51 protein-coding genes and 2 pseudogenes (2 of these 53 only partly in view) are annotated in these 57671 nt (G+C 46.9%); 52 read left to right on the top strand and 1 reads right to left on the bottom strand.

Annotation, left to right across the window (positions count from 1 at the left end; genetic code table 11):
• The 5 genes from HMPREF9469_RS01680 to HMPREF9469_RS30480 all read left to right on the top strand — a co-directional run.
• Positions 1–330: the 3' portion of a YccF domain-containing protein gene (locus HMPREF9469_RS01680; RefSeq protein ID WP_007858513.1), read on the top strand. Its footprint begins 30 nt before the window's first position; 330 of the gene's 360 nt are visible here — the last part of the coding sequence; the start codon falls outside the window, past its left edge; it ends in the stop codon at positions 328–330.
• A gap of 164 nt (positions 331–494) precedes the next feature.
• Entirely contained in the window at positions 495–1484 is a 990-nt protein-coding gene (locus tag HMPREF9469_RS01675; protein WP_007858512.1) for a LacI family DNA-binding transcriptional regulator, read from the top strand.
• Between the two features lie 259 nt (positions 1485–1743).
• A complete protein-coding gene (locus tag HMPREF9469_RS01670; protein WP_195415288.1) occupies positions 1744–3651 on the top strand; it encodes a sucrose-specific PTS transporter subunit IIBC in 1908 nt (635 codons plus the stop codon).
• A gap of 46 nt (positions 3652–3697) precedes the next feature.
• A complete protein-coding gene (locus HMPREF9469_RS01665) occupies positions 3698–5161 on the top strand; it encodes a glycoside hydrolase family 32 protein (protein WP_007858504.1) in 1464 nt (487 codons plus the stop codon).
• A gap of 175 nt (positions 5162–5336) precedes the next feature.
• Entirely contained in the window at positions 5337–6056 is a 720-nt protein-coding gene (locus tag HMPREF9469_RS30480; protein ID WP_007858502.1) for a hypothetical protein, read from the top strand.
• Here the strand turns inward: HMPREF9469_RS30480 and HMPREF9469_RS01655 are convergent.
• On the bottom strand, positions 6053–6271 hold the full coding sequence (locus HMPREF9469_RS01655) for a helix-turn-helix domain-containing protein (protein WP_007858500.1): 219 nt from the start codon (positions 6269–6271) through the stop codon (positions 6053–6055). The two genes, HMPREF9469_RS30480 and HMPREF9469_RS01655, sit on opposite strands and share 4 nt — an antisense overlap.
• Positions 6272–6641: 370 nt before the next feature.
• Between HMPREF9469_RS01655 and HMPREF9469_RS32275 the strand changes: the two genes are divergently transcribed.
• The 47 genes and pseudogenes from HMPREF9469_RS32275 to HMPREF9469_RS01425 form a co-directional block, all read left to right on the top strand.
• Positions 6642–6782 (top strand): hypothetical protein, encoded by a 141-nt coding sequence (locus HMPREF9469_RS32275; RefSeq protein ID WP_007858493.1) that lies wholly within the window; start codon positions 6642–6644, stop codon positions 6780–6782.
• 341 nt (positions 6783–7123) lie between these two features.
• Complete coding sequence (locus HMPREF9469_RS01650) at positions 7124–8746, top strand: mannitol dehydrogenase family protein (protein WP_007858491.1); 1623 nt, start codon at positions 7124–7126, stop codon at positions 8744–8746.
• Positions 8747–9084: 338 nt separating this feature from the next.
• Positions 9085–10413, top strand: a complete 1329-nt coding sequence (locus HMPREF9469_RS01645) for a putative glycoside hydrolase (protein ID WP_007858490.1) — start codon at positions 9085–9087, stop codon at positions 10411–10413.
• 59 nt (positions 10414–10472) lie between these two features.
• Positions 10473–12347, top strand: a complete 1875-nt coding sequence (gene uvrC / locus HMPREF9469_RS01640; protein WP_007858484.1) for an excinuclease ABC subunit UvrC — start codon at positions 10473–10475, stop codon at positions 12345–12347.
• Between the two features lie 102 nt (positions 12348–12449).
• A complete protein-coding gene (gene hprK, locus HMPREF9469_RS01635; protein ID WP_007858482.1) occupies positions 12450–13382 on the top strand; it encodes an HPr(Ser) kinase/phosphatase in 933 nt (310 codons plus the stop codon).
• A gap of 30 nt (positions 13383–13412) precedes the next feature.
• The gene (gene murB / locus HMPREF9469_RS01630; protein ID WP_007858481.1) at positions 13413–14321 is read left to right on the top strand and encodes a UDP-N-acetylmuramate dehydrogenase; all 909 of its coding nucleotides are present in this window, start codon (positions 13413–13415) and stop codon (positions 14319–14321) included.
• Between the two features lie 36 nt (positions 14322–14357).
• The gene (rapZ, locus tag HMPREF9469_RS01625) at positions 14358–15230 is read left to right on the top strand and encodes an RNase adapter RapZ (protein ID WP_007858477.1); all 873 of its coding nucleotides are present in this window, start codon (positions 14358–14360) and stop codon (positions 15228–15230) included.
• 4 nt (positions 15231–15234) lie between these two features.
• Positions 15235–16194, top strand: a complete 960-nt coding sequence (gene whiA / locus HMPREF9469_RS01620; RefSeq protein ID WP_007858476.1) for a DNA-binding protein WhiA — start codon at positions 15235–15237, stop codon at positions 16192–16194.
• 125 nt (positions 16195–16319) lie between these two features.
• Positions 16320–16577 carry an HPr family phosphocarrier protein gene (locus HMPREF9469_RS01615; RefSeq protein WP_007858474.1) on the top strand — a complete coding sequence of 86 codons (258 nt, stop codon included), beginning with the start codon at positions 16320–16322 and terminating at the stop codon, positions 16575–16577.
• Between the two features lie 139 nt (positions 16578–16716).
• A complete protein-coding gene (locus HMPREF9469_RS01610) occupies positions 16717–20202 on the top strand; it encodes a DNA polymerase III subunit alpha (RefSeq protein WP_007858473.1) in 3486 nt (1161 codons plus the stop codon).
• 91 nt (positions 20203–20293) lie between these two features.
• Positions 20294–21268, top strand: coding sequence for a 6-phosphofructokinase (gene pfkA / locus HMPREF9469_RS01605; protein WP_007858472.1), 975 nt, complete (start codon positions 20294–20296; stop codon positions 21266–21268).
• Between the two features lie 95 nt (positions 21269–21363).
• Complete coding sequence (locus tag HMPREF9469_RS01600; RefSeq protein ID WP_007858471.1) at positions 21364–21714, top strand: DUF6145 family protein; 351 nt, start codon at positions 21364–21366, stop codon at positions 21712–21714.
• Positions 21715–22710: a tRNA dihydrouridine synthase DusB gene (gene dusB, locus HMPREF9469_RS01595; RefSeq protein WP_007858470.1), complete on the top strand. Its 996-nt coding sequence runs from the start codon at positions 21715–21717 to the stop codon at positions 22708–22710.
• A gap of 108 nt (positions 22711–22818) precedes the next feature.
• A complete protein-coding gene (gene greA / locus HMPREF9469_RS01590; RefSeq protein ID WP_002574940.1) occupies positions 22819–23301 on the top strand; it encodes a transcription elongation factor GreA in 483 nt (160 codons plus the stop codon).
• Positions 23302–23344: 43 nt separating this feature from the next.
• Positions 23345–24841 carry a lysine--tRNA ligase gene (gene lysS / locus HMPREF9469_RS01585; protein ID WP_007858468.1) on the top strand — a complete coding sequence of 499 codons (1497 nt, stop codon included), beginning with the start codon at positions 23345–23347 and terminating at the stop codon, positions 24839–24841.
• Between the two features lie 262 nt (positions 24842–25103).
• A complete protein-coding gene (locus HMPREF9469_RS01580) occupies positions 25104–25502 on the top strand; it encodes a DUF6075 family protein (protein ID WP_007858466.1) in 399 nt (132 codons plus the stop codon).
• A 48-nt stretch (positions 25503–25550) separates the two neighbouring features.
• Complete coding sequence (locus HMPREF9469_RS01575; RefSeq protein WP_007858465.1) at positions 25551–26348, top strand: ParA family protein; 798 nt, start codon at positions 25551–25553, stop codon at positions 26346–26348.
• Positions 26326–26685 (top strand): annotated as a pseudogene (locus HMPREF9469_RS01570) (ParB/RepB/Spo0J family partition protein); the annotation flags it as partial. The gene HMPREF9469_RS01575 and the pseudogene HMPREF9469_RS01570, both read left to right, overlap by 23 nt.
• Before the next feature lie 676 nt (positions 26686–27361).
• Positions 27362–29173 carry a reverse transcriptase/maturase family protein gene (locus tag HMPREF9469_RS01565; RefSeq protein ID WP_040415343.1) on the top strand — a complete coding sequence of 604 codons (1812 nt, stop codon included), beginning with the start codon at positions 27362–27364 and terminating at the stop codon, positions 29171–29173.
• An 81-nt stretch (positions 29174–29254) separates the two neighbouring features.
• Positions 29255–29818 (top strand): hypothetical protein, encoded by a 564-nt coding sequence (locus HMPREF9469_RS01560; protein ID WP_050814426.1) that lies wholly within the window; start codon positions 29255–29257, stop codon positions 29816–29818.
• A 240-nt stretch (positions 29819–30058) separates the two neighbouring features.
• On the top strand, positions 30059–30613 hold the full coding sequence (locus HMPREF9469_RS01555; RefSeq protein WP_007858459.1) for a hypothetical protein: 555 nt from the start codon (positions 30059–30061) through the stop codon (positions 30611–30613).
• A 22-nt stretch (positions 30614–30635) separates the two neighbouring features.
• The gene (locus tag HMPREF9469_RS01550) at positions 30636–30920 is read left to right on the top strand and encodes a hypothetical protein (protein WP_007858457.1); all 285 of its coding nucleotides are present in this window, start codon (positions 30636–30638) and stop codon (positions 30918–30920) included.
• A gap of 11 nt (positions 30921–30931) precedes the next feature.
• Positions 30932–31462 (top strand): hypothetical protein, encoded by a 531-nt coding sequence (locus tag HMPREF9469_RS01545; RefSeq protein ID WP_007858456.1) that lies wholly within the window; start codon positions 30932–30934, stop codon positions 31460–31462.
• A 356-nt stretch (positions 31463–31818) separates the two neighbouring features.
• Entirely contained in the window at positions 31819–32271 is a 453-nt protein-coding gene (locus tag HMPREF9469_RS01535; RefSeq protein ID WP_007858454.1) for a hypothetical protein, read from the top strand.
• Between the two features lie 25 nt (positions 32272–32296).
• Positions 32297–32533, top strand: a complete 237-nt coding sequence (locus HMPREF9469_RS01530; protein WP_007858452.1) for a hypothetical protein — start codon at positions 32297–32299, stop codon at positions 32531–32533.
• 361 nt (positions 32534–32894) lie between these two features.
• Positions 32895–33170, top strand: coding sequence for a hypothetical protein (locus tag HMPREF9469_RS01525; RefSeq protein ID WP_227883934.1), 276 nt, complete (start codon positions 32895–32897; stop codon positions 33168–33170).
• Between the two features lie 92 nt (positions 33171–33262).
• Positions 33263–35572, top strand: coding sequence for a hypothetical protein (locus HMPREF9469_RS30475; protein ID WP_007858447.1), 2310 nt, complete (start codon positions 33263–33265; stop codon positions 35570–35572).
• 29 nt (positions 35573–35601) lie between these two features.
• Complete coding sequence (locus tag HMPREF9469_RS01515; RefSeq protein WP_007858446.1) at positions 35602–37641, top strand: transglycosylase SLT domain-containing protein; 2040 nt, start codon at positions 35602–35604, stop codon at positions 37639–37641.
• 3 nt (positions 37642–37644) lie between these two features.
• Entirely contained in the window at positions 37645–38319 is a 675-nt protein-coding gene (locus tag HMPREF9469_RS01510; protein ID WP_007858445.1) for a hypothetical protein, read from the top strand.
• Between the two features lie 19 nt (positions 38320–38338).
• Positions 38339–38926, top strand: a complete 588-nt coding sequence (locus tag HMPREF9469_RS32725; RefSeq protein WP_007858444.1) for a hypothetical protein — start codon at positions 38339–38341, stop codon at positions 38924–38926.
• A 169-nt stretch (positions 38927–39095) separates the two neighbouring features.
• Positions 39096–41393 carry a VirB4 family type IV secretion system protein gene (locus HMPREF9469_RS01500; protein WP_007858442.1) on the top strand — a complete coding sequence of 766 codons (2298 nt, stop codon included), beginning with the start codon at positions 39096–39098 and terminating at the stop codon, positions 41391–41393.
• Between the two features lie 11 nt (positions 41394–41404).
• Positions 41405–41965 (top strand): DUF5697 family protein, encoded by a 561-nt coding sequence (locus tag HMPREF9469_RS01495; protein ID WP_007858440.1) that lies wholly within the window; start codon positions 41405–41407, stop codon positions 41963–41965.
• Entirely contained in the window at positions 41958–42668 is a 711-nt protein-coding gene (locus tag HMPREF9469_RS01490) for a DUF6100 family protein (RefSeq protein ID WP_117632767.1), read from the top strand. The genes HMPREF9469_RS01495 and HMPREF9469_RS01490 overlap by 8 nt, the downstream gene beginning before the upstream one ends.
• A gap of 145 nt (positions 42669–42813) precedes the next feature.
• Positions 42814–43917 carry a hypothetical protein gene (locus HMPREF9469_RS01485; RefSeq protein ID WP_007858431.1) on the top strand — a complete coding sequence of 368 codons (1104 nt, stop codon included), beginning with the start codon at positions 42814–42816 and terminating at the stop codon, positions 43915–43917.
• 1 nt (position 43918) lies between these two features.
• Positions 43919–44983 carry a DUF6017 domain-containing protein gene (locus HMPREF9469_RS01480; RefSeq protein WP_007858429.1) on the top strand — a complete coding sequence of 355 codons (1065 nt, stop codon included), beginning with the start codon at positions 43919–43921 and terminating at the stop codon, positions 44981–44983.
• A 315-nt stretch (positions 44984–45298) separates the two neighbouring features.
• Positions 45299–45652 carry a type IV secretory system conjugative DNA transfer family protein gene (locus tag HMPREF9469_RS33430; protein ID WP_147338563.1) on the top strand — a complete coding sequence of 118 codons (354 nt, stop codon included), beginning with the start codon at positions 45299–45301 and terminating at the stop codon, positions 45650–45652.
• A gap of 696 nt (positions 45653–46348) precedes the next feature.
• Positions 46349–48175, top strand: coding sequence for a group II intron reverse transcriptase/maturase (ltrA, locus tag HMPREF9469_RS01470; RefSeq protein WP_007858427.1), 1827 nt, complete (start codon positions 46349–46351; stop codon positions 48173–48175).
• Between the two features lie 112 nt (positions 48176–48287).
• A pseudogene (locus HMPREF9469_RS01465) lies at positions 48288–49431 on the top strand (VirD4-like conjugal transfer protein, CD1115 family); the annotation flags it as partial.
• A gap of 201 nt (positions 49432–49632) precedes the next feature.
• Positions 49633–49941: a hypothetical protein gene (locus HMPREF9469_RS01460; protein ID WP_007858425.1), complete on the top strand. Its 309-nt coding sequence runs from the start codon at positions 49633–49635 to the stop codon at positions 49939–49941.
• A complete protein-coding gene (locus HMPREF9469_RS01455; RefSeq protein ID WP_007858424.1) occupies positions 49938–50738 on the top strand; it encodes a class B sortase in 801 nt (266 codons plus the stop codon). The genes HMPREF9469_RS01460 and HMPREF9469_RS01455 overlap by 4 nt, the downstream gene beginning before the upstream one ends.
• Before the next feature lie 136 nt (positions 50739–50874).
• On the top strand, positions 50875–51231 hold the full coding sequence (locus HMPREF9469_RS01450; RefSeq protein WP_007858415.1) for a helix-turn-helix domain-containing protein: 357 nt from the start codon (positions 50875–50877) through the stop codon (positions 51229–51231).
• Between the two features lie 33 nt (positions 51232–51264).
• Complete coding sequence (locus HMPREF9469_RS01445) at positions 51265–51984, top strand: LytR/AlgR family response regulator transcription factor (protein WP_007858413.1); 720 nt, start codon at positions 51265–51267, stop codon at positions 51982–51984.
• Positions 51984–53276 carry a sensor histidine kinase gene (locus HMPREF9469_RS01440; protein WP_007858412.1) on the top strand — a complete coding sequence of 431 codons (1293 nt, stop codon included), beginning with the start codon at positions 51984–51986 and terminating at the stop codon, positions 53274–53276. Before HMPREF9469_RS01445 ends, HMPREF9469_RS01440 begins: the two co-directional genes overlap by 1 nt.
• Before the next feature lie 330 nt (positions 53277–53606).
• Entirely contained in the window at positions 53607–53756 is a 150-nt protein-coding gene (locus HMPREF9469_RS30990; RefSeq protein WP_007858411.1) for a cyclic lactone autoinducer peptide, read from the top strand.
• Positions 53757–53759: 3 nt separating this feature from the next.
• The gene (locus HMPREF9469_RS01435) at positions 53760–54332 is read left to right on the top strand and encodes an accessory gene regulator B family protein (protein ID WP_007858410.1); all 573 of its coding nucleotides are present in this window, start codon (positions 53760–53762) and stop codon (positions 54330–54332) included.
• A complete protein-coding gene (locus tag HMPREF9469_RS01430; RefSeq protein WP_007858409.1) occupies positions 54316–56343 on the top strand; it encodes a vWA domain-containing protein in 2028 nt (675 codons plus the stop codon). Before HMPREF9469_RS01435 ends, HMPREF9469_RS01430 begins: the two co-directional genes overlap by 17 nt.
• A 93-nt stretch (positions 56344–56436) precedes the next feature.
• On the top strand, positions 56437–57671 hold the 5' portion of the coding sequence (locus tag HMPREF9469_RS01425) for a hypothetical protein (RefSeq protein WP_007858408.1). Its footprint extends 934 nt past the window's final position; the window shows 1235 of its 2169 coding nt (coding positions 1–1235); its start codon is at positions 56437–56439; its stop codon lies off the right edge, out of view.

Genomic DNA, 57671 nt, shown 5'->3' with positions numbered 1-57671 from the left:
ATATTCGGAGGCTGCATCAGCGGTCTCAGCTGGTTCCTCACAGGGTGTTTGTGGTGCATAAGCATCATAGGAATACCGGTGGGTATGCAATGCTTTAAGTTCGCGGGATTAAGCTTCTTTCCCTTTGGAAAAGAAGTCGTATACGGAGGAGGGGCGGGTTCTCTGCTGCTCAATATTATCTGGCTGGTGGTATCGGGTCTGCCCCTGGCCATTGAATCAGCCATCATCGGAGCACTGCTGTGCATGACCATTGTGGGGATCCCATTCGGGCTGCAGCAGTTTAAGCTGGCAAAGCTGGCGCTGATGCCCTTTGGTAGCCGGGTCGTATAAAGGACTGATGATTTTTGCTTCCGGTATTTGCTTCCGGTATTTGTTTCCGGCAAAAAACAGAGGACATTCAGATGCATTTCTGCTATACTAGCACATAGAAGGGAGCCGGGCAGCACACCGCCCGGCTTTATTGACAGGAGATTGACAGGAAGAGGGTGTTGGATATGCCGGGGAAGATTACCATGGATGATATCGCCTCCATGGCAGGTGTCACCAAAAGTACGGTATCCAGGTATTTTAACGGAGGAAGCGTAAAAGAGTCCACCAGGGTAAAGATCCAGGAGATCATAGAGGAGTACAAGTATGAGCCCAATGCGTTTGCAAGGCTGAAGGCAAGGGAAAGCAATGTAATAGGCGTGGTGCTCCCCACCCTGAACTCCAAGATCACGAGCAGGGTGGTCACAAGCATCGGCCGCTTTCTAAGGGAGCAGGGATATGAGGCGCTGATCAAAGATTCGGATCACAGTGTGGAACTGGAATTAAAGAACATACAGCGCCTTATCACCCTGAAGGTGGATGGCATTCTGCTCAGCGCAATTACCATTACAGAGGAACACAGGGAACTGATCAGGAACAGTCCCATACCGGTGGTGGTGCTGGCCCAGGATTATGACCAGGGAAATTGTGTTGTCTATGATGATTATGGGGCAGGGAAGGCCATGGGCTCCTATATCGGAAGAGAACATCCTGTGCGTGTGGGATATCTGGGGGTGTATGAGTCTGATGAGGCCGTGGGCATTACCAGGAAGAGAGGAGTGCTGGACGGCCTGAGAGAGTGGAACGTGGACAATGTATCGGCAGTGTCGGGGGATTACAGCTATGAGAGCGGAATCAGGATGACTGAGGAGCTTTTGGACCAGGGTCCCCTTGACGCCTTGATATGCGCCACGGACCGTCTGGCTTTTGGCGCGTACAGGGTGCTGGCCCAGCGCGGGCTCAGGGTGCCGGAGGATGTATCCGTGGTGGGCTTTGGCGGTTATGATGAAAGTACCCTTTTAAAGCCGGAACTTACAACCCTGAAATTTGACTCTTACGGTCTGGGATACCTGGGTGCGGAGACCCTTCTTAAGATTATAAGGGAGGAACCGGTGCCGAAAAAACAGATCGTAGATTACCATATGATCGAGGGGGGAAGTGTAAAAAAAAGGAAATGAGTGCAGAGACTTTTTTGCGTATCATTGATGACTGTACAATGTGCACAAAAAAGCCCTGCGTTTTTTTACACATAAAAATGGAACCGGTACCAAATTTTAATTGACATATAGGGCAAAAGGTATTAATATTTAAGTATGGAACCGATACCAAAAACCTTCGGAGGATGGGCAGAACGCCTCAGGGGAATCCTGTCATGGACGCATGACGGACGCCCGCGCAGATCCGCCAAGGACGATTGAATGTAAAGGAAGGGGAAAGATTATGGATTACGCAAAAATAGCAGGTCTGGTAATTCAGTATGTAGGCGGTAAAGAGAACATCAGATCAGTTGCCCACTGCGCTACAAGGCTGCGATTTCAACTGAGAGATAACGGACTGCGCAACGAGGAGGCCATCAGTGATATTGAAGGGGTGAAGGGAGTATTCCTCACACAGTCACAGTTTCAGATCATTTTCGGTTCAGGCACCGTAAACCTGGTCTGCGCAGAAGTACAGAAGCAGCTGGGTGTCATGGAGGAAAAGCCGGAGGATAAGAATGAGGAAAAGGGAAATCCGGTTCAAAGATTTATTAAAATGCTCAGTGATATCTTTGTACCCATTATTCCGGCCATTGTTGCAGGCGGTCTGCTGATGGGCCTTAACAACCTTTTGACATCACCTCTGATCCACGGCCAGGCGGTCATTGCCCTGTTTCCCCAGTGGCAGGGACTGGCCACTGCCATTAATACGTTTGCCAATGCACCCTTTGTATTCCTGCCCGTACTCATAGGCTTCAGCGCCACAAAGAAATTTGGGGGAAACCCGTTTCTGGGAGCCGCCATGGGAATGATCATGGTCCATCCGGATCTGCTGAACGCTTACCAGATCGGAATCGCGGATCCTCCCATGTGGAATATATTCGGATTTCAGATAGCGGCCATCGGATACCAGGGAACCGTGCTTCCCGTACTTGCAGTTTCATGGATCCTGGCAAATATTGAAAAGAGACTGCGCAGGGTGACGCCGTCCTGGCTGGATAACCTGACCACGCCGCTGCTATCCATCCTTGTTACCTCCTTTCTTACGTTCATTTTCGTGGGACCGGTCCTGAGGGAGGCGGGCAATCTGCTGGCGGCCGGGATCACATGGCTTTATAATACCTTGGGGCCTGTGGGCGGAGCCTTATTCGGTTTTGCCTATGCACCCATTACCATGACGGGAATGCACCACAGTTTTATTGCCATCGAGACACAGCTTCTTGCCGACAGCGTTCATACCGGGGGCAGTTTCATCTTCTCCACGGCCAGCATGAACAATGTGGCTCAGGGCGCGGCTGTGCTGGCCGTACTTCTGATGACAAAGAATGACAAGATCAAATCCATCTGTTCCGCCTCCGGCATATCCGCACTTCTGGGGATCACGGAGCCGGCCATGTTTGGTGTGACCCTTAAGTTAAAATATCCATTCTATGCGGCCATGGCAGGTTCCGCAGTGGGAAGCGCCTATCTGGCGGCGACCAAGACCTTGGCACAGGCACTGGGAGCAGCCGGCCTTCCCGGATTCATCTCCATGAAACCGGATCATTATATGAACTTTGCCATCGGGATCATTCTCTCCATGGGAGTATCCTTTGCATTGACCATTGTATTCTGGAAAAAGGTTGGGCTTGAGAAACAGGACAGCACAAAGGCTGCGCCTGTATCAGGGCTACCGGCACCTGAGACACCGGATACCCAGACAGCCGTACTCTATGCGCCCATGAAAGGGGAGATGATTCCCGTTGAACGGTCCGAAGATGAGGTGTTTGCCTCAAAGGCACTGGGAGATGGAGTGGCGATCAACCCGGAGGACGGCATGGTGTATGCTCCCTGTGACGGAACGGTCACACTTTTGTTCCCCACCAGGCATGCCGTGGGTATCAGGACAGAATCAGGTGTGGAAGTCCTCATTCACATAGGGATCAACACCGTACAGCTGGACGGCCAGGGCTTTGAAGCCTATGTGGCTCAGGGAGACACTGTAAAGCAGGGGGATCAGCTGATATTGGCAGACCTGGATCTCATCCGGGAAAAAGGGCTGAATCCACAGACCATGATGATATTACCTGAGGGAGCAGGTCTGAGGATCCGGCGATCCGCTGATTCACAGGTAGACAAAGATACCAGGGCGGTTGCCGTATATAAATAAAAATGACTGCAGACAGTCGGAGCACAGGCGCCAGGAGGAGTTTGCTTTGAAAAAGTATCATAAGGTTAACAAAGAAGATTATGAAAAATGGTATGGGGAACATCAGGCATACAGGGACCGGGTAAAGTCTGACCCGAACCGTCTGGCATACCATCTGATGCCGGAGACCGGCTGGCTCAATGATCCCAACGGGCTGTGCCAGCTCCATGGCCTGTACCATATTTATTATCAATATACCCCCTTTGAACCCACCGGCGAGATCAAGCTGTGGGGGCATTATACCACAAAGGATTTTGTCCGTTATACCAGCGAGGAACCGGTACTATTTCCTGACCATGATTTTGATGCCCATGGAGTTTATTCCGGCTCTGCCTTTGTGGAGGACGGCACTATCCACTATTTTTACACAGGTAATGTGAAATGCTTTGACAGGGATGATCATGATTATATTATGAGCGGACGGGAGAGCAATACCATCTATTTTAGCAGCAGGGACGGATACGAATTTTCGGAAAAAATGGTCCTGATGACCAACCGTGACTATCCTGCGGATATGAGCTGTCATATACGCGACCCTAAGGTTTTTTATCACGGATCCGCTTACTATATGGCTCTTGGAGCCAGGGATAAGGAAAGCAAAGGGATGGTCCTCCTTTACCGGTCGGAGAACCTGAAGGACTGGGAATATTATAACAGGATCACCACAGAGGCGCCCTTTGGTTATATGTGGGAATGCCCGGATCTCTTTTGGCTGGACGGCCAGCTGTGCCTGATCTGCTGCCCCCAGGGAGTAGCTCCTAGAGGCGTGGACTTCTGGAATGTGCACCAGTGTACGGTTATGGGACTGGATTATGATTTTGGGGCAAATACTTATCGTATGAATCGCTTGGAGGACAACCAAGAAAAAATATCCATGGTGGACAGGGGCTTTGATTTCTATGCTCCCCAAACCTTTGAGGATGAAACGGGGAGACGCATCCTCATTGGATGGATGGGGATACCGGATGCGGATTATACCAACCCCACCACACAGGCCGGCTGGCAGCATGCCCTGACCATTCCCCGTGTCCTTCACTGGGCCGGGGGACGCCTGATCCAGACCCCGGTGGAGGAGTTAAAACACATGCGCTGCCATGGGAGGACATATGATCTGGGACAATTGAATGAGGCCGGGGAAAAAGAGATCGTCTACGAGGCCTGCTTCCAGTTTGGTGCATGTGAACGGATGACCCTGACCCTCCGCGCCGGAGTTACCCTGAACTATGAAAACCGTCTGCTGACCCTGGATATGGGAGGGAAGGGCAGCGGGAGGACAAACAGGAGCGTAATGGTTGATGATCTGAGGGAACTTCAGGTGTTTTCCGACACTTCATCCCTGGAAGTGTTTGTCAACGGGGGGGAGGAAGTCTTTACCACCAGAGTATATGGGATGGAGGGAAGCATCCGGGCAGATGGAGCATGTTCAGGATGCGTTGATCTGTATGATCTATCCGGATTTATATATGAGTAGAGATGCGATGGGCTGAGGTATTACAAGCAGAAGAATTATAAGCAGAGGTATTATAAGCAGAGGTATTCCGGGGATATGGCTTTGGGCCATATCCTTTCTTTTGCAATTAACCGGGCTATATGCTAAAATATGAATCATAATGTGGTCCCGGGAAACGGAAAAAGAGGAGGTATTAATGAAAATTCGGATAAAAACGAGGATCCTGTCCGCTGCACTGTGTACAGGTTTAATGCTCACTGCCTGCCAGTCAGGGACGGGAAAGACCGAGTCTGCGCAGCCGGCAGCGGTGCCAACGGAGGAGAGGAATGTGCCAACGGAGGAGACTGCTTTGCCAATGGAGGAGACTGCTTTGCCATCAGAGGAGATGTCTGCCAACCAGTCAGGCTCAAAACAGCCTGAATCCGCCGGCGATTTATGGGATCTGCCAAAAGAAGCGTCAGGACAGTCCGGCGAAGCACCAGGTGCGGATGACAGTGGGGCTTTTTCCTCCCATGAAAAGCAGGAGATAAAGATTGGGCTGCCGATGAATGAAAACTGGTACAGTGATCCGGTGTACAGCACGGAGGAGGGCGGCGTCCGCCAGGTCATGTTCTATGATGAGTTTTCAAGATCAGATGTCATTGTCCGGGCATGCAGGACAGAGGATGGAGATCCATCGGTCTTTTATTATATGTTTGATGAGCAAAAGAAGCAGACTTGGATGGCTACGGCAAAAGATGGGGCAAGGATTGAGATCACCCTGGAGGTTACCATAGAAAATTCTGATATACATGGCGTTCTGGCCACATGGGAGCATGGCGGGATCCGATATGCACTTTGGGAGGATGATGCCAAAGATGCGGTGGATTCAGCGGCAAAGATGGCGGTTGAGATAGCAGAAAGAAGTGCTGTCTAAAGCACCTGATCGTTTTCCGACCGCTGATAGGAAATAATGTCATTGATATCACAGTCCAGAATCCGGCACAGGTCATTGATGGTGGTTGTGCTCAGAGGTTTGTTCTTGCGCAGCCGGTCAATGGTGGAGCTTGATAGATTATGATTATAAATCAGAGTGTAGGTAGATTCCTCAGAATGTTTTAAAGTGTTCCAAAAAGGTTCATATGTAATCACGGTGTATCCTCTCTTCTTGTGATATATTTATAGAATAAAATACGGCTAAAAATATGACCATAGTCGCTTAAAAAACTATAATCAAGTTTAACGTATAAAATAGTCCTCTGGCCCAAAGGGTGCGGAATTTACCGCAAAAAAAGGTGAAAAAAGCCTTATTTCATAAGCTTCTATATAGAGAACGGAGAAATAATGGGGATTCCCCTTGAGTATGGATAAAAAAACATCTTCTCTTTTAAGGAAAATGTAAGACAGAGTAAGAGGAATAGGACTTGCATTTTTCCGAAAAGTTTGTATAATAAGATAACGGACTGAGACTAAGCAGCGTGGAAGATGCAGCTTATGAATCGAATCCAGGAGGCGGAGTAAGATGAAGATCAGAAAGGTTCTGGGCAGTTTTGCATGGGTATTGCTGGCGGCACTATTGATCATGGTGAATGCGGCAGCGGCCAGTTCTGAGGGTATGTTTGACCAGAAGGAACATTCCAGTGTTTCATCAGTGATCAAGTGAAGGAAAGCAACAAAAGGAAAAGTAACACAAGAAAAACAACATAATAAAGGCAACATAGTAAAAGGAGACCGGTCATAACGCCACGGTTTCCTTTTATGTTCAGGAAAGTCAAGAGGGCGGCGGCTCTTTTATACTTGATAAGGTGATCGTGGGTATTCACGGGATGGGGCAGCGGACATTATCCCGGTGACAGCAAGTTTTGCAATGTAGTCGGCAAAAAGGGACATGGATTATTGGCTTTTTGGGTGATAAGATAGGGTCATGAAATACAAAAAGGTTTAAAAAGTCAACAGTGGGCAATACGACAGTGGGCAATATCATTCATTCAGGAGGGAAAGATCATGCATTTATTAGACAGTGAACTGAAGAACGGGGCACAGTGGGAAGCTGCCGGCATTCAACTGCCGGAGTTTGACAGGGAAGCCATGAAAGCAGCAACCAGGGAGTGCCCTCAGTGGATCCATTTTGGAGCGGGGAATATTTTCCGCGCATTTCCGGCAGCTCTGCAGCAGAAGCTATTGAATAAGGGCGTTGAAAAGACAGGTATCATTGTGGCTGAAGGATATGATTATGAGATCATTAAAAAGGCATACAGGCCCCAGGATGACTTAAGCCTGCTGGTGACCCTGAAGGCTAACGGAACCATTGAAAAGACCGTGATCGGCAGTCTGGCCGAATCCCTGACAGTGGACCGCCAGGACGAGGCGGACTGGAGCCGTTTAAAGGACATTTTTGCCAGTCCCACACTCCAGATGGTCAGCTTTACTATTACGGAAAAGGGTTACAGCATCACTGCCGCCGATGGATCCTTCCACCAGGATGTATTGTCTGATTTTGAAGCAGGTCCTGACAAGGCGGACAGCTATATCGGCAAGCTGGTATCCCTGTGCCACTGGAGATACACCCACGGCGGGGCACCCCTGGCCCTGGTTAGCATGGACAACTGCTCCCATAACGGCGACAAACTGCTGGCAGCAGTGGATGCCTATGCCAAGGCATGGGATGAGAAGGGACTGGCGGCAGAAGGATTTCTGGCATATATTGAGAATCCTGCAAAGGTATCGTTCCCATGGAGCATGATTGATAAGATCACTCCTCGTCCTGATGACAGCGTTAAGAAAATGCTGGAGGAAGCTGGATTTACAGATACGGAGAGCATTATCACAAGCAAAAATACATACGTGGCTCCTTTTGTCAATGCGGAGGAGGCAGAATATCTGGTGATCGAGGATGCTTTTCCAAACGGTCGCCCTGTTCTGGAGCAGGCCGGAGTCATGTTCACCACAAGGGATACGGTTGAAAAGGTGGAGCGTATGAAGGTATGTACCTGCCTGAACCCGCTGCATACCACCCTGGCTGTGTACGGATGCCTTCTTGGCTACACCAAAATCAGCGAGGAAATGAAAGACGAGGATCTGGTAAAGCTGGTGAAGATCATCGGATACAAGGAGGGCCTTCCCGTGGTCACAGACCCGGGCATCCTTTCACCTGAGAAGTTTATTGATGAGGTTCTGATGATCCGTGTGCCGAACCCATTCATGCCTGACACGCCACAGAGGATTGCCTGCGACACCTCACAGAAGCTTTCCATCCGATTTGGGGAAACCATTAAGGAATATATGGCAAGACCTGAGCTGGATGTCAGATCCCTCAAATTCATCCCCATGGTGCAGGCCGGATGGTGCCGCTATCTTTTGGGCGTGGATGATGAAGGAAATGCCTTTACCGTAAGCCCGGATCCTATGTATGAAGGTCTGGCGTCAAAGCTTAGCAGTGTCAGGATCGGAGAAGCGTGCGATGTGCACATGGTCCTGCAGCCCATTTTAAGCGATGCCAAAATATTCGGCGTGGATCTGTATGAGGCCGGCCTGGGAGAATATGTGGAGAGCATATTCACTGAACTGATTGCAGGAAAAGGAGCCGTAAGGGCAGCCCTTAAAAAGCATTTGGCAGAGGTTCGATAGATAATAAGACAGAGAATGTCCCATAGAACGGCTCATAGAAGGGTCCAGAAAGAAATCCCGGCAGATCGGAGTGATGATCACTTCCCGCCGGGATTTTTAGTCTCATATTTTTACAGAAAGTGGGAGAAATTAATCAAAACGTAACAAAAATGTCATATTTTATGTACAAAACTTAAAGGATATGCTATTATAGTGGGAACGAACTTGAAGTTTTGCCGGCTTCACCGGATTGACAGGCGTTTGCCTTTTACATATAGATACCTAAGGGGACAAGGTCACACAAGCCCACCTTGTCAGCTGGGGTAAAGAGATAGGAAAGAGAAAGACAGAGGTTACGTATGAAAAGGTGGATAGCAGCAGGAATGATCGCACTGGTTCTCACCGGGTGCACCAGATATGAACCATCGGAAGAGATGACAAGGGTGGAGGAGAGCGCTTCGGAATCAGGAGCCGAAGTACGGACAGAGGCCACAGAAGAAGCGGCTCCCGCGGAGGCGGAGGTGATTTCCATATCATCCTATCCTCCCAGGAATCCGGTTAAGGTAAAAGGCATCTACGTGTCGGCTTATGTGGCTGGGACTGGCGATATGATGGACCGGATCATTGAGGAGATCGACAAAACGGAGCTCAACGCAGTGGTCATTGATGTGAAGGACGATCAGGGAAGGATCACCTTTGCCATGGATTCGCCCACGGTCAATGAGATCAATGCCTGTCAGCCCTTTATCGGTGATCTGCCGGGGCTGGTCCGGAAGCTGAACGAACATGACATCTATCCCATTGCAAGGGTGGTTGCATTCCGGGATCCGTATTTGGCTGAACAGAAGCCTGAGTGGAGCCTGCATGTGGAGGATGGAAGCATTTACCGGGATAACAAGGGCCTTGCGTGGGTAAACCCATATAAACAGGAAGTGTGGGATTACCTGGTAGAGGTAGGCAAAAAAGCCGGGGAAATGGGATTTAAGGAAATCCAGTTTGACTATATCCGTTTTGCCGTGGACAGGACTATGAAGGATGTGGTGTTTGACGAGGCGGATACCAGGGGACGGGACAAGACGCAGGCGATCACGGAATTTGTCAGCTACGCATATGACGAGCTGGCCAAAGAGGGACTTTTTGTGTCTGCGGATGTGTTTGGAACCATCATGAGAAGCGATGAGGATGCCGCGGCTGTGGGGCAGGAGTATGGGGATATGGCGGAACATTTGGATTATATCTGTCCTATGATCTATCCCTCCCATTACGGGCCGGGAAATTTTGGTATTGAAAATCCGGACAAACAGCCGTATGATACGATCAGGCATGCGCTTAAGGATTCCATCGAGCTTCTGGCAGAATCCAGACAGGAACATAAGAAACAGGCGGTTGTACGCCCGTGGCTCCAGGATTTTACCGCATCCTATCTTAAGGATTATATGAACTATGGGGATCAAGAGGTGCGTCAGCAGATACAGGCAGTCTATGATTCCGGATATGATGAGTGGATCCTGTGGGATGCAGGCGTTTCCTATCACTACGGAGGCCTTTTGACCCCGGAGGAGGCAGCGGCAGAGGAGCAGGCCATAGAGGAGTCCAGGGCATCTAAGGCGCCGGAGAACGCCGGTTTGCCGGATACGGAGACACAGGGGCCGGAAAGCGGACCGTCACAGGATCCCGCGGCCCGGTAAAAACAGAAGACAGGGCAGCGGTACCGTTTTGAAAAGATTCAGATGGAGGAAGGACAGCATTGTTTGATTTAGAAGAAGAACTGAAGAAACTCCCGGCCAGCCCGGGAGTTTATCTTATGCATAATGACAGGGATGAGATCATCTATATTGGAAAGGCGATCAGCCTGAAGAACAGGGTGCGCCAGTATTTCCAGAGCAGCCGCAACAAAACAGCCAAGATCGAACAGATGGTTTCCCATATCGCATGGTTTGAATATATACTCACGGACTCGGAGCTGGAGGCTCTGGTGCTGGAGTGCAACCTGATCAAGGAGCACCGGCCCAGGTACAACACCATGCTAAAGGATGACAAGAGTTATCCTTATATCAAGGCCACCACAGGGGAGGACTATCCGCGCCTTTTATTTGCCAGGGATATGAAAAAGGATTCCAGAAGCAAATACTTTGGGCCTTATACAAGTGCCGGCGCAGTGAAGGACACCCTGGACCTGATCCACAAGCTGTACCGCATCCGCACCTGCAGCAGAAGCCTGCCCAAAGATATCGGAAAGGACAGGCCCTGCCTCAACTACCATATCAAGCAGTGCGATGCCCCATGCCAGGGCTATATTTCCAGGGAAGATTACCAGGCCAACTTCAGCCTGGCCCTGGATTTTCTTAACGGAAAATATGATCCCCTGATCAAAACCCTGGAGGAAAAGATGCAGAATGCATCGGAAAACCTGGATTTCGAGAGGGCCATTGAGTACAGGGAGCTCCTTAGCAGCGTGAAGCAGGTGGCCCAGAAGCAGAAGATCACCAGCAGCAGTATGGAAGACCGGGATATTGTGGCAATGGCAAAGGACGAAAAGGATGCGGTGGTACAGGTGTTCTTTATCAGGGAAGGCAAACTCATCGGCAGGGACCATTTCCATGTATCAGCCACCATGGCGGAGAACGAGGGGGAGATCCTGGACAGCTTTGTCAAGCAGTTTTACGCAGGGACGCCTTTTATTCCCAGGGAGCTGTGGCTTCAGCATCCTTTGGCTGATGAGGAGGTGATCAGCCAGTGGCTAACTGCCAGACGGGGCCAGAAGGTGCGTATTGTGGTGCCGAAAAAGGGGGAGAAGGAGCGCCTGGTGGAACTGGCTGCAAGGAATGCGGAGCTTGTATTGTCCCAGGATAAGGAGCGGATCAAGAAGGAGGAGCTGCGCACCATCGGCGCCATGAACCAGATCGGCGAGCTGATCGGCATTGGGGGAATCCGGCGTATGGAGGCGTTTGATATCTCCAACACCAGCGGAGTGGAGTCCGTGGGTTCCATGGTGGTGTATGAGGATGGAAAGCCAAAGCGCAGCGATTACAGGAAATTTAAGATCAAGACCGTTCAGGGACCCAATGATTATGCTTCCATGGAGGAGGTGCTCACCAGGCGCTTTTCCCACGGGATGCGGGAGGTCAGGGAGCTGGAGGACAAAGGCGGCGACCTCAGTATGGGAAGCTTTACCCGGTTCCCGGACCTGATCATGATGGACGGCGGAAGAGGACAGGTAAACATTGCCCTGGAGGTCCTTGACAAGCTGGGTCTTTCCATTCCCGTGTGCGGTATGGTCAAGGACGATAACCACAGGACCAGAGGGCTTTATTTCAATAATATAGAAGTTCCCATTGACAGGCACAGCGAGGGGTTCCGCCTGATCACAAGAATACAGGATGAGGCTCACCGGTTTGCCATTGAATACCACAGAAGCCTGAGAGGAAAGGGGCAGGTGAGATCCATCCTGGACGACATTCCCGGAATCGGCCCGGCCAGAAGAAAAGCATTGATGCGCCATTTTAAGGATATTGAGTCTGTCCGCGGGGCAGGGGTGGAGGAGCTGGAGCAGGCTCCCCAGATGAACCGGCGCTCTGCCCAGGCCGTGTATGACTTTTTTCACAAACCTGCTGATGAATAGAAATATCCAGAATATGGAAATGTGCAGGAGAGAAAACACATGACAACCAGGTCAATTTGTGATAGTATGATAGAAATAGAACCAGCCTAAGGGGGTATTACCATGCATGGAGTAACCATAACGGAATTAATTGAAAAGATGAAGCTGCGCAACACCACTCCGGATATTGATACGGACAAGATCGTACTGACCCATCCGGATGTTAACCGTCCGGCCCTGCAGCTGACAGGATTCTTTGATCATTTTGACAGAGAACGGGTTCAGATCATTGGATATGTGGAGGAAGCATATATTAATACTATGGACCGGGAGCAGAAGCGCAGGATGTATGATAAGCTGACATCCAGCCAGATCCCTTGTCTGGTGTTCAGCCGCAGCCAGGAGCCGGATGAGGACCTGCTGGAATACTGCAACTACTACGGCGTGCCCTGTCTTGTGTCCGATAAGACGACTTCGGCCCTGATGGCGGAGATCATCCGCTGGCTGAATGTTAAGCTGGCTCCCTGCATCAGCATTCACGGCGTGCTGATCGATGTATTTGGTGAAGGCGTGCTGATCATGGGCGAGAGCGGCATTGGCAAGAGTGAGGCTGCCCTGGAGCTGATCAAAAGAGGCCATCGCCTTGTGACAGATGACGTGGTGGAGATCCGCAAGGTCAGCGATGACACTCTGGTGGGAAGCGCGCCTGATATCACAAAGCATTTTATTGAACTGCGCGGTATCGGCATCATTGATGTGAAGACATTGTTTGGTGTGGAGAGCGTTAAGGATACCCAGAACATTGATATGGTCATTAAGCTGGAGGACTGGAGCAAGGATAAAGAGTATGACCGGCTGGGTCTGGAAGACAACTATACGGAATTCCTGGGCAACCAGGTGGTGTGCCATACCATACCGATCCGTCCGGGACGCAACCTGGCTATTATCGTGGAGTCTGCGGCTGTCAACTACCGTCAGAAGAAGATGGGCTATAATGCTGCCCAGGAACTGTACAAGAGAGTGCAGGCCAATCTTGGCAAGGCCAGCGAAGACTAATTAATATGAATGTTTAGCGAGGACTGGAATTTGAATTTGGAACAAATAATAAAAGACGCATTTGTGTCAAAACAATCCGTGTGCATGCCCATGGAACCCATGAGCAGGCACACCTCTTTTCGGATTGGGGGACCGGCCGAGTTGTTTGTGTGCCCTGCCGTGGAGGAGGATCTGGCTGAAGTCCTGCGTATATGCAGGGAGAGCCGGGTCTTATGGAGGATCCTGGGAAATGGCAGTAATCTTCTGGTCAGTGACAAGGGCTGTGAAGGTGTGGTCATCTCCACGGAGCAATTGAGCGGACTTGGGGTAAATGGGAATCTGCTGCGGGCAGGAGCGGGGCAGCTCCTGGGACGGGCGGCCCATCTGGCCCTGGAGCATTCCCTGACCGGAATGGAGTTTGCCGCAGGGATACCGGGAAGCGCAGGCGGCGCATTGGTGATGAACGCGGGGGCATATGGTTCAGAGATGAAGGATATACTGAAGTCGGCCAGAGTGATGACCGGTGAGGGCCGTATACTTGACCTGCCCGCCGGGGATCTGGAACTGGGATACCGTACCAGCTGCATTCCTTCCCGCGGATATATTGTGCTGGAAGCTGTCTATGAACTAAGGCCCGGGGACAGGGGCGCCATTGAAGAACGGATGAGGGAACTGGCAGCCAGGCGAAGAGAAAAGCAGCCCCTGGAATACCCCAGCGCTGGCAGCACCTTTAAACGGCCCCAGGGGTATTTTGCCGGAAAGCTCATAGAGGATGCAGGACTCAGGGGATATCAGGTGGGGGGAGCCCAGGTGTCTGAAAAGCACTGCGGGTTTGTGATCAACAAGGATCATGCCACAGCCGGCCATGTGATGGAACTTTGCAGCCATATCAGGAAGACCGTGAAGGAGATATCCGGTGTGGAGCTGGAAATGGAAGTAAAGCGCTGGGGTGAATTTTGACGATCCGGAGTGTAATGAGATGACTGAGGTAGAAAGATGAAGCTTGTGATTGTAACGGGAATGTCCGGGGCAGGCAAGACAATTGCTTTAAAGATGCTGGAGGATATGGGATTTTACTGCGTGGATAACCTTCCCATATCCCTGGTGGATAAATTTGCCCAGCTTGTGTCAGGGGGCGGAGATATCGCCCAGGCCGCCCTTGGGATCGATATCAGAAGCGGCGAGGAGCTGAACCATCTGGACGAGATCCTGCGGGGATGGAAAAACACGGGCCTGGACTTCCAGGTCCTGTTTCTGGACGCCAATGACGCAACGCTGATCAAACGCTATAAGGAGACCCGCCGCAGCCATCCGCTGGCAGGCACGGGACGGCTGGATAAGGGGATTGAGAAGGAACGGGTCAAGCTGGCTTTCCTGAAAAAGGACGCGGACTTTATCATTGACACCAGCAAACTCCTTACCAGGGAACTGAGGCAGGAGCTGGAGAAGATTTTTCTTCAGGACAGGGAGTACAGCAACATGTTTGTCACGGTCCTGTCCTTTGGCTTCAAGTACGGGATACCCGAGGATGCGGATCTGGTGTTTGATGTGCGTTTCCTTCCAAATCCCTACTATGTGGAGGAACTGCGCCCCCTTACTGGGGAGGACCAGGTCATCCGTGATTATGTGATGCAGGGCGGGACCGGACAGGCGTTTCTGGACAAGCTGTACGATATGGTGGATTTTCTGCTGCCCAATTATATTGGCGAGGGGAAGAACCAGCTGGTGATCGCGGTGGGGTGTACCGGGGGCAAACACCGTTCCGTTGCCATGGCCAATGCCCTTTACGGGCACCTTGCTGCGTTTGGGGAGTATGGGATCAAAATAGAACACAGAGACATTGACAAAGACAATAAAAGGAAGCAGTGATAGAATGTCGTTTTCTTCCAGAGTAAAAGATGAGCTTTCCAGACAGGTTCCGGCAGCGAGACACTGCCAGATCGCTGAGACAGCCGCAATTTTAAGCCTTTGCGGGCGTGTGAAAATATCGGCATCCGACCATTTTACCATTGAAATCCATACGGAAAATGTGGCAGTTGCAAGAAAGTACTTTACATTATTGAAAAAAACATTTAATATAAGTACTGATGTTTCAATTCGCAGAGGTGGGAATCTTTCGCGAAACCGGACATATATTGTAGCAGTCAGGGAACATGATGATGCACTTAAGGTACTTCAGGCGGCCAAGCTCATTGATGACCAGGGGGAGATTCGGGAGAACCTTTCACTGGTGCGCAATGTGGTGGTTCAGAATGCCTGTTGCAGAAGGGCGTTTATCAGAGGAGCATTTCTCGCGTCAGGGTCCATCAGCGACCCGGAGAAATTTTACCATTTTGAGATCACATGCTCTTCCATGGCAAAGGCTGAGCAGCTTAAAGGCATCATAGCCGCTTTTGATATGGAACCAAAGATCGTGCTGAGGAAAAAGTACTATGTGGTTTATATCAAAGAGGGGAACCAGATTGTGGACATCCTTAATGTGATGGAAGCACCTGTGTCACTGATGGAGTTTGAGAATATCCGTATTCTCAGGGAGATGCGGGGGAACGTGAACCGTCAGGTGAACTGTGAGACTGCCAATATCAATAAGACGGTGTCTGCCGCGGTAAAGCAGATGGAGGATATCCGCTATATCCAGGACACCATAGGTCTTGAGGGGCTTCCCGAAGGACTTCAGGATATGGCCCGTATAAGGCTGGAACGTCCGGAAGCGACCCTGAAGGAGCTGGGGGAGGCTTTGGAGCCGCCCGTGGGCAAGTCGGGGGTCAATCACCGGCTGAGGAAACTGAGCCAGATCGCAGATGATATGCGGCAGCAGTTGCCGGGGAAGTAGTACGGCGTGTATTCATTAATGTATCATTAAGTACAATTCAGTATGGGCACCGGAATGGCAGCTGTGGGAACCGTAGCATGGTTCCGGCCGGCTGTGTACCATTCAAAGGAATGAGGAGGATAATTATGGTAAAGAAATTGATCACAGTTGAATTGTCATCAGGACTGGAAGCAAGGCCGGCAGCAATGCTGGTGCAGGTGGCAAGCCAGTATGAGAGCAAGATTTATCTGGAAGCCGAGGCTAAGCGTGTGAACGCCAAGAGCATCATGGGTATGATGACGCTGTGCCTGACTGCAGGCAAGGCCATTACGGTAGAGGCTGAGGGTGCGGATGAGGAGCTGGCGGTTTCTGAGATTGAGAAGTATTTAAAAAACCAGGAATGACCATCCCTTTGTACAGAGTATAATCATAGATAACAGCAGGACCAGGCGCATCACTTTTGCCTGGTTCTTTTCATTTGGCGGATTCTATGCTAAACTATAACACATATGACATGTATTACGGATAAGGAGAAGATGGCAGATGGCATTTACCCACTTACACGTCCATACGGAATACAGCCTGTTGGATGGCTCCTGTAAGATCAAGGAGCTGACCGCCAGGGCAAAGGAGCTGGGCATGGACAGCATGGCTGTCACGGACCACGGCGTGATGTATGGTGTGATTGATTTTTATAAAGCAGCAAAGGAAGCGGGGATCAAACCCATTTTGGGGTGCGAGGTCTATGTGGCTCCCAGCTCCCGGTTTGACAGGGAGACGGTCAGCGGCGAGGACCGCTATTACCACCTGGTGCTTCTGGCTGAGAACAACAAAGGATATGAAAACCTGATGAAGATCGTGTCCAAGGGGTTTGTGGATGGATTCTACTATAAGCCCAGGGTGGACTATGAGGTGCTGACAACCTACCATGAAGGCGTGATCGCTCTCAGCGCCTGCCTTGCAGGGGAGGTGCAGCGCAACCTTGCAAGAGGGATGTATGAGGAAGCGGTGCGGGCCGCCGGCCGTTATGTGGAGATATTTGGAAAGGATAACTTTTTCCTGGAACTCCAGGACCACGGCCTGCCGGACCAAAGGCTGGTCAACCAGGGCTTGATGCGTATGAGCAAGGAGACAGGCCTGGAACTGGTGGCTACCAATGATATCCATTACACCTTTGCCGAGGATGAGAAGGCCCATGATATTTTGCTGTGCATCCAGACCGGCAAAAAGGTGGAGGATGAGGATCGGATGCGCTATGAGGGCGGGCAGTTCTACTGCAAATCCGAGGAAGAGATGCGGGCCCTGTTCCCCTACGCTCCCGAGGCCCTGGACAATACCCATAAGATTGCCCGGCGCTGTAATGTGGACATTGAGTTCGGGGTAACAAAGCTCCCCAAGTATGAGGTCCCTGAGGGCTTTGATTCCTGGGGATACCTAAATCATCTGTGCCGGGAAGGTTTTAAGACCAGGTACCCGGATGATGACGGGACCCTGAGCCAGCGCCTGGATTATGAGCTGGATGTGATCCGTACCATGGGGTATGTGGATTATTTCCTGATCGTCTGGGATTTTATCAACTACGCCCGTTCGCAGGATATCATGGTGGGGCCCGGCCGCGGTTCAGCTGCCGGCAGCGTGGTGTCATATACACTGGGCATTACAAACATCGACCCCATGCGCTACAGCCTTCTGTTTGAGCGTTTCCTTAACCCGGAGAGGGTATCCATGCCTGATATTGATATTGACTTCTGTTACGAGAGACGCCAGGAAGTCATTGACTATGTTGTGCGCAAGTACGGCAAGGACCAGGTGGTGCAGATCGTCACCTTTGGTACCCTGGCTGCCAAGGGTGTGGTCAGGGACGTGGGAAGGGTCCTGGGCCTTCCGTATGCCCTGTGCGACACCATCGCCAAGATGATCCCGGGTGATCTGGGTATGACACTGGAAAAAGCCCTGACCATGAATCCGGACCTTAAAAAGGCGTACAATGAGGACCAGCAGGTCCGCTATCTGATCGATATGTCCAAGCGTCTGGAGGGGCTTCCAAGGCATACCTCCATGCATGCGGCCGGCGTGGTGATCGGCAGCAGGTCCATTGATGAGTTCGTACCCCTTTCCAGGGCGGCGGACGGTACCATCACCACCCAGTTTACCATGACCACCATAGAGGAGCTGGGGCTTCTTAAAATGGATTTCCTGGGTCTGCGCACCCTGACCGTGATCCAGAACGCGGTCAGGCTGGCGGAAAAGGATTACGGGATTTCCATAGATATTGACCAAATTGATTTTAATGACAGGCAGGTATTGGAATCCATCGGCACAGGCAGGACGGAGGGCGTGTTCCAGCTGGAAAGCGGGGGGATGAAGAGCTTCATGAAGGAGCTTAAGGCCGAGAACCTGGAGGATATTATTGCAGGCATCTCCCTGTACCGTCCGGGTCCCATGGACTTTATCCCAAGATACTTAAAGGGCAAGAACGATAAGGCCAGCATCACCTATGAGTGCCCCCAGCTGGAACATATACTGAGCCCCACCTACGGCTGTATCGTGTACCAGGAGCAGGTAATGCAGATCGTGCGTGACCTGGCGGGATATACCATGGGGCGGAGCGACCTGGTCCGCCGCGCCATGAGTAAAAAGAAAACATCGGTCATGGAAAAGGAACGCCACAACTTTGTGTACGGCAATGAGGAGGAGGGCGTAAAGGGATGCGTGAACAACGGCATTGACGAGAAGACGGCCAATCACATCTATGACGAGATGATCGACTTTGCCAAGTACGCATTTAACAAGTCCCACGCAGCGGCCTATGCGGTGGTTTCCTACCAGACGGCCTACCTTAAGTATTATTATCCGCGGGAGTTCATGGCGGCATTGATGACATCGGTCATGGACAATGTGGGGAAATTCTCCGAATATATCCTCACCTGCCGCAGGATGATGAATATCCCGGTGCTTCCGCCGGATATCAATGAGGGAGAGAGCGGTTTTTCCGTGTCCGGGGACGCCATACGATACGGCCTGTCCGCCATCAAGAGCGTGGGAAAGCCGGTGGTGGATGCCATCCTGGCGGAGCGGGAGAAGGATGGTCCCTTCCGCTCCATGGAGGATTTTGTGGGCCGGATGACCATGAAAGAGGTGAACAAGCGGACACTGGAGAACTTTATCAAGTCGGGAGCGCTGGACACCCTGCCGGGAACAAGGCGCCAGAAGATGGCGGTGGCGCCCACCATGCTGGATGAAAAGGCCAGGGAGCGCAAGTCCATGTTTGAGGGCCAGCTGAGCCTGTTTGACATAGCGGGCGAGGAGGACAGGAGCGAATACCAGATTACCTTTCCCAATGTGGGGGAATACTCAAAGGAAGAACTTCTTGCATTTGAAAAGGAGATCCTGGGCGTGTACATCAGCGGTCATCCCCTGGACGATTATGAGGAGGCGTGGCGTAAGAACATATCGGCAACCTCGGCTGATTTTATCGTGGACGAGGAGACGGAGAAAGCCGGGGTGGAGGACGGCACCCGGGCTGTCATAGGAGGACTGGTGGCCGGAAAGACGGTGAAGACCACCAGGACCAACCAGCTGATGGCCTTCATTACCCTGGAGGATCTCATGGGCTCGGTGGAGGTCATTGTGTTCCCCAAGGATTACGAAGCCAACCGGGAGCTGTTCACAGAGGATGCCAAGCTCTTTATCCGGGGCCGTGTATCCATCGGGGATGACCCGGTGGGAAAGCTGGTGTGTGAACAGGTTGTGCCCTTTGAACATACGCCCAAGGAGCTTTGGCTTCAGTATGAGGACAAGGAAGGATATCAGGCCAGTGAACCCAGGCTTTTGAATGTGCTTAAGACTAGCGAGGGAAAGGACCGGGTCATCATTTACCTTCAAAAAGAGAGGGCGAAAAAGATGCTTCCGGCCGCCTGGAGCGTCCAGGTCACGGACCGGCTCGTAGCTGAACTTAAAACTGAACTTGGTGAAAAAAATGTCAAAGTGGTAGAAAAAGGTCTTGAAAAGCTGGGAAAAATGCATTAGAATAGCGTTGGGCATAACATGAGAGAATGAATAAGAGTGACATTGCACAGGCAGATGAGAGCATGTGCTTAATACAAGGAGGTAAATTGCTATGGCAAAGGCAGTGAAAACCATTGGAGTACTCACAAGCGGCGGAGATGCGCCGGGTATGAACGCGGCGATCCGCGCAGTGGTTCGTGTGGCAATCAACAAGGGACTTAAAGTAAAGGGGATCATGCGCGGTTATGCAGGACTCCTGGAAGAAGAGATCGTGGACATGGAATCCACAAGTGTATCTGATACCATCAACCGCGGCGGTACCATCCTTTACACAGCCAGATGCAAGGAATTTACCACACCGGAAGGTCAGCAAAAGGGGGCTGAGATCTGCCGCAAGCATGGGATTGACGGTATGGTTGTGATCGGCGGAGACGGTTCCTTCCGGGGCGCGGGAAAGCTTTCCTCCCTTGGGATCAATACCATCGGGCTTCCGGGAACCATCGACCTGGACATTGCGTGTACAGATTACACCATTGGCTTTGACACGGCTGTGAACACTGCCATGGAGGCCATTGATAAGATCCGTGATACTTCCACATCCCATGAGCGGTGCAGTATCGTGGAGGTTATGGGAAGGAACGCGGGCTATATCGCCCTGTGGTGCGGTATTGCCAACGGAGCTGAGGACATTCTGCTTCCGGAACGCTATGACGGGGATGAGCAGGCCCTGATCAACAGGATCATTGACAACCGCAGGCGGGGCAAGAAACATAATATCATTATCAATGCGGAGGGGATCGGCCATTCCGGTTCCATGGCAAAGCGCATTGAGGCAGCTACCGGCATTGAGACCAGGGCAACGATCCTGGGACACATGCAGCGCGGCGGCACACCCACCTGTAAGGACAGAGTCTATGCGTCCATCATGGGCGCCAAGGCGGCAGAACTTCTGGCAGAGGGCAAGAGCAACCGTCTGGTGGCATATAAGCACGGTGAGTTTGTGGACTACGACATTCAGGAAGCCCTGAACATGTCAAAGGATATCCCGGAAGAGCAGTATGAGATCGCCAAGATGCTTGTTAGATAGTCTGTATGATGATGAGAAAAACCGAATAATTGAGAATGGAAGGTCCGCGCCTCTGAAATGATTATGGGGGCAGCGGACTTTTGTGGAGAGATAAGATGATGGATACAAAGGTGCTCTGCGGAGCCAATTCCTATGAGCAGAAATATTATTTCAACCAGGATTTCTCCTCCCTTCCACAGTCCATACAGGACGAGCTGCACATCATGTGCGTCCTGTACACAGAGGATGTGGGCGGGATCCTGACCATGGAGTTTGACGACAGCGGCAGCCTGGAATTCAAGGTGACGGCTCCTGAGGAGGACTACCTCTTTGACGAGATCGGAAGTGTCCTTAAGATCAAGCAGTATCAGGAAGAAAAAAGGGAGCTGCTTAAGGCTCTGGAACTGTATTACAGGACATTTTTCCTGGGAGAAGAGATCACGCCGGATGAAGATGGGGAAGAATAGATGAAATTAAGAATTGGAAACACCCTTCTTGAGAATAATGTAATACTGGCGCCCATGGCAGGAGTGACGGACCTGCCATTTCGTTTGCTCTGCCGTGAGCAGGGAGCCGGTTGTGTTGTGACTGAGATGGTCAGCGCCAAAGCTATCCTTTACAATAACAGGAATACAAAGGAACTGCTGCAGATCCATCCCCAGGAACGTCCGGCAGCCGTACAGCTGTTTGGCTCCGACCCGGAGATCATGGGGGAGATCGCTGCCAGGATCGAGGACGGGCCCTATGATTTTATTGACGTGAACATGGGATGCCCTGTGCCGAAGATCGTAAATAATGGGGAGGGCTCCGCCTTGATGAAGGACCCCAAGAAGGCGGGTGAGATCCTTACAGCCATGGTCAGGGCAGTGAAAAAGCCGGTGACGGTGAAATTCCGGAAAGGGTTTAACGACAGCTGCGTCAACGGGGTGGAGTTTGCCAGGATGGCTGAGAGCTGCGGGGTGGCTGCAGTGGCTGTCCACGGGCGGACCAGGGAGCAGTACTATTCAGGCAGGGCCGACTGGGATATCATCCGCCGGGTGAAGGAGGCGGTGAAGATCCCTGTAATCGGAAACGGGGACATTTTCACTCCCCAGGACGCCAAGCGCATGATGGAGGAAACAGGCTGCGATGGCCTGATGGTGGCCAGGGGAGCCAAGGGCAACCCATGGATATTCAGACGGATCAACCACTACCTGGATACAGGGGAACTTCTGCCTGAACCTTCTATAGAAGAGATACGCGAAATGGTCCTGCGCCATGGCCGTATGCTGGTGGAGTATAAGGGGGAGTCCACCGCCATGCGTGAGATGCGGGGACACATGGCATGGTACACCAAAGGGATGCCTCACTCCGCGGCCCTGAGAAATGAGATCAACCAGGTGGAAACCCTGGAAGGGCTTGCCGAACTGCTGAATCAGAGGATCCCGGTAAATACAGGGGGAAAAGATGGAAACCATTCTTGACAATCATCATATTTTCTTATATAATACACAGAATGTGTGGACATTGAGAGAGATACTTAAGTGAAATCAAACATAAATTATATGAAGTAAAGGAAGGAAGCAGGTAAGATGGCGGATAAGAAACACATATTAACCTATGCCGGACTCAAACAGTATGAGGATGAGCTGCAGAATCTGAAAGTTGTAAAGAGAAAAGAAGTTGCGCAGAAGATCAAGGAAGCAAGGGAACAGGGCGACCTGTCCGAGAATGCTGAGTATGATGCGGCTAAGGATGAGCAGAGGGATATCGAGCTTCGTATCGAGGAGCTGGAAAAGCTGCTTAAGAATGCAGAGGTTGTGGTTGAGGACGAGATCGACCTTGACAAGATCAACATTGGCTGCAAGGTAAAGCTTCTGGACGTGGAGTATGACGAGGAGATGGAATTCTATATTGTAGGTTCCACAGAAGCCAACAGCCTGCAGAATAAGATCAGCAATGAGTCTCCGGTGGGCCGTGCCCTTATAGGCAAGGTAGTGGGAGACTGCGTTGACGTGGAGACACAGGCAGGAGATATCCAGTACAAGGTACTGGAGATCCAGAGAGTGTCATAGAGGACACGGTTTAAGAATAGACGAACACAAAGGAGTGCGAAACGTGGGAGAGCAGCAGAAGGTTAACCAGACGGAACAGGATTTGAATCATGTGCTGAAAGCGCGCCGGGAGAAACTGGCCGAACTTCAGGCAGCTGGAAAGGATCCTTTCCAGATTACAAAATATGATGTGACTGTCCACAGTATGGATGTGAAAGATAATTACCAGCAGTGGGAAGGAAAGGAAGCAGTCATCGCAGGACGTATGATGTTCAAGCGTGTGATGGGCAAAGCTTCTTTCTGCAATGTACAGGACTTGCAGGGAACCATCCAGGTCTATGTTGCCAGGGACAGCATAGGCGAGGAACCTTATAAAGATTTTAAGAAGATGGATATCGGTGATATCGTGGGCGTTAAAGGAACTGTGTTCACAACCAAGACAGGTGAGATCTCCATTCATGCCGCCGAGGTGACCCTTCTCACCAAAAGCCTTCAGGTGCTTCCGGAAAAGTTCCACGGACTGACCGACACGGATACCCGTTACCGCCAGAGATACGTGGATCTGATCATGAATGCGGAGGTAAAGGATACCTTTATCAAGCGTTCCAGGATCATTTCTGCGATCCGCACCTATTTAAGCGGCCAGGGCTTTATGGAGGTGGAGACCCCCATGCTGGTTGCCAATGCAGGCGGCGCTGCGGCCAGGCCCTTTGAAACCCACTTTAATGCGCTGGATGAGGATCTGAAGATGCGCATTTCCCTGGAGCTTTACCTAAAGAGACTGATCGTGGGCGGACTTGAGAGAGTGTACGAGATCGGCCGCGTATTCCGCAACGAGGGGCTGGATACCCGCCATAATCCTGAGTTTACCCTGATGGAGCTGTACCAGGCATATACGGACTATAACGGTATGATGGAGCTGACGGAGAACCTGTACCGCCATGTGGCCCAGGCAGTCCTGGGCACCACAACCATTACCTATAAGGGTGTGGAGATGGATCTGGGCCGGCCCTTTGCGCGTATCACTATGGTGGAAGCTGTTAAGAAGTATGCGGGCGTGGACTTTGATGAGATCCACACCCTGGAAGAAGCAAGGGCCATTGCCAAGGAAAAGGGCGTTGAGTTTGAAGCCCGCCATAAGAAGGGCGATATCTTAAACCTGTTCTTTGAGGAGTTTGCGGAGGAACATCTGGTACAGCCTACTTTTGTGCTGGATCATCCGGTGGAGATATCCCCTCTGACCAAGAAAAAACCGGGCAATCCCGATTATGTGGAGCGTTTTGAGTTCTTTATGAACGGCTGGGAGATGGCTAACGCCTACTCAGAGATTAATGATCCCATTGACCAGAGGGAGCGCTTTAAAGCCCAGGAGGAGCTTCTGGCACAGGGAGACGAGGAGGCAAACCATACGGACGAGGACTTCCTGAACGCCCTGGAAGTGGGTATGCCGCCTACGGGAGGAATCGGATTCGGTATTGACCGTATGGTCATGCTGCTTACCGATTCACCGGCGATCAGGGATGTGTTGCTGTTCCCCACGATGAAGAGCTTAGAAAAATAAAAGCTAGGTTTTATGCGGGTTTGCGGGCTTTTTAAAGCCGGAAAAAACGGTTTATACATCAAAAATACATCAAATTTACATCACGATATGTAGAGATATGGAATCATATGGAATAGGGTATCTGGGTTAGTAGAATCAGGTTACTGGCATATTCAAGAAAAGGACATTTTCATTTTCGAGTGAAGGTGTCCTTTTTTGTTACTTGAATTGAGATGATTGTTCCAGATAATTCAGCATACTACATTAAAAAGAAAGGGATGATTTGGTGATTTTTAAGAATGAACAGCACGAGAGTTTTTATAAGGAGTATTTGGCAAAATGCAGATATCAGGACGTGTATCATGAGGCGCTGGTGTACTGCCTCGGGATCAGCGAGGATACCAGAAGAAACATCAATCAAATTTATGATTTCAAAACTGGATATGTAAAAACAGAGTGCCTGCACGAAGGCTGGCAGACGTTCGGAAGTCCTAAAATTATTCGTATGGCATTTAACTTGTATAACAACGGGACTCCCAGTGTCTACGACTATGATGATTCAGAAGAACAGTTGGAGGAATGCCAGAGATATACGGTTGAAGACTTGTTCTGCTGCGGATATGCGCCTTACTTCTGGCAGGCTGTCAAAATCAGGTATCCGGAATATTGCGGCGCTGCCTGAGATGGCATTGATGTAGCATATATGCGAGAAAAGAAACGGAGGTAAGATATGTGCAGGGTAATTACAATCGCCAGCCAAAAAGGCGGTGTGGGAAAAAGTACGACTTGTGTGAATCTGGGTATCGGATTGGCAAAAGAGGGAAAACGGGTACTCTTAATTGACGCCGATGCCCAGGGGAATATGTCGGCGTGTCTGGGAGTGGCGGAGCCGGATGAACTGGAGGTGACGCTGGTGAACCTGATGGAGAAGGTGGTGAACGATGAGCCGTGGGAACCGTCAGAGGGGATTCACCATCACGACGAGGGTGTGGATTTCCTTCCGGCCAATATTGAACTGGCCGGACTGGAAACCACCCTTGTAAACGTAATGAGCCGGGAAACAATCATGAGGCAGTATGTCAATGAAATGCGCCGGTCTTACGATTACATATTGATTGACACCATGCCTTCGCTGGGGATGATGACGATTAACGCCCTTGTGGCGGCGGACAGCGTTCTGATTCCTGTGGAGGCGGCGTATCTGTCTGTGAAAGGGCTTCAGCAGCTAATCAAAACCATTGGCCGGGTCCGTCGGCAGTTAAATCAGGGACTTCAGATAGAGGGGATTCTGCTGACGAAAGTAGACCGAAGGACTAATTTTGCAAAGGATATTTCTGAAAAGCTCCGTGGCGCCTACGGGGAGAAAATCCATATTTTTGAGAACTGCATTCCCCTTTCCATTAAAGCCGCTGAAACCAGTGCGGAGGGAAAGAGCATTTTCCTTCATGCACCCAGAGGAATCGTTGCGGAAGGGTACAAGGCGTTGACCAGGGAGGTACTTTCTTATGAGCAGCCGAAGTGCGGATAAAATTGTATTCACATCTTATGATGACCTGTTTGGGGAGAAACAGGCGGAAAAAGCAGGGGAGAGCGTACTGAACCTGCCGTTATCCAGTCTCCATTCCTTTAAAAGCCACCCATTCCGTGTGCCGGACGATGAAAAGATGCAGGAAACGGTTAAGAGTATCCGGCAGTATGGCGTCCTTGTTCCGGCAATCGTGCGGGAAGATAAGGTGCAGGGGAATTATGAGATCATTGCAGGACACAGAAGAAAACGGGCCTGTGAATTAGTCGGTCTTCCAGAAATGCCGGCGATTGTCCGGGACCTGACAGATGATGAGGCGGTTATCATTATGGTAGATTCCGTGCGCCCGTAAGGCGCTTGGGGTGGACACCCAAGCGGCGTGGGTCATTATGATTTTGCTCTGAGAAAGCAATAAGAAAAATTATCAAGTGTGAAAAACACAATCTTATCGCCAACAACTAACCTCGAGTGGAAACATAAAGGGGACAACAGCACGTTTGTAAAGGCACAAGTCAGCGAAGCTTCCAGGCTGCGACTGAGTGTCGAGGCGAAAGGTACTATATGAGGATGAAGGCTACACTGCTTGAAGGAAAGTCAGAGGCTGGAGCTAACCATCTCCACACCGAAGGGAAGATGTTACGGTGGTGCATTGGCGGATTAGTATTTTGCTGTCTGCAATCCGTGGGATAATCGGTGCAAGCTAGCCATAAGTAATGGAAAATGACGAAAACTCCCATACCGACAATAGTACAACTTATCATAATGATGCTAAACGGGGATTACCTAAACTGAAATGCCCATGGGCTATGAGTAATGCCGAAAGGTGATAAATCTCAAGTGTAAAAAACAAGAGAGATGACTCTGAATATTCAGCATGGTAACGGAGCCGTCGTAGTAGTCCGTGGACCTTGGATTGACAAGGATAGCCGTAAAAACGGAAGCGAATAATAACGCCCACATGGCGAAGGACGGCAATTTATCGTTCAATACTAAAACGAGGAAGGATGTGTGAGACATTGAGAGAACCAGTAAAGGTATTGAAAAGTCTTTCAGAAAAAACAACAAACAAAGAGTATAAATTCAAGAGATTATATCGGAATTTATACAACCCAGAGTTTTACTTCTTAGCCTATAAAAACATAAGCCAATCGCAAGGAAGTATGACACCTGGTGTAGATGGAAAAAGCTTAGACGGAATGAGTGAAAAACGTATCAATGCGCTTATAGAAAGTCTCAAAGACTTCAGCTATCAGCCAAACCCTGCAAGGCGTGTGTACATTGAAAAGAAAAATAGCACAAAGAAACGCCCGCTAGGAATACCATCAACAGAAGACAAATTGGTACAAGAAGTGGTCAAAATGATTCTTGAGAGCATATATGAGCCTAACTTTTCAGATTATTCCCATGGATTCAGACCTAACAGAAGCTGTCACTCTGCTTTACAGCAGATACAAAATCAGTTCACCGGAATCACTTGGTTCGTAGAAGGTGATATACATGCATGCTTCGACAGCTTCGACCATCATGTGCTAGTAAACATTCTGAGGGAGAGAATAGAGGATGAAAACTTCTTGGCTCTCATATGGAAAATGCTGAAAGCTGGATATATGGAGCAATGGGTGTACAATTGTACATTTTCAGGAACACCCCAAGGTTCAGGCGTGAGCCCTATGTTAGCAAATATCTATCTGTCAAAATTGGATGAGTTTGCAGAACGTCTAAAGAAAGAATTTAGCAAGGGCAAATCAAAGGATAACCTTGAATACTCACGAGCCGCAAGCAAGCTGTACTACATCAGAAGAAGAAACCGAGCAAACTGGGACAGTTGGAATGAGCAACAAAGAAAAGAAGCTCTGCGTCTGCAAAAAGATGCCATTAGCTATAAGCACAGCTTACCAAGTAAGCGAGCAAATAATGAAGACTACAAAAGTCTGGTCTACTGTAGATATGCGGATGATTTCTTAATAGGAGTCATTGGTTCATTCGAGGATGCCTCTGAAATAAAAGATAAATTCAGAGTATTTCTCGAGGATACTCTGCATCTTGAGATGTCCGAAGAAAAGACCAAAATCACGCATAGTCAAGATAAAGCCAGATTCCTAGGCTACGACATTACTACAGCCAAGAATTCAGCACTAATGTATGATTCAAAGCATCAGCTAAGGAAAACTCATACGGGCAGAATCAAATTATACGCTCCAAGGGATAAGTGGCAAGCTAAGCTAATAGAGTATGGTGCACTTAGGATTAGATATGATAAAAATGGCAAAGAAATATGGGATTCTCACCACAGAGGCAATATGGTTCACATGACCGATGTGGAAATAGTATCACAGGTGAATGCCGAGATTAGAGGTATGTATAATTACTATTCGATAGCGGAAAATGCAACAGTCATCAAAAACTTTGCATTCATCTTGGAATATAGCATGTATAAGACCTTTGGACTTAAATATCAAAAGAGCGTTTACAAGATACAGAGAAAATACCGTAGGAATGGAATTTTTATGGTTCCTTATAATACAAAGAAAGGGTTAAAATACTGTGAGTTCTATCATGATGGATTCAAGAAGAAACGCTACGCCTGTAGCTTCGAACCCGACCTCTTACCACAATACGTCAAGTATGATAATCCAAATTATTTGAGGACAAGGATTAAGCTGGGTGTATGTGAACTATGTGGAGAAAATCCAGGAGATATATGCATGCATCATGTGAAGTCTTTGAAATCAATCAAAGCGGACAATGAATGGAACACTATTATGTTGGCTAAGCGTCGCAAGACACTTGCAGTTTGTCCAAACTGTTATGCCATGATTACGAAATAACTGAAAGACTATGATAAATGGGAAGCCGTATACATCGAGAGGTGTACGTACGGTTTCGGGGCGAGGCTATGGAAACCTACCTTGGTAATAAGGCAAGGCGCTGTGGTCTTAGCCTACAATATCCAGAGGGAAGATATCCGTCCGTCTGAAAAAGCCTGGGCGTATCGCATGAAGATGGAAGCGCTGAGCCACCAAGGGGTCAAGGGGGAGGCATATACGGCGGAGCTTGTGGGGGAAACGGCTGGTGACTGTGCAAGAACGGTTCAGCGTTATATACGTTTGACGTATCTGAATCCGGAGCTGTTGGACTATGCGGACCAGGGGAAGGTAAGCCTTTCGGTGGCGGAAAGACTATCATTCCTAAGTGAGGAAGCGCAGGGCTGGGTACTGCAGAATCTTAACGGAAATACTGTGGTTTTATCCAAAAGCCGGGCCGAGACGCTGAAGGAGGAAAGTGAGAGAGGGATTCTGACAGAAGAGCGTGTAAGGGATATTCTAAACCAGGATGTAAAGCGGATTAGTATCACCATATCTGCGAAAAAGATAAAGGACTATTTTCCGCAGGATTACACGAAAGACCAGATGGAAGAGGTGATTTTTAAACTGCTTGATTCCTGGAGGGAAGAAATGTACCAGGATGCCTGACCTTATGACACAATGTCGCAAAGTCCATTGAGATAAAGATTATCCATTGACAGAGCTTTTAGGGCTGACCTTGCGACATTGTGTCGTAAAGCTCATTGAAATAGAGATGTATCCATAGTAGTAGGTGTTTATGAGCTGGCTTTACGACAATGTGTCGCAAAGTTTGAACCAAATTTATTTATTATTCTCCAAAGCAAATTGAATTAAGAACAATCAAATGAGTAATGGAGGATAATGATAATGGGAAAGACTGGAATCATTACAACAGAGAATAAAAACAATGAGGTTTACCATGATGTGATTACACTTTTTAAAATCTACCGTTCGGTATCCTGGCGTATGCAGGTCCAGATTGGACAGGTGAAGCACAGGTTCCAGAAGGAATACGGAACGGACGTGGACGAATTTCTGGAATCTATCTATCATGCGGGGATGGATATTAATAATGACGAAGCAAATATCCGTTCCCGTGTGGAAGCCATTGGCAGTTCAAATAAGTTTTTGAAGCTGATTGACGAATCTGTGGATTTGATGCGGCAATACCATCCCCAAGGGGAAAAGTATTATTGGGTTTTATACTATACCTATATGTCGGCTTACAAGCCCATGAACATTACGGAGGTTATAAGCAAGCTGGAGCCTCATTTGCCCCAGACTATAAGGATTAACCGCAGTACCTATTTCAGGTGGCGGGAAAGCGCCCTGAAGGCCGTAGAGGGTATACTGTGGGGGTATGAGGAGGAGAGCCGGAACCTGTTAGAGCACTTCAGGGATACCTGGGTAATCGAGAAGTGATTTTGTGGAAAGAAGGGCGTTTATGAAGAAAATAAAGAGAAAATCTGTAGAAATGAGAAGACCAGATTATAAGTTCTGCCACTATTGTGACAGGAAAGTGAAACAGGAGGAAATTATCTGTCCATCCTGCGGACGGTCGCTGGTTAGGAGCTTGAAGGGGATGGGAAAGGCGGAATTGTTAGCGGAGGAAAGCGAGTCCTGTTTCTGTGGTTCCCAAAAGCGCCAGGGGAGTCGGATATCATTTGAACAGGTTGCAGAAGAGCTGGAAACCAGCTTTGCAGTCGGAACGATATTTAAAAATACATAAGGAGCATGGAGATGAACGATAGTAGAAATGTGAGCGTCATACATGATTTAGAGGGAAAAAAGATTGTGATAATCCATGATATCCGATTCCGGGGAAAACGCAAAATTAACTGGAAAGAGGTTGAACAGTACTTGAAGCGCTATATCGGAGAGGTTTATGAGATTATGGATTCAGCAGACATTGTCTATGTGGGGAAAGATTTTGCAGACGAATACAGCGGCTCCCAGGACACGGCTCGTTTGAAAGGCGCACTGGCTAAAGCAAAGGCGAATGCATCCCAGGGGATTCCCGAACTGATTGAAACGGCGGAAAACCGGAGGCATAAAGGTAATTTGAATCCAAAACATCAGCGGGACGCAAAATTTGGCTGGTACCGTTATGATTCCAGATTCGGGCTTCCGGTTTATGGGGAAGATGGGGAATTGGAACGCTATAACATATTCCATGTGGAAATGCTGATACGCCATGACGCGGATGGAAAGAGGTATCTGTATGATGTGGTGAATATAAAAAAAGAAACAGGCACCCCGCTTGAGCAATAGCTGTACGGTTACAAACCCATCTCTTTCTTTAATCATATAGGATATGCTGAAAAAAGTCAAGTACAATATATTGATTTAACACATTGACAATATCTATATATAGTGTTAATATAATCTTGTATTGATTTATATAGCTTCGGCAGCTTGCAGGAGATATAAAAAATTTTGTTCCCGTCTACGTGGGAGGGAAGCGGTCAGGCAAAAAAGAACCGCCTGAATGTTTCTATTTGTCTATATACTTGGAATGACGCTCATTTTTTTATAAATGCGGCGTCTTTTTTGTTGGGCAAAACGGGAGCAGTGATACGGAAGGAGGGCAGAAGAAACCTAAAAATGATTTTTAATGGGAGGCAGGAATGAAGAAAGATAAGTTTAAGAAAATGAAGCTCCAGATTCAGACATTGGATACCGTAGACGGAATAGAAAATTGTGTGCTGCTTCTTGAATGTGTTAAGCTGGAATGGCCAGAAGCAGTGAATATTTCTATGGAATCCACGCAGCAAAGTAAAACCCGGCAGGGGGATGGCACTTTGGTTGTGGAATTGGATGCCAGAGGAATTCAATCAGATGATGGGGAAATGAAGCATTTAAGGACAGGAAAACAGGCGGAGATTCTAGATTACCACTATTTTAAATCCAGGCTGGTGGGGACGATTGTGACGGATGTGAAAGCAGAAGTCTTTGATTTCTCCAGAAGGCAGAAGATTCCATTTACGGTAAAAAAGCTGGAGTTCAATTTTGCAAATGGAAAAAAGGTGGATTTGACAGACCGGGTCAGCGTATTGTCGCTGGATCAGTTAGCCGCTTGAAAGTTGAGGAAAGGATGGTGCAATTATGAGGAATAGGGAGATACAATCAAAACATCTGGTACGGGCGCGAGGAGAAGTGCAGTTTCCAATCAAAGTGGGTGAGGAAGCGTATTACCGTCAGGGCGACCGTTTGATTTGGACGGATAAGGTGAAAAGAATCCTTGAAATTGCCGCTGATTATGTGAGGTTAGAAACTACGGCTTATTATTACATCATCGAAAAAGAAAGAACCGAGGCATCAGCGTTAAGTCTGGCTGCCTAACAGAATGCAAATTACGTGAACGCCTCAGAGATTTATGGGGAAACAGGAGTGGGCCAATAATGAGACTATATTGGGACGAGGCGTGCATTGACATGAGATTTTGCAGAATTTATAATGATATCATCGGTTTTTATGCACAGGAAAACTTGTGGGGAGCCATGAAAATCTGAAACAAAATAACGCACAGAAAAGCAATCACATCCATGGTGGTTGCTTTTTTTGTGCCTGAAAGAAGGTGAGGGAGCTGCATTTTAGAAAAGCAGATGAATCTGCAGAAAGCAGGAAACAGGAACCGGGATGGACAAGGCGGCTGTCATGTCTGGCTGTACAGGGATACCTGCTCTGGGGTATAAACATTTTAATGTGCCAAACCACTTATGCGGCAGATATTTTTGATATTGCTAAGAGCGCCATGCAGAAAGTCTATTCCGATGTGGCAGGGCTTGCAACAGTGGGCGCAGTCGTATGCGCGTCCATCTGTCTTTTCTTGATGAATTTTTCTAAATCAGGAAAGACCGTTGATGAATCAAGAGCGTGGTTAAAGCGGATTGTGGTGTGTTGGGCCGTTCTGATGACACTGGGAGCTATTGTAACTTACATGGAGGCGATTATTCCGCAGCAATCATTTACACCGTAGAAAATAATGAAACCGTAACATAACAGCAGTAAAAATGCCGGAGCTCCCCCGGCAAAGGAGGTGAAGGATACCCTGAAAATGGGGAATGACAGATGGGATGGTTATTAGAACTTTTATTTGAGGCGATCCGGGAATTGTGTTCCCAGTTTATTATAGACATGATGGATATAGCGAGCGGAATGTTTACCGAGATTTTATCCTGCGATTTGGACTTGTTTGAAGAATTATTTGGGGTTGTGGGAAGTTTGTACCAAAATGCAGTGCTGCCAATTGCAGTTGCACTGCTTCTCATGATATTAACCTGGCAGGTGTTTAAATCCATGTTCGGGAAGTTGGGGGTAAACTCTGAAGATCCGCTGGAACTTGTATTCCGGTCAGGATTTTGTCTGTTTATGCTGGTCTATGCAAGAGATATCGTGAATTATGTTCTGGAGGTGGCGGGAACGCCTTACCAATGGGTCGTGGGGACAGGAATCACAGTGGATTCTTTCAGTGGATATGTTTCCGCCGCAGAGGCAGCGGTATCAGTGTTGGGGACAGATGCGTTAAGTATATCTCTGCTCCTTTTAATCATGCACTTTGTGGTAGCGTGGAACTATTTTAAGCTGTTGTTTATTTTGGCAGAAAGGTATGTACTTCTGGGAGTGCTTTCCTATACAGCACCGTTGGCTTTTGCTACCGGAGGGTCTAAGGCAACTAACAATATTCTTGCATCTTGGTCAAAAATGTTCGGTGGACAGGTTATGATTGTGATTTTGGATGCCTGGTGCCTGAAAATGTTTCTGGCAGGCTATGGAAACCTGATGGCAAGCGGATATGGATTTACTCGTTTTTTTGCCGCTACTATGTGTCTGATTGGCTTCTGCAAGATTGCGGGAAAGCTGGATTCCTATATGGCTTCCCTGGGCGTAAGCATGGGCAGGACAATGGGAGGTTTAAGTGGTCTGGGTGCTCTTATGATGGCAGGGCGCCTGTTGTCGGGCGGTGGACGCGGAAGAAATGCCAGTTCGGCGGCGTCTGGTTCCGGCCATATGAATTTTGGAAATGGAAGGCCGATTCCCATGGGAGGCACAGGAGCGTCTGCATCGGCAGGCGTTATGTCCGATATGGACGGAAACATGAAAGATGGAGCTGGCTCTGGGATTGGCGGAATGGATGCCGGGAATATGGCAGATGATTTTCAGGGCATGGAGAATCAAAATCTGGATATGGGAGATGGATTCGGTGTATTCCAGATGGATGACTCCGCTTTGACAGGTCAGAATCTTCCTTTTGGTACGCCGGATGATGAGAACGGATTTGCACAAGGAGCAGGTGACGGCATGCAAGAGGTTCCACCGGCTACGGAGGAAGAGGGGACGCTGGCCCCTATGGAATCGGAAAGTGGAATTCCCATTGGAGATACAGGTATGGATCCGTTTGAGGAAGAACCTTTATCCGCAGGAGATATGGCAGAGGGAGGAGAACTTCCTCCTATGGAAGATATGGAGAACGGAAACCAGGTTCTGCCGTTTGGAAATGTGGAAGATATGACCGGAGGGATGGAAATTGGAGAGAGTGGCAATGCTTTCGGTCAAGAAAATGCTTCGGAAGCCACGGGTCTGGAACTGTCTGGAGAGAGTGCTGGAATTGGGGACTTGCAGGATAATATGGATAGCAGAATTGGGAGTGAGACAGAAGGTGCGGCTTCTATGGGAGACGGGGCAGTTGGATCCGGGACGTCTTCTTATGGAGGAACGCAGGAATCCTCTGTTTCTGGTTTGTCAGCAGATAACTTCGATACAGGGACTATGGAACATATGGATGGAACGGGAGCCGTTTCGGGAATGGAGCCGGCAGCGGATTCATCTGGCCGCGTGAGCGGACTGGAAGCAGCAGAATCCGGACAAAACCTGCCAGTGGGTGATAGTACTGGATTTGCCGCAGGCGAATCGGCGGTGAATAGCGTAATAGACACAGCGGTCATTTCAGGAAAAGCAGGAGGCAGTGCGGCTGTGACTGGTGTATCGCAGCAGGACGGCATGTCAGAGGGGTTGCGTGGATGTTATCAGGCAGAGCGGGATGGAAAGCAGTATATGCGTTATGATACGGGATTGTATGAGAAGCCGAAAGGACCGTACCAGACCATTCATGAAAATGGGAAGACCTATTACGAACTACCGAAACAGGAAAAAGCTCCAGCTATGCTTCCGGAGACGAAGGCAGTCCTGGAGAAAAACGGAACCCTCCGCCTGGAAAAGGTATACCAGCAAAAGGAACGTATGGAGAAACCGAAAGAACAGCCAGCCTTGCAGGAAAGCCTGCTAAAACAGCGGGAGAAGAAAGCCATAAAGAAACCAGTGAAAAAACAGACTGGAGCCGGGCTCAGGAATCAGCGTAGGAAAACTCCTGACAAGAAATAAGAATTAAGACCAGTTTAAAGGAGGGAGATATGAGCAGGGACTGGGCAGAGGACGAGCCGCTTGACAAAGCGGCAGAAACGGCTGCCCGAACAGTTCGGGCAGCGGGGCAGGCAAAGCAGGCGGCAGAAGCAATTCAGGCAGTTCACCTTGCCGCAGGGGCTGCAAAAAGTGGATCTGCTGTGAGCGGAACGGCTGCTGGAGCCGCATTGGGTGGCCCTATGGGAGCGGTTATTGGGGCGGTTTTGGCAAGTAAATCCTTCTGGAAAGCGGTAGGGGCAGTTCTGGCGGCAGTCCTTCTGTTCCTGTATATGATTGTAAATTCCATAGGGATTATCTTTTCCTATCTGGGTTTTGCCGATGCGGACAGCTATGTGGCACAGGCCAGGGAAGCAGAGTATCAGAATATAAAGGTTCAGATAGAAACTCTTTTTTCGGAAAGTCCAGAATTGAAAGCAGAAATCTGTGCTGTGATTGAGGGATACCGCGATCAAATGCTGGACGAAATCGGCGTGGATTTTCGTGAGAATTGGGACGGGTATGATGATTATGAGGTAGAAGATGAATATGAGTCCAGGCTGGAACCTATGTTAAGTCAGTATCTGGCTGTCTTAATTGAGGAATCATGGAATGGAGGCCGGATTGTGGGATTCAACGGATATGGAACCGTGGGCGGCTTTGATTCGGATTTGACCAGTCCCTATGATGAATATTTTGCGTTGGCAGCAGCGACCTATCAAGTTCCGGAGGCACTATTAAAAGCAATGGGGAAAGCGGAATCTGATTTTAATCCTAATGCAGTGTCAAGCGCAGGAGCCATGGGGATTATGCAGCTCATGCCTGGAACGGCAGCGAATCTGGAAGTGACATCCCCATTTGACCCGAAACAGAATATCATGGGTGGAGCCAAATACATAGCCGAGCTTCTCCGTACTTTTGGTTCCTATCCGGACGGAGTCAGGCTGGCAGTTGCCGCTTATAATGCCGGTCCGGGAGCGGTGAAAAGAGCCGGATACCGGATACCACAAAACGGTGAGACGCCAGCTTACGTGGAAAAGGTAATGGGGTATCTGACTGCAGCGGGAGGTGAGGGGACAAAACCGGAATCGGGAGCAGGAACTGGAGGAACTGCCGTCATGCCACAGACAGGAACAACGGTTTCGGTGATATTGCTCAAATCCATGGTGGAAGAAAACGCCAAAGACTTTTTAGGATGGATGCAGACCGGAACCCATACGGAAATTATAGATGGAGGGGACGAGGAGGAAGACGAAGAAATTGAGATTGTGGATTATGCGATTGTTGTGAAACTGAATGCCAATCTGTCGCCGCCAGTCACTGGTTATAGCTACAGCTATGTGACCAGCCAGACTACTTTCAATTATGTGTTGAAACTGTTTGAGCTTCTGAAAGATGGAACTGATGGAATTCTGGATGTGCTGTTTAAGGCAACGAGCTGGAAGAACTATGTGCTTGGAGCCGGTGCATCAGAGGATATTTATACCAGCGAGATTCAGACTGGTGGAGACACAATTTTCTATGACACCGTCAGAGGTTGTGTGAAAGAGGTGATTTATTTTAACCAGGGAGAAGAGCCCTGGGCCTCCATGCCTTATGGGAGCTCTACAATTAAATCTGCAGGGTGTGGTCCTACCGCATTAGCCATTGTCATCTCTACATTGACAGGAGAGAATGTGACGCCCCAGATGACGGCGGAATATGCCATGTCCCACGGATTGTATGTCTCAGGGAAAGGAACCAGCCACTCATTTCCGGCTATGGCTGCCGGCAGTTGGGGACTTTCAGTAGAACGGGTAAAAAGGGGACAGATTGACTATGTGGTTAAGCAGTTAAAGGAAGGAAAGCTGGCAGTGGTAATCTGTGCGGAAAACACCATATCAGGAAGCAGTGGTCATTTTATTGTGCTGACAGGTGTGACGAGGGATGGCTATATTGCCATTGCTGATCCGGGAAGCCGGAGCCGGACTGGAAAACTTTACAGCCCGGCTACAATACAATCTTATGCCAGAGATCTAAGTGATGGCGGTATCTGGATTATGGGAGGACAATAGAAATTGAGGCGATGGATAAAAGGCTGGATTGGGGCGGCGTTTCTCGCCCTGGTCCTTCAGCCAGGGAAAGTTCTTGCCAATGAGAATTCTGTGCAGGTTCAGACCAAAGTAGAGACAGACGGATGGGAGGAAGAGTATACGGATACAGACACCAGACGTGGAACCCTGTCCATCCGCTGCGAGACGTTTCAGGGATTTCACGGTAGGATAAAGCTACATATACGGAACATGGTTGGAGGGTGGGAGCGAAGCGCGACACTGACTGAAAAAGGCGGATATGCAGTGAACCTGTCCCTTCCGGTAGGTGCCTATGAGATTGAAAGATGTGAGGCACAGACAGATGGTCGTAAGTTTCGGTGTCAGGCGGACCGAACGGAAGTGGAGATTAAAGATGAGAAGATTATTATGTGTCGGGTAACGATAACGCCGGATAGTGTGTTTCGTCTGCCATACGAGGATGACGCTGTGGAAGTTACATCGGGCACGTTGGTTGCAGTTGCTACACGTTCCGATAGCAGTGGACGAGAGGGGAGCGAAATGCCAGAACCATCAGATGAAGAAATGAATCAGGAGATGGAACTTCAGGGAAGTATACGGGTGAGTCCGCTCTGGATTTTGGGAATATTAGGAGCTGGTCTATGCCTTTACGAGCTTTATTATGTAATAAAACGAAGGTAAGAAAGGAGGATAGGGTACCATGGATCAGGAAGACCGGATAGATATTTATACCATTCCACCCAATTTTGCAGAGGAAGGAACTTTGTTTTCCGGGAGGGTAAAGACAAGAAATGCAGTGGAAACGACCATGCTCCTTATGGTTTTAGTTCCGCTGCTTTTTTCGCTTAATATGACGGTAAAGATGAAAATGTATATCGGTATGATTGTCCTTGTACCGGCAGTGGTAGTATCAGTGATTGGGATTCAAGGGGAAAGCCTGTTTGCATTTATCGCTAGCTTCTTTCGGTATGTGAGGCGGCGCAGGTGCCTTACTGAGCCGGACGAGTGTTACCGTCTTGAGCAGAACCGAAGAAAAGAGAAAGTCCGGAAAGGAGGAAAGCAGGGACGTGAAAAGAGTAAGAAAGCAGAGTGGAGAAGTACCGGCACAGGAGCCAAAGCAGAATGGGAGACAAAGTCCCAGGAAAATCCAGAATCGGGAATGGAAGAGAAATTTAAAAAGAATAAAGAAAGCTTTAAAACAGGAGCTGAACCAAAAGACAAAGAGACGGAAACCGGAAAAAAGCCGCGAAAAAACAGATCCGGCACGAAAAGAAAACAGTCAAAATGAGCAGTATGACCTGCCATTTACAAGAGCCTCAAGAGAAATACCGATTAAGGAGATACGGGACGGTATTATTTATACTGTCGATGGACGGTATGTGAAGATTTTGGAAGTTATGCCGATTAATTTTCTACATCGCAGCGCCAGTGAACAGAAAGGAATCATCTATTCGTTTATGGGATATTTAAAAATTGCGCCGCCTGAACTGCAGATAAAATCGTTATCTAAAAAGGCGGATATTTCCCAATATATCAAGACCATACGGGAAGATATCGAAAAGGAGCCGGATGAGAGGTGCCGAATGCTGCAACAGGATTATGCTAATTTAATCTGTTCGGTTGGTTATAAAGAAGCGGTAACTAGACGCTTTTTCCTTGTGTTCCAGGTGGATTCCAGACGTGGGACGGAGAAAGAAATTGTAAATATGCTGGAATCATATGCCCAGACAGCTAAGAAGTACCTATACCAGTGTGGGAATGAGATTTTGCTTTCTGATAATCACACAGAGGAAACGGCAGAGATTCTATACACTCTATTAAACCGCCAGAGCAGTACTACCCTGCCATTTTCGGAACGATTAAACCAAGTGGTTAATTGGTATATCCGGGAAAATGGGGAGGACAGCGTGGGGCGGATTCCGGCCGCTGAGTATGTGGCACCCCGTACCCTGGATTTCAGGCATGGGAACTGTGTTGTGTTGGATGGAGTATATCACACCTATTTGTTTGTGCCGTCTGCCAGATACCGATTCCGGGTTCCGGCCGGCTGGATGTCCCTTTTGGTCAATGCAGGGGAGGGAATTGACGTAGACCTGTTTCTCTACAAACAGGATAAGGTAAAAACTATTGAGCGAATTGGGCGCAGAATTCGTCTTAACCGCTCAAAAATCAAGGATGCCTCTGATACCAATACAAATTTTGACGACCTGGCAGAGTCCATTCAATCGGGATATTATCTAAAAAATGGCTTGTCATCCAATGAGGAGTTTTATTATATCTGTATCCTGATTACTGTGACTGGATATAGTGCAAAAGAAGCAGAGTGGCGGGCGAGAGAGGTGAAAAAACTGTTGAATGCTCAGGACATGGATACGGTTTCCTGTCTGTTTAAGGAGGAACGGGCATTTCTCTCCGCTTTGCCTCTAGTAAAGCTGGATAAAAGCATTTACGAGCGTTCAAAACGCAATGTACTGACCTCGGGAGCTGCCAGCTGTTACCCATTCACCTCATTTGAGATGTCGGATAAAAACGGTATTTTGATGGGAGTAAACACGGCGAACAGTTCCCTGGTCATTATAGATATTTTTAATTCCACAATATATAAGAATGCTAATATTTCTATCATGGGAACCACCGGAGCGGGAAAAACTTTTCTGCTGCAGCTGATGGCGCTGCGTATGCGCCGTAAGAATATCCAGGTCTTTATCATTGCACCTGACAAGGGGCATGAGTTTGCCAGAGCCTGTACCAATATCGGAGGAGAGTTCATCAAAATATCGTCCGCCTCCAAAAACTGTATCAATGTGATGGAAATCAGGAAACGGGATCAGGCGACCAATGACCTGTTAGACGGTGACACGGCAGAGCGCTCGGAGCTTGCGGCAAAAATCCAGAATCTGCATATCTTTTTCTCGTTGTTGATTCCCGACATGGATCATGAGGAGAAGCAGCTTTTAGATGAAGCGCTGGTTCAGACTTACTATAACAAGGGAATCACGCATGACAATGGGAGTCTGTCAGACCCGGAGAATCCGAACCAATACCGGGCTATGCCGGTTCTGGGTGATGTATACGATATTCTTCATGGGAATGCAGAAACCAGGCGGCTTGCCAATATCGTAAACCGTCTTGTCCACGGCTCTGCCTCCAGCTTTAACCAGGAAACCAATGTGAATCTGGATAATAAATATATTGTTCTGGATATTTCTGAACTTACGGGAGACTTGCTTCCTGTGGGGATGTTTGTGGTATTGGATTATGTCTGGTCAAAGGTGAAAGAAGACCGAACCGTGGAAAAAGCGGTATTTTTAGACGAGGTATGGCAGTTAATTGGGGCTTCCTCGAATGAAATGGCGGCAGAATATGTTTTGGAGATTTTTAAGATTATAAGGGGCTATGCAGGATCAGCCGTCTGCGCCACCCAGGATTTATCTGATTTCATGGCGCTGAAAGATGGAAAGTATGGGAGGGGAATTATCAATGCAACCAAGACAAAGATTGTCCTGAATCTGGAGAATGATGAAGCGAAAAAAGTACAGGAACTGCTACATCTATCCGATGCGGAGCGGATGGAGATTGTCCATTTTGAGAGGGGAAAGGGCATGATTTCCACGAACAGTAACAATCTGACTCTGGAGTTTAAAGCCAGCCAGCTGGAGAAGGATTTAATCACCACGGATCGGAAGGAACTGAAAGAGTTAAAAGAGCGGCTGGCCCGTTACGGGAAACAGGCTTATGGACGGGTGGGCGCGTGAGGGGGGAGGTTGTGAAAGGGTACGAATACCGGAACCCGGAGGAGACGGCCGGGAAGGTACTTGGCTTGCTTCGCCAGTACAACGTAATGAAGCCGGAGCAGCTAGAGGCATTCTTTCCGGGACAGGAGAAGGCGGCGGGCCGTGCGTTGAAAAAATTGGAAAAGACTAGGCAGATATACCGGAACCCTTACACCGGGTTGATTGCTTCCAGCGAGTTTGCGTATTCGTTGAAAGATGAGGGAACCATGAAGTGTCTGTGGGTACTGGCAGATATGATGCGCCGTAAGCCAGTAGACGGCCACTATCTGGCAGGAAAGGAGGACTTTCCAATCCGTATCCTGTTTTATTCTGGTGCGGAAATCTATGACATTCTTTATGTGGGTGACGGGGATTTAAAGCTAGTAAACGGGATGTTTGCAAGGAGTCGTCGCGCAGGGGAAAACCACATTATAGCAGTAGAAGATGGGAACCTGATGGGAGTCGTGGCAGTGCCGGGAACTATTGGTTTTTGCCTGGTAAAAGAAGATGGACGGGTGGAATACTACAAGAAATCTGCAGAGAGGAGTGGATAAAACGGAGCAGATAGAGAAACAGTTGGAAGAGGTCCAACGGCAGGCAGGGGGACTGCAGGAATGTCTGGCGGAGGCCAGGCTGATTCGGACGGCACAGGAACGGAGCGGTTCCGCGTTTCAGAGAGGTTGTTTTATGGACTGTGTGATGGAAGCCTCTTTTATAGCGGAGAAGCTGACCGGAGGACTTCGCCGGTTGGTAATTGAGAATTGCATGTGGAAGCAGGAACGGGAGGCATACGGTTTAGGAATTGTAAAGATTCATGGGATTCGGGTGAAGTATGAGGGCGGAATTTTGAAAGTGGAGTTGCCTGGGCTGCTATCGCATCGTAAAAACAAATATACGGATTATCTTTATAAGCCTGTAACTATGGCGTTGGAAAATTGGTGTATCCGCCAACAGGAACAGGGGGAGGAGATTCCGCAGTTTGAACGGGCAGCCGTATGTTTCCTTCATGTATATGATCAGAAGCAATCCGTGGCAAGGGTGCGAGATCACGACAATATTGAGGAAAAGCAGATGGTTGATGCCATGGGAATGTTTTTTCTGGTATCGGATGGAGGCTTATATCTGGATTCATACCATACCTCAACGATGGGGGAAGAGGACAGGACGTATCTGTTTTTGATGACTCAGGAGCATTTTCCGCAGTGGATAAGCAGTATGAAGCAGGAAGAAATTGTATCGAAAAAAGAAGAGGTCTAAGACATGGAAATTCCGACAGGGTAAGATTTACGGAAAAGCCTTGATAAGTAAGGAAAAACAGGTACGAATTCGCACTGAAATGTACCCAGGGATGGAGTTAACTGGGTACGAAAAAGAGAAATACGGAAAACAGAGAGGGAGATAAATGGAGATACGGGACAGGCGTGACGAATTGCTTTTACTGGTGGCAGTTAGTGGAGAACTGCCGGCTGGTTGGTCCGGGTATGCGATTGGCTCCGATTCCTATGCCGCCGTACTTGTGACCCAGTTAAAAAAGGAAGGTGATTTGACGGTCAGGAGTAAGGACGGGATGAAAGGTTATTTGCTACGTGTCAGGGCTAAACGGTATTTGCTGGAGGAATATGGTGAGGATGTAGAGCCTTACTTATCAGGCGCAGGAGCAACCAGCCATGTGAAGAGCGAGCCGGAAAAGCGTCTCCGTCTCCACCGCATGAGCATGGTATGGGTGTTTTGCCACAGGGCTGATATACGGATATTTAAAAGTGATAAGCCGGAGCTGTTCCCAGCAGTCCATCGGACTCTGTTGGGTTCCGGAAAGGGAGGATTTGCGGCCTCTTATTATGGAACCATGGAATGGAAAATGGAAACTGACAAGGAGATTAAGGGTTCCAGAGCCTGCGGTATCCTGTTAGCCAGTAGTTTTTATGTGGTATATAACACGATGGATAGCCTGATGAAGTGGGCGCCTAAGACGGAACGAAATTTAAGAAATCGGATGGAACTTAGAATGAAGCGGAGCTGGAGCGTGGAATTGGGGGGAGCCATTATTATGGGAAATCGAATGGAAATGGGAAAACGCCTTTTAGTGAGTGATGGTGGACTTAAGGGAACCTTATTCCGTTTGGACGATGTTTATGAGTTCGTATACTATGTCCCATTTATGGCTGAGGCTATGGTTCAGTTGTGGCTTCTGTGTGATGTGGAAGCACAGAGTCGGTTTCGCTCATTTTTATGCAAAGTCCTAAAGTATGTAAGGGAGGAGGGATCCGGTCTGGAGGCGGGAACCGACAGCGAGGGGAAGAGGGTTTACTTTTGCTATCTGTTTGAATTGTGGCAGATACGGAGAATCTTGGGGCAGCCGTTTCATGGAGGCGGGAGGGTATTCTGCTTTACTTACCAGGCGCAGACACTACGGGAATTGTTTCCGAAAACATTTATAATCGAGGCAATTCGGCCGGATAAGGTATGCAGGTATCTGGGATGGGAGAAGAGGAAGGAGGGAAAATAGGATGGAGGGAATCCGAACCTCAACAGGAAATGAGACGGTAGACCGGTTAAGCCGGATGAACATCACGGGCAATATTATACCAGCGGCATGGTACCGGACTATTCGCAAACCCACCGGAAAACCATACCTTAATGCCATTGTAATCCTATCCGATATTGTGTACTGGTACCGGGCTGCGGAGGTGAGGGACGAAGGAAGCGGGCAGCTTCTGGGATACCGAAAACGGTTTAAGGCAGACCTTTTACAGCGAAGCTATCAACAGATGGCGGATCAGTTCGGGATTACCAAACGGGATGCCACCAATGCTGTGGTGGAACTGGAACGGCTGGGAGTGGTACGGCGGGTGTTCCGTACCCTGACTATCAATGGACAGACGGTACCCAATATACTGTTTTTGGAGCTGGATGCGGACGTTCTGGAGCAGATTACATTTCCAGAGGAATGTGTAACAAAGCAGGAACCGGAAGCGAAGAAAGAAGAAAATAGGAAGAATTTCGGAGTAGAGAGTGGTGCGGGGATGGTTTACAGAGGGTATCACTCAAATCGGGGACACCTCCCACCAGAATCGGAGAGGGGTATCACTGAAAACGGGGACACCTCCCCATGGGATGAGAGAGAGGGTCCCACTGAAATGGGGGAGACAAATACAGAGAATACATACAGAGATTACAACACAGATTATCCCATCCAATCCTATCAGCAGACAAAGGGGGCATTTAAGAGACAGATTGAATATGATATTTTAATTCAGGATAGGACGGATAAGAAGGAGCTGGACGAGCTGGTAGAGATTGCCACAGAGGTTTTGACCTCCACGGCAGAAGCCATACGGGTGAACCGGGAGGAGCGTCCTACGGAATTGGTAAAGGCACAGTACAGGAAACTGAACATGTTTCATATCCAATATGTGCTTAATTGTCTGCAGGAAACGGAGACAAAGGCAAGAAATATCCGAGCGGTGATGATAACGGCATTATATAATGCGGTCAATACGATTGGGGCTTATTATGGGAATCTGTATCAGTATCATAGCGCACAGGGAAATAAGACGGATTCCGGGGGATAAAAGGCAAGGGGGACTAAAATTTGACAGAGAGGCAGGTGCATACTGTTGAAATGGCTGAGGGGATTTTTAAGCGAAAATGAGGAGAGGAAGAAACTTTTATGGGGACTGGCATTGCTGTTTGTCCTAGCTCTTTATGTGAGCGGCTTGCTCTGCCAGGCTGCGGTAGATACCGCACATGTGAGCTTCAATCCGTTCCGCTGTTATTTTACAGCGATATTTTCATTCCGTGGTTGGAAAACGACAATTTGCACCATTGGGCTATTCCTGATTTTTGCAGGTTTTATTGCATATCAGGGCAAGGCAGGTGGTTCAGATATGGACGAAGAACGGAATTTCAAATATTCCAGTCTGGGAACCTACGGGACGTCAGGATACATGACAGAGGTGGAGAAGAAGCAGGTTCTGAGGGAGGAGAGGGATGTGAAAGAAACAAAAGGGATTATCCTGGGAACCGATCTTATAAGCGGAAGTATTTTAAGCCTTCCTCCGGAATCCAGACTGAATCGGAATATTGCGGTGTGTGGTTCCCAAGGTTCCATGAAATCCAGGGCTTTTGCCCGCAACATGATTCTCCAGTGTATCCGGCGGGGAGAGAGTATGTTCATTACGGATCCTAAATCGGGTGCGAAACGTTCCTGCTTGAAAAGAGTAGGCACAGCACTTCATTAAATCAATATTTAATGTGTGTTGGAGAACTAAACACACGAATAGTCGAATGACGGGGTAACGCCCTGAAAGGCTACTTTAATACTCCGACTGGCAGAAACTTGAGTAAACAAGGCTCTGTCAGAAGCTCGGTGAAGTCGGCAGACAGACACCGTAACAGATAATGCTGACGAAAGATTCCCAGAGGTGGGCGTTGTGTCTTATATGCCGGAAGTCTATAAAATATCTATGGTTAGAATGTAGATGAGAGGTCTACTGACGAATCCTTGAATGTACAGGTCTATATCGGGGCTGGATAGAAATGTCCAGTGACACAAATAGTGTCGCTACTGTGGGTGAGTAAGACTCTGCATTTATGAAAATCCATATAACGTTAAAGGCGTTATCAAGGTAGCAGGCTTATAGAGGAAACCTAAGGATATATGTACAGATAGTGTGTTTGGAACGTTGAAAGCTGACAACATGGAGATTTTACTGTCTGTGAAGTGTTCACATCAGAAAGTTATTGTGAGATTAGCAATGATATAAGGTGTGTTAATGTCAGTGAGAGTGGTGGCACAGTACCTATGAAACCGTGATAACAAGCGGTGGAGGGATAGCCACTAGTCATATGAAGAATAGAATTACTAAGAAAAATGGTATGGGTTCGAGTAAGACTAAGAGATGTACTTGCTCCTGCAAACAAGGAGGGTACAGACCATGCTAAAGAAAAACAAGCTCCGCTATAACGAGTATTATGATATGCAACATATTTATGACGAGTTATACGCACAGAGCAAGAACGGTAATAACTTTTATAAGTTACTTGAAATTATTGGTTCGGAACAAAATATTTGTTTAGCTTACCGTAATCTGAAATCAAACAGTGGAAGTAAAACGGCTGGAACGGACGGAATGACGATAGATGATATAAAACGATTCAGTAATGCTGAGATTGTCGCTACCGTTCGGGAAAGTCTTAACGACTACCGCCCGAAATCAGTCAGACGTGTTTTCATTCCCAAAGCTGGGAGCGATAAAATGCGTCCATTGGGGATTCCGTGTATCTGGGACAGGCTGGTACAACAATGTATCCTGCAAGTCCTAGAGCCGATATGCGAACCAAAGTTCCATAATCATTCCTATGGATTCCGTGCGAATCGAAGTGCCCACCATGCAGTCAGCAGAGTAACGACACTGATAAATTTATCAAAATATCATTACTGTGTTGACGTAGACATTAAAGGATTTTTCGATAATGTCAATCATGGAAAACTATTAAAACAAATCTGGACACTTGGTATTCGGGATAAAAGATTGATTTGCATTATCAGCAAAATGCTGAAAGCTGAAATTGACGGCGAGGGTGTCCCAGAAAAAGGAACACCACAAGGCGGTCTGTTAAGTCCACTGCTCTCCCTCATAGTCCTTAATGAATTAGACTGGTGGGTAAGCAGTCAGTGGGAAACATTCCAGCCGAAGAACCGCAGTAAAAATGGGTGGCTTCAATACGCAAAGAAATATACCAAACTGAAAAGCGGTTTTATTGTACGTTACGCTGATGATTTTAAAATCATGTGTTCAACCTATGGAGAAGCACAAAGATTTTACCACAGTACCGTAGATTTTCTTAATAAAAGACTGAAATTAGAAATCAGTCCAGAGAAATCAAAGGTAGTAAATCTGAAGAAAAATTCATCAGATTTTCTGGGGTTCAAAATCAAAGTCATTCCAAAAGGAAGAACGAAACACGGTTATGTTGCCAAAACAGATATGAACCAAAAAGCATTAAAGAAAGCGAAAACAAATCTAAAGTTAAAGGTAAAAGATATAGCCAGACATACGACTGGCTTCAATATCAGCAGATATAATCTGACAGTTATCGGTATGCAGAATTACTACTGCATAGCAACTAACGTATATAACAACCTGACAGAAGTAAGTTACGCTCTCTTACCGACCATACGAATCCGTTTAAGGAACATTGCAAAATCAGTTCCATTTGAAAGTACAAGTTCAGAATTTCAGAGCAGGACAAAAGGAATCAGACCAAAAACAAAAATAGTGATGATTGCGGATAATCCGCTATTGCCGATTCAAGGAGTACAACACAAAAATCCTATGAATTTCTCGCAAGATATTTGTAATTTTACAAAGCAAGGGAGAAACAAGGTGCATGAGGACGTTGTAGTTGTAACAAAAGAAGAAATCCGAGCGTTGTTGGAAAATGAAAACCCTGCCGATAGCGTAGAGTTTAACGACAATCGTATTTCGGCATATATCGCACAACAAGGCAACTGCTATGTAATGAATCGTCGAGGAACTCCGTCCACTCTGATATGTATTCACAAATCAGACAAAGGAGATAACCTTGACAGATATTCTAATCTGGCATTTGTGGAAATTCCCATTGCAAAGGCAATCCTAACAGAATCAGCAGATGAAGCAAAATCACTGTTAAAAGGTTATGTTCTTAATAGTCAGCAGAAGAAAAAACTGAACAGAATACGGACGAATTACGGATACCAGACAATAACTGGGAAATAACTTATAAATCTATTTGGATATGATGGAACGCCGTATGAAGCGAAAGTTTCATGTACGGTGTGAAGCGGGGGAAAACTTGGAGATAACATCAAAAAGTTACCTATCGCTATAGTTGTACGAAGATACGGCTGCATATCTGAAAGCAGAAGGATATACAGTCCGGCTATGGAACTTGATTGATTTGGACCATTCAGATGCGTGGGATTGCCTGGCAGAGATAGACGGTGGGGGACTGATTGATACCTTTGTAGATGTTGTTATCCGGAATACCACGGATAAGTTTGACCATTTTTACGACAACACAGAAATGGATTTGTTGAAAGCACTGTGTCTTTATGTCTACCATGAGTATGAGGAAAAGGACCGAACATTTGCAGAAGCCTATAAGCTGCTGATTAACCAGAGTCTGGAAGCGATTGATGGAATCTTCGATAATCTGCCGACGACCCATCCGGCGAAAGGACCATACCGCCTGTTCTCAAAAGCAGAAAAGGTGAAAGGAAATGCGGTGCTTGGTTTGGGAACCAGGCTTCAGATTATGCAGAATGAAAAGGTACAGAAGATTACCAGCTACCGTGAAATTGATTTGACGCTGCCAGGGAGGGAAAAATGCGCTTATTTTTGTATCACTTCGGATCAGGACTCCACCTATGATGTGTTGGCGACGCTGTTTGTGTCATTCCTCTGTATTAAGCTAATTCGATTTGCAGACCGGCAGGAGAATCGGCAACTACCTGTGACGGTTCATTTTATTCTTGACGAATTCCCCAATATTGGTATTGTACCTGATTTTAAGAAAAAACTGGCAACGGCCAGGAGCCGGAATCTGGGTATGAGTATTTTATACCAGAATATTCCACAGCTCCAGAACCGCTATCCGGATGGACAGTGGGAGGAGATACTGGGAGGCTGTGATACATCCCTGTTTTTGGGGTGTAACGATATGACAACAGCAACTTATTTTAGCGGTCGTTCTGGCGAGGTGACGGTAGGGGTATCTTCTGTGCGGAAGAACTTGAACACAATCCGGATGAGCAACTATGTACCGGATTACTCGGAAACCAGCTCTGTGGGGAAACGGATGCTTTTATTGCCAGATGAAATTTTGAGGTTTCCCTTGGAACAGGCGCTTGTGATTATCCGGGGACAGAAAGTGCTGAAGGTAAAGAAATTTGATTATAGCCATCATCCAGATGCAAAAAGATTGGTGCTCGAAAAGACTGAAAGGTATGTACCAGAATGGAGAATAAAGGAGATGGACATTGCTAAGCAAACGGACTTTTTAAGAAAAAGTGGCAGTCAGGAAGAAAAATGCTGTAAATTGGAAGAACCCATAATGGAGGAATCGTATGGCATATTAGAGGAAACAGCAATGGATTCTTTTGAAGCAGGGGAAAATATAGCGGAGACAACAGAGTACGGTGAAACGATTGAGAAGGTGGAGGATTTGTTTACAGATGAATGGTGACAGGCTGGAATATTCACAGGCAAAAATAAGAAATATTTTAAAAAAAGAGTTTCTTATATCAGAAGACATGCTGAAACAGAGAAGCATAGAAGAGGCAGCAGAGGCGTTAGAAACATATGAAAGTATAGAGGAATTTTTGGATAAAACTGGATGGAGAAGGGATAATCCGGAATGCAGCTCAGAGGAGTATTTAACAGGGAATCGGATATGTCGCTGGGTGGATGGAACTTTGATTTATTTTTCTAGACTTATTTGGGAAGAGATGGAGACTAGCAAAATAGGAGAAATACATGTATGAAATGGGGAGAGAAAATTACGTTTGGAATGTTAATTGTATCAATGTTTTTTTCGACGGCTGTGTTAGGGAGAAATCTATGGATGCAGGAAAAGGAGCAAATAAAATTTGAAATTTTGAGGAATAGTATTTCAGCAGAAAGGGAAAGGAGCAGTGCGGCGGCGGAGGTTAAGAGAACAGGAGATAAAATGATGAAGAGCTTAAACGGTGAGGAAAGAGCAGTCCTGCCAGAATATCAGGAACTTGCAGAGAAAACCCCGGATTTTGTTGGCTGGATTTTTATTGATGGAACTAATATTGATTATCCAGTCATGCAGACACTTTGGGAACCGGAATACTATCTTCATCGAAATTTTACGGGAGAATATTCTTATGCGGGAGTACCCTTTGTTGGATCAGGTGATATCGAGGCCGAGAATGAAGATATTTTCATTTATGGACATAATATGAGAAATGGGACAATGTTTGCAGATTTGCTTAAATATCAAAGCATAGAGTTTTGGAAGATGCATCCAATCATTCGACTTGATACATTATGGGCACGTTATCAATATGAAATTTTTACGGTATTGTATGCGGATGAAAATGATTGGGAAAACGAAACCGATGCCTTGTTCTCCCTGACAGATGGAACGGATTTAACTGAGCAAAGAGCCTATTTTCAAAAATTAAAACAGCGTGAAATTTATGAGACAGGCATTATTCCAGATGACAACACCTCACTTTTGTATTTAGTTACATGCTGTTATCAAAAAAGTGGTGAAAGGTTTGTTGTAATAGGCAGATTGAAACGTGAGTAAAAAAGAAAAACCTAAATAGTTGGCTATTTAATACAAGAATTATAACTTTAAAAACCTTAAATTAGAGTAAAATAAAAAAGAGATTAGAGTATAAGGGGCATGCATAAATGATAAACTTAATATAGAGGTGTTATTTATGCATGATAGACTAAAAGAGTTAAGAAAAAGCGCCCATTTAAGCCAGAAAAGTCTGGGTAATTTAATTGGAATATCCCAGCAGGTAGTAAGCCGAATTGAACGTGACAGCAGCACTATGACAAGGGAACATTTAGAGCTTTATGCTGACTTTTTCAATGTAACTACCGATTATATTTTAGGGCGCTCTAAAGCAAAACGCAATTTGGAAGAACAGAGAGTCCTATTGGATAAATTGCAAGAGAAGTACAATTTAGTACAGATTTTCGATATACTAAAAGAAGACTATCAGGAAATAGTATGGGATTTAATGGATGTTATGGCAGCGAAGATGGAAAAGAGTGATGAAAAAGAGTGATGAAAAAGAGCTTACTTAACTGGGGATAATACTATGATTAAAATTGCGCTTTGTGATGATAACCGCTATCTTCTGGGAAAACTAGAAGAATTGCTGTATGAATTGGCAGAAAGACATAAGCTCCATATAGATGTTGATTGTTTTGAAGATGGCGCGAAGCTGTTGGAAAAGATAAAAAAAGGAGAGCGGTTTGACATAATTTATATGGATATACAAATCGGGGGGATGGATGGATTGGAGACGGCATATAGAATAAGAGAATTCGATTGGAATTTCCAACTTGCTTATGTTACCTCTTATGAATCTTATATGAAAGAAGCTTTTAAGTCTGCACCAATCGCATTTATCATGAAACCGATAAAGGTTAAGGAGTTCGAGGATACATTTCTTTATATGTTGCAAAAACTCACGAAACATAATGCGAATTATTGTTTTCGCTATATGAAAACTGAGTATAGAATACCAATGTGTGATATTTTGTATTTTGAAAGCAATCTTCGTGAAGTAAGGATTGTATGGAAAAACGGGATTTTGAAAGAGTATAACAAATTGGATGTGATAGAGAAAAAGTTGGAAGGGGAAAAGGAATATTTTTTAAGGATTCATAAATCATACCTTGTTAATTATCATTATATAGCAGGGATTGGATATGATAGGGTAATTATGAATACTGGGCTGGAACTTCCACTAAGCAGGAAATACCAGAAACAGGTGGACGAAATGTTAAGGGGACAAATGGAGAAAATAAAGTAATGAAAGCAGTCGGATTATTCACCACCCAAATTAGTATGGCATTATACTGCACAATTTTGCTCAAAGTGTATTTAGATGTTTTTCTTGTGAGGGAAAATAAAGGAACTTCAATAATTGGCTGGCTGTTGTTTTTTGGCTGGCAATTCTGTACCAATATGAAAATGATTTTTTTCTCTCCGGGCATGAATCTTGCTATTCTATTTGTAACGATACAGGCAGTTGGGATATTTTCGTATAAGGGTGGATATTGGAAGCGATGTATTTTTCCAATTGCATTTATCGTGGTATGGATGTTATTAGAAGGAAGTGTACAGCTGTTTTATATGTTTCTGTTTGGTTCTGAGGTACCTTTTGAGGTTATTTCTGTACTATCTAAAGTTTTATTAGCACCATTTGTATTGGTAGTACGCAGTGTTATAAGACGGAATGGAGGCGGGCATATACCATATGCCGGAAGTCCCTATATGATTGTAACAATGCTCTTAGTAATGGTTCTGTATAATGCATTCTATATGCAGACAATTGATATTACAAAGCAGGGGATTGGCTGGCTATTAGTGGCAACGGTTATATTGATTATTTTAACATTATCTTTTTATCTGGCATATCTGCGGGTGGTAGAGATGGTTTTGGTTAAAAGAAATAATAGCATGTATACAAAACAGTTTAAGCTATATAAAAGAGAATGGGAATTGGAGGAAATTGCGGCTACAGAGGTACGTGAGATGCGCCATGATATGAAGCAGCAGTATATGTATTTGCGGGAATTGGCAAATTCGGATCAGAAAGAAGAGCTCATAGGAGTATTGGAAAAATTGATAGGAGAATCTACGGGAAAGGGGCGTCTGGAATCAAGAACAGGGAACCTGGTAATTGATGCACATATCAATCATCTTTGGGAGCAATCCAGGCAAAAAAATATTGCCCTATATACAGATTTAAAGGTTCCACCTGTCATGAATATACTGGATGAGGATCTAAGTGTCTTTTTAGGAAATGCCATTGATAATGCGCTAGAGGCATCTGAGAGTGTTGATTGTAAAAGCAGGGAGATCCGAATTCAAATGACATTTGAAAAGGGATATCTCTTTATATCATTGAAAAACCGATATCAAGGTGAGATAAAGCAGGATGAGAGGAACCATTTGATTACAAGCAAAAAAGAAAAGGTTTTACACGGATTGGGCCTTAATTCTATGAAAAGGATTGCCAATAAATATCATGGTTATGTAGATGTAAGCTGGGAAGATAATATTTTTATGCTTGAAACAATTCTATATGAAAATACATAAAAATAGTAAATATCCAGTGATAATAAAATCCTTTTTATCCGGAGTTGTCTATGAATACTTAAAAACCCATGTTCGGGGGTCTTATGAAATACTTTGTGACCCTATGACGATTAAAATGGTGATACAAGTAATAAAAAATCTTAAAAATTTGCAGAGATTCTACTGCGAATTTTTAAGATTTTTTTTTGTGCACGCAGGCATTTAAAATCGTCTCATTTAAGTCTCATAAGGGCCTGTGCAGAAATTACATATATACCATCATTAATTACATGTTAGCAATAATTGTCAATTTTTGTGGTATATTGTAAAAAAAATAAGGAGGTTTCAACAATGAAGCTGTTAAAAAAGATCAAAATGAATCCATCAGTAATGAACCTTTTTGTCATGGCAATTATGGTTTACGCCGCGAATACCCGCTGTGCTTGGATTGGACATCAGCCTAAGATGCCGGAAGATGTAAGGAATTTCAAGAGGATGTAACATATGGAGAAGATGGCAGCTATGTTGGCAGAGCGGTTATATGAAGAAGGTAGCTTCCCCACCGTGTCATACGAGGCCTTTAAGTATGTGATAGAGTTCGCTCTTGAAATGGCGGCAGGCATCCTTGCAAGTGCTATCATAGCCGTTGGATTCAATATGCGGTGGGAAACTGCCGCATTCCTTTTGATATTCTGGGTTTTACGCTCTTATGCCGGCGGAATACATTTGGACAAGTTCAGCCATTGCTTTATTTTTTCTGCATTTGTGATAGCAGGTACAATGGCACTTGTGAAATATAGTTACGTTCCACTGTGGTTCTCCCATCTTTTGTTTATTGGGGGAGTCAGTGCCTTTATGCTTACGGATCCAGAGAGTGACAGAAATCGGGAGGTTGATGAAGCGGAAGATGCATACTTCAGAAAAAAACTGCGGCAGTCTTTTTTTGCAATTGCAGTATTCTATCTGCTTTGCGCATTTATGCAAAGCCGGAAGTATACATTTTTAATTGCAATAACAATAAGTGTCGTCTATGTGCTTATGATACTGGGTAAGGTGAAAAATGCAAAAAATAATTAAATCTCTTATGGTGGCCATATGCAGTATCTTACTTATAACGCCAATTTCCATAAAAGCTCACGCGGAGGAATATGCCAGCCAAAAAAATGGACTGGATGTAATTTTTGTCATGGATTACAGTGGCTCTATGAAATCGAATGACCCAGAACATATCGCTCAGGCTATGGTAAAGGCATTTATTGATACCGTACATAGTGCCGACATACGGATAGGATTTGTATCCTATAATGATCGTATTCTCTCATCTGTCTCACCGGTGGAGGTGCAAACGGTCGAACAACGTGAAAGACTGAAACAGTTGATTGACAGGGTAGGATATTCCGGTAATACCGATATAGGACTGGGTCTGCGTTACGCAGAGGAGCTTATAGGGCAGGAGACAGAACGAAAGAAAGCAATTGTTCTGATTTCCGATGGTGAATCTGATTTAAAGGGGTCAGGGACCGGACGGTCTTTGCAGAATTCAGAGATAGATGTAGAGTATGTGCTGAGCCAATGCATGGAGCATAATATACCAATCCATACAATTGCTTTTGGAGCCTATGATGGAAACACGCAGGTGCTGTCAGAATTATCAAAACAAACCGGCGCGCAGAATTATGAGGTGAAAGCACCTGAGAATCTCATTGAAATTTTGTATGGAATTTTCACCACTAACATGAACTATAGTATTCAGGAAATAACAACAGGAATATATTCACAGGGTATGCAGAATATACGGGTCAGACTGGATGGCGCGTATCTTGATGAACTTGATGTATTGCTGATTTCCCCGCAGGCGATAGGAAACACTGCAGTACTGTATGGCAATCAGCAGATTGAGCCAGTGAACCTGAACAATTATGCAGTGGCGAAAATAACGGATGTGGATAGCGGTATCAATGAACTGACGATTCAGACAGAAACGTTAAAAGACCAGGAATTAAAGATGTATTTGATCAGTTATCGTAATTTGACTCCTGTATTGAGCGTCGCTCCAACTGTGGAGAAGAACTCTCCACTATCATACGAGGTTTACTTTAAAGATAAAAATAACACAATAGTTTCAGATGATAAATTTTATGACAATTTTGACTGTGAATTGAGTTTTGAACACAGTGATTCGCAGGATGCCAAAAAGCAGATGCTTGATGTGAATGTTCGTGATGGCGTGATTATCGGAGAAACGGTACTTACTGAATCTGGTAATTATTATATCAATGGACGTTTGGATGACAGCATGGGAAGTTGTACATTTGGTCCCGTTACAGTAGAGGTTCACAATGAAGGACCAGCAGGTGGGTTGCCAGAGCAGGAATCGTTTGCGATTTTTGGCAAAGAAAAGCAGTACGTGTTGGACGAATACTTTAAAGATCCAAATGGAGATACGCTCACTTATACTTTGCCAGAGTCAGACAGTCTTTGTGTTACGGCAGAGATAGCAGATGGTGTGCTTTCTGTTAAAGCGCAGAAATCAGGAACACAGATATTGCAGTTGCAGGTTTCTGATGGCGAAGAAGAGATGTTATATTCATGGAATGTCACGGTTCCACCGTTATGGCGTACATATTGGTGGGCAATTCTTCTGTTTTGCGCAGTGGTTATAGCAGCACTTTGGAAGATATTTTATAAACCAAAGCCGGAACTTCAACAAATAGCAGAACGAAAAGAAGGAAACCACTTCGCGGGGAAGCTGGATGCATATGTAACTGTGCAACCAGAGGATACAGAGGAAATTGTACCATTAACGTTTCCTATGTATAAGATTAGAGACTCCAGAGTCTGTCTGGGAAGTCTTATGAAAGAATATCCGGAGTTGTCAGAACATCTGGGTCTGGAAAATATTTTTTTGATTGCAGATGAAGAACGAAGGATGATCCTCTACCATTCAACATGCTCCACTGTAATGTTGGGTGGAACCATTGTATGCAGGCAGCTTCAGTACAGTATACAGTTTGGTGATGTTCTCTATATTACATCATCAGACGGGGCGTATGAACTGGAACTCCACTATATTGCAGTCATTCAATAGAAATATCATGGTATGTGAAGGGCGTCTACTGGATGGATATGAATTGGGATGGCGCTCTGTGAGCATAAAATAACAGGAAAAGGAAGTATGTCTATGGAAACAATTACACAGACAAACAGGACGATACTGTTTGCCGAAATTAATCCGGAACGGCTGAATGTTCTTACTCTGATTGGAGATGTACGGGGAAAGAACAGCCTGGATGACGATAAGATTAAAGAGATTAATGAGGAACTGGTGGTGTCCAGTTTTGAGGAATTCCTGGAGAAATTCTCACCGGTTGTGTATTCCTGGTGTGACGCATCCTCTTCAAGCATTCAGTACAGTCTGGTGAAACCGGAAAATATTCCGGATAACTGTATTACGGAAATTCCGCTGAATGAATCAAATGACCTGCTGAATATGCTGATTACCTTATTGGATGCAAAAGGCGCGCAGGGCGTGGCTAACGTTGACTTTAAGTTCAGCAATGTTCTGGATATGATTTCTCCGAAAAAAATCATGGAAGATATCCGCCAGGTCAGAAGAGAAATCCAGTATACATATGGTAAATATATGGAGCTGGATGAGGGGGATCCTAAACGTCTGGATTTAGGGGATAAGCTGAATTATCAGTTTGAACAGGCCAGTCAGAATTACAACAATGTACTTGCAATGCTTCCCCTGGCTATCGAAGATATCAAAACCCGGCTTTTACTGGGGGATGGGGAGACGAAACAAGGCGGTGCAGATTTTAAGGCCGGGCTTCTCAGCATGGGTGAGGATGGGGAACTAAAAATCCTGGAAATGAAACAGGAAACAAGCACCCAGCTGGCTGTAGTAGATGACCATATCAATACCAGCTTGATTGAGACATTCAAAGAAGATTATGACGAACTGAATGAAGACCCGTCAGATTATGTCAGAGATTTAGTGGTACGTACATTCTGCCCTCTGGGTTCCACGATGGAAAGTACTGTGGACAAAGAGGTGGAGGTAAACAACTACAATGGATATCTGGAGTTCTATAAAAAGAGCAAGGATGATTTTGTGAAAGCGGTAAAACCGTTAATTGAAAAAATCCTTGGGGTAAAAACATTCTTTGACCAGTATCAGGTTAAGGAAAAAGGAATGCAGCCCAGGCTTCTGATTTCCAATACATCATTGGATATGCTTGTAAAATCCAGTAACCTGCCCAGGCTTCTGACTTACTTAAATACGACCAATGATAAAAACGAGTTTGAGAATACCCTTTGGTTTGGCATTGTTCCGGATGTGGAACTGAATCAGAGCGGCGGCGGAAAGCTCCAGAGATTACGGTTTGCAGGAAACCAGAAGGTGGAAAAGCA

The sequence above is a fragment of the [Clostridium] citroniae WAL-17108 genome (genome assembly GCF_000233455.1).
Taxonomy (GTDB): Bacteria; Bacillota; Clostridia; order Lachnospirales; family Lachnospiraceae; genus Enterocloster; species Enterocloster citroniae.
This window is presented reverse-complemented; position numbering and strand designations above follow the sequence as displayed.

What these genes read in the sequence shown, in the direction of transcription:
- HMPREF9469_RS30475 (WP_007858447.1), top strand. Translation starts at nt 33,263, where the DNA reads ATGGGATGGTTATTAGAACTTTTATTTGAGGCGATCCGGGAATTGTGT.
- dusB (WP_007858470.1), top strand. Translation starts at nt 21,715, where the DNA reads ATGAAATTAAGAATTGGAAACACCCTTCTTGAGAATAATGTAATACTG.
- HMPREF9469_RS01515 (WP_007858446.1), top strand. Translation starts at nt 35,602, where the DNA reads ATGAGCAGGGACTGGGCAGAGGACGAGCCGCTTGACAAAGCGGCAGAA.
- pfkA (WP_007858472.1), top strand. Translation starts at nt 20,294, where the DNA reads ATGGCAAAGGCAGTGAAAACCATTGGAGTACTCACAAGCGGCGGAGAT.
- HMPREF9469_RS01550 (WP_007858457.1), top strand. Translation starts at nt 30,636, where the DNA reads ATGAAGAAAATAAAGAGAAAATCTGTAGAAATGAGAAGACCAGATTAT.
- HMPREF9469_RS01545 (WP_007858456.1), top strand. Translation starts at nt 30,932, where the DNA reads ATGAACGATAGTAGAAATGTGAGCGTCATACATGATTTAGAGGGAAAA.
- HMPREF9469_RS01645 (WP_007858490.1), top strand. Translation starts at nt 9,085, where the DNA reads ATGAAAAGGTGGATAGCAGCAGGAATGATCGCACTGGTTCTCACCGGG.
- ltrA (WP_007858427.1), top strand. Translation starts at nt 46,349, where the DNA reads ATGCTAAAGAAAAACAAGCTCCGCTATAACGAGTATTATGATATGCAA.
- HMPREF9469_RS01600 (WP_007858471.1), top strand. Translation starts at nt 21,364, where the DNA reads ATGATGGATACAAAGGTGCTCTGCGGAGCCAATTCCTATGAGCAGAAA.
- rapZ (WP_007858477.1), top strand. Translation starts at nt 14,358, where the DNA reads ATGAAGCTTGTGATTGTAACGGGAATGTCCGGGGCAGGCAAGACAATT.
- HMPREF9469_RS01500 (WP_007858442.1), top strand. Translation starts at nt 39,096, where the DNA reads ATGGGATATTTAAAAATTGCGCCGCCTGAACTGCAGATAAAATCGTTA.
- HMPREF9469_RS30480 (WP_007858502.1), top strand. Translation starts at nt 5,337, where the DNA reads ATGAAAATTCGGATAAAAACGAGGATCCTGTCCGCTGCACTGTGTACA.
- HMPREF9469_RS01615 (WP_007858474.1), top strand. Translation starts at nt 16,320, where the DNA reads ATGGTAAAGAAATTGATCACAGTTGAATTGTCATCAGGACTGGAAGCA.
- HMPREF9469_RS33430 (WP_147338563.1), top strand. Translation starts at nt 45,299, where the DNA reads ATGGACGAAGAACGGAATTTCAAATATTCCAGTCTGGGAACCTACGGG.
- HMPREF9469_RS01610 (WP_007858473.1), top strand. Translation starts at nt 16,717, where the DNA reads ATGGCATTTACCCACTTACACGTCCATACGGAATACAGCCTGTTGGAT.
- HMPREF9469_RS01450 (WP_007858415.1), top strand. Translation starts at nt 50,875, where the DNA reads ATGCATGATAGACTAAAAGAGTTAAGAAAAAGCGCCCATTTAAGCCAG.
- HMPREF9469_RS30990 (WP_007858411.1), top strand. Translation starts at nt 53,607, where the DNA reads ATGAAGCTGTTAAAAAAGATCAAAATGAATCCATCAGTAATGAACCTT.
- HMPREF9469_RS01485 (WP_007858431.1), top strand. Translation starts at nt 42,814, where the DNA reads ATGGAGATACGGGACAGGCGTGACGAATTGCTTTTACTGGTGGCAGTT.
- HMPREF9469_RS01435 (WP_007858410.1), top strand. Translation starts at nt 53,760, where the DNA reads ATGGAGAAGATGGCAGCTATGTTGGCAGAGCGGTTATATGAAGAAGGT.
- HMPREF9469_RS01460 (WP_007858425.1), top strand. Translation starts at nt 49,633, where the DNA reads ATGAATGGTGACAGGCTGGAATATTCACAGGCAAAAATAAGAAATATT.
- HMPREF9469_RS01445 (WP_007858413.1), top strand. Translation starts at nt 51,265, where the DNA reads ATGATTAAAATTGCGCTTTGTGATGATAACCGCTATCTTCTGGGAAAA.
- HMPREF9469_RS01530 (WP_007858452.1), top strand. Translation starts at nt 32,297, where the DNA reads ATGAGGAATAGGGAGATACAATCAAAACATCTGGTACGGGCGCGAGGA.
- HMPREF9469_RS01430 (WP_007858409.1), top strand. Translation starts at nt 54,316, where the DNA reads ATGCAAAAAATAATTAAATCTCTTATGGTGGCCATATGCAGTATCTTA.
- HMPREF9469_RS01535 (WP_007858454.1), top strand. Translation starts at nt 31,819, where the DNA reads ATGAAGAAAGATAAGTTTAAGAAAATGAAGCTCCAGATTCAGACATTG.
- HMPREF9469_RS01650 (WP_007858491.1), top strand. Translation starts at nt 7,124, where the DNA reads ATGCATTTATTAGACAGTGAACTGAAGAACGGGGCACAGTGGGAAGCT.
- HMPREF9469_RS01525 (WP_227883934.1), top strand. Translation starts at nt 32,895, where the DNA reads ATGTGCCAAACCACTTATGCGGCAGATATTTTTGATATTGCTAAGAGC.
- whiA (WP_007858476.1), top strand. Translation starts at nt 15,235, where the DNA reads ATGTCGTTTTCTTCCAGAGTAAAAGATGAGCTTTCCAGACAGGTTCCG.
- HMPREF9469_RS01440 (WP_007858412.1), top strand. Translation starts at nt 51,984, where the DNA reads ATGAAAGCAGTCGGATTATTCACCACCCAAATTAGTATGGCATTATAC.
- HMPREF9469_RS01555 (WP_007858459.1), top strand. Translation starts at nt 30,059, where the DNA reads ATGGGAAAGACTGGAATCATTACAACAGAGAATAAAAACAATGAGGTT.
- HMPREF9469_RS01675 (WP_007858512.1), top strand. Translation starts at nt 495, where the DNA reads ATGCCGGGGAAGATTACCATGGATGATATCGCCTCCATGGCAGGTGTC.
- HMPREF9469_RS01455 (WP_007858424.1), top strand. Translation starts at nt 49,938, where the DNA reads ATGAAATGGGGAGAGAAAATTACGTTTGGAATGTTAATTGTATCAATG.
- HMPREF9469_RS32725 (WP_007858444.1), top strand. Translation starts at nt 38,339, where the DNA reads ATGGATCAGGAAGACCGGATAGATATTTATACCATTCCACCCAATTTT.
- HMPREF9469_RS01575 (WP_007858465.1), top strand. Translation starts at nt 25,551, where the DNA reads ATGTGCAGGGTAATTACAATCGCCAGCCAAAAAGGCGGTGTGGGAAAA.
- greA (WP_002574940.1), top strand. Translation starts at nt 22,819, where the DNA reads ATGGCGGATAAGAAACACATATTAACCTATGCCGGACTCAAACAGTAT.
- HMPREF9469_RS01480 (WP_007858429.1), top strand. Translation starts at nt 43,919, where the DNA reads ATGGAGGGAATCCGAACCTCAACAGGAAATGAGACGGTAGACCGGTTA.
- HMPREF9469_RS32275 (WP_007858493.1), top strand. Translation starts at nt 6,642, where the DNA reads ATGAAGATCAGAAAGGTTCTGGGCAGTTTTGCATGGGTATTGCTGGCG.
- hprK (WP_007858482.1), top strand. Translation starts at nt 12,450, where the DNA reads ATGCATGGAGTAACCATAACGGAATTAATTGAAAAGATGAAGCTGCGC.